This window comes from Isoptericola jiangsuensis (assembly GCF_002563715.1).
GTDB lineage: Bacteria > Actinomycetota > Actinomycetes > Actinomycetales > Cellulomonadaceae > Isoptericola > Isoptericola jiangsuensis.
Genome location: NZ_PDJJ01000001.1, coordinates 1252971 through 1310340 on the forward strand (window position 1 = coordinate 1252971; position 57370 = coordinate 1310340).

The following is a 57370-nucleotide window of genomic DNA, read 5'->3' on the forward strand; positions in this document are numbered from 1 at the left end:
GTGGTGCTCACGGCGGTCGCGGCCGCGCAGGCCCGCACGGTCGCGGCACGAGGCCCGGCCGACCGGTCGGGCCGGCTGCGGCAGGCCGCGACCGCGGGCACCGTCGTGGCCGTGGGGGTCGTCGCCGTGCTCGGCCTGCTGCGCCTGCGCACCCTGGGCTCCCCGGCCGTGACCGGCCCCGACGGCGTCACGGGGGACCCGCTGGCCGCGGCCGGTCCGGCCGTCGCCCTCGTCGCGCTCGGGACCGTCGTGCTGGCCGTGCTCGGTCCCGCGACCCGGGCGTGGGCGGCGCTGGCGGCGCGCGGCCGCGGACTGACCGGCGCCCTGGTGGCGCGTCGCACGGCTCGCGGTCTCCGGCTCGCGGTCGTGCCCGTCGTGCTGCTCGTGCTCGCCACCGGGTCGGCCGTCCTCGCGGGCGCGTACGGCGGCACCGAGCAGGCCGCCCGGCAGGCCGCCGCCGTGCTGGCGGTGGGGACCGACGTGCGGGCCACCGTGCCCGGGGGCGCGACCGTCGACCCGTCCGCACCGCCCCCGGACACGTCCCGGTTCGCCGGGCTGCCCGGCGCGGCGGCCGCCGCCCCGGCGCTGACGGGCGCCGCCACCGTCCAGGGCGCGGAGGTGGGCGCCACCGCCCTGCCCGCCGACCTCGTCCCCGCCGTGGTGGTCGCGCCCGGCGCCGGCGCGCTCGCCGCGTCCCTGCGCGGCTCCGACGTGTTCGGCGGCGCGCCCGTCCTGCCCGACGACGCCACCGCCCTCGTGCTCGAGCTGTCCGGCACCGCGGCCCCCGTCCCGACCGGCGCGCCCCGCGCCCCGACCGGACCCGGCGCGCAGGACGGGCCGGACGTCGCCGTCACGCTGTGGCTCGGCGCCCCGGACGGCACCCTGACCGCGCTGGACGCGGGGACGGCCACGCCCGGACCCCGGACGACCCGCGTCACCCTCACGGTGGCGGGCACGGACATCGCCCCGGGCGCACGGCTCGCCGCCGTCGGGCTCGACGTGGCCGCCGTGACCACCCCCACCCGCCTCGACCTCGCCGTGCGGTCGCTCACCGCCCGGACCCCGGCCGGGGACGTGCCCGTCGACCTCACGACCGGATGGACGTCCGTCGGCACCGTGCCCGCCGACGGCCCCGACGACGGCACGGCCGGGGAGCCGCGGCTCGCCGCGACCCTCGCACCGACCGCCCCGACCTGGGCCCGCCTCGTGGCCGTCGCCCCCGGGCAGGACGGCGGCGCCCCCGACCCCGTCCCGGCCGTGGTCAGCGCCGCCGCGGCCGACCGCTGGGCCGCCGCACCCGGTGACACGGTCGAGATCACGTGGGCGGGGACGCCCGTCCGGCTGGAGGTCGTCGGCACGGCCGACGCGATCCCCGGGCAGCGGCAGGCCGTCGGGGTCCTCGCCGACCTCGGCGCGCTGGACGCCGCCCTGCTGCGCACCACGCCCCGCCTGCCCCGCCCCGCCGAGGTGTGGGTCGCGGCCACCGACCCCGCGGCCGTCCCCGCGCTGGCCACCGCCGTCGGCGCCGAGGCGCACCGCCAGGGGGACGACCCCGGCACGGTGACCGTGACGACCACCGCCGACGCCCTCGGTGCGGACGCCGGGTCCCCCGTGGCCCGGGTCTTCCTCGTCGTGGCCGCCGGCGCCGTCGCGGTGGCGCTGCTGGGCCTCGCCGCCGTCGCCGTCACGACGACGGCGGGTCGTCGCGGGGACGTCGTCGTCCTGCGCGCGCTCGGTGTCGCACCGCGGGCCCAGGGCGCCGCCCGGGCGCTCGAGCTGGGGGTCGTCGCGCTCCTCGGCACGGCCGCCGGCCTGGCCGCGGGTGCCGGCGTCGCGGCGCTCGCCGTGCCCGGGCTCGTGGCCGGCGTCGTGCCGGGCGGCGGGGGACCGGTGGTGCTGCTCGCCGGTCCCGTCCTGGGAGCCGTCGGTGCCGCCGTCGCGGGTGCCGTCGCGGTCGCCGCCGGGGTCGCCGCCGTCGTCGCGGCGCAGGCGCGCGACACCGAGCACCGCCCGGAGGTGCGATGAGCCTGCTGCTCCTGGTGACCCGGCACCTGTGCACCGCCGTGGCGGCGTCCCTCGCGCTCGGCGTCGTGGCGCTCCTCGCGGCCGCGACGGCGTCCGCCGTGCCGCGCGCCGTCGCGACGATGCACGCCGAGCAGCTCGCCCACGCCGTCGCGGCGACCTCCGCGGTCACGCGGGACGTCGTCTCGGTCGACACGGCCTTCCCGGGCTACGGGTCCGCGTTCGCGCCGTACCACGGCCTCGACCTGGGGGCAGGGGACGCCGAGGTGGACCCGCCGCAGCCCGACCTCGACGGCTACCTCGACGGGCTGCGCGCCCTCGCGGCCGCCCAGCCGCAACCGCTGGCGGGCGTCCTGGGGGAGCCCGACGTGCTCGTCGACTCCCCGCGCGTGCGCACCGCGCTCCTCGACGGCAACGACGTCGCCGACCCGGGCGTGGTGCTGCGCGCCGGCGCGACGATCGACGACCAGGTCGACGTCGTGGCCGGGCGTCTGCCCCGTCCCACCCCCGTGCTCGCCGACCCGTCGGCGCTCCTGCCGGGGCCGGACGGCGTCGTGGACGTCGAGCCCGTCCCGGTCGAGGTCGCGATGTCGCAGGCCGCCGCCGACGAGCTGGGGTGGACGGTCGGCTCCGTCCACCCCACCGACGACCCCCTGCTGCCTCCGCTGCGCCTCGTCGGCACCTGGGAGCCCCGCGACGCCACCGCCGACCTCTGGCAGCACGGACCCCTCGCCGTGACCCCCGAGGTGCTGGTCGACCCCAACGTGGGTCGCATCGTCACCGCCGCGGTGCTGACCGACCCGGGCACCCTCGCCGCCTGGGTGGACGGCCCGACCGCCCGCACCTGGTACGCCGTCGACGCGACCGGCGTGCCCGCCGCCGGGACCGCGGCGCTGCTCGCCCAGCTCCGCGGCTTCACGGCCACCACCTCGAGCGTCGTCGAGGGCGACACCGCCGTGCTGCGGCCGGCCTCCGGGCTGGTCGACGTCCTCGCCACCACGCTCGGGCAGCGCCGCGGCGTCGACGCCGTCGTCGCGGTCCTCGCCGTCGGACCGGCCGGCGCGCTCGTCGCGGTGCTCGCGCTCGCCGCCCGGCTCGTCGTCGACCAGCGGCGCCGCGCCCTCGCGCTGCTGCGCGCCCGCGGCGCCTCCGGGACCTGGGCACGGGCCGTCGTCGCGGTCGAGGGGCTGGTGGTCGGGCTGCCGGGCGCGGCCCTCGGGCTCGCCGCGGGACTGCTCGTGGTCCCGGGCGCGCCCGGCACCGGGCAGGTCCTGGCAGCGCTGGCCTGCGGGGCCGCCCCCGCCGTCGCGCTCGCCCTGTCCGCCGGACCCGCCGGTCTGCGCGAGCGCCGGCACGACCTCGGGGGGAGCCACCCCGCGCACGCCCGCGCCCGGCGATGGGGCGAGGCCGCCGTCGTGGCCGCGGCCGCGGCGACCACGTGGCTCGCCCTCGACCGGGGCGTCGTCAGCGGCGCGGTCGACGGCCGTGGCCTCGACCCGGTCGTCGTGGCCGCGCCGCTGCTCGTGTCCCTCGCCGCCGCGCTCCTCGCGGTCCGTGCCGTGCCCCCGGTGCTGCACGGCGTGGAGCGGGCCCTGGCCCGCCGGCGCGACCTGGTCCCGTTCCTCGGCGCCGCCCGCGTGCGGCGGGACCCCGCCGGAGGGCTCGTGCCCGCCGTCGCGCTCGTCCTGGCGTTCGGCACCGCGTCGTCCGGCGTCGTGCTGGCCACCACCGTGCGCGACGCCGTCACCCACGAGGCGTGGGGCGAGGTCGGTGCGGACGTCCGCGTCGCCGGCCCCGCCGTCGACGACGCGACGCGCGCCCGGCTCGACGCCGTGGACGGCGTGGCCGCCGTCGCCACGGTGCGCGACGCCGGCCGCCTGCTGCTCGGCGACACCCCGGTGACGCTCTACGTCGCCTCCGGCGCCCTCGACCGCGTCCAGGCCGACGTGCCCGGCGCGCCCGAGGACCTCGACCGGCTCGGCACCGTCGACGGCACCCTGCCGGTCGTGGCCGCCGGCGACGTCGGCGCCGCCCGCACGCTCGCGGGCGCGGCCGGACCGGTGGGCGTCGACGTGGTCGACACCGTCGACCGACTCCCCGGTCTGCCGCCCACCACGGCCGCGCTGCTCGCCGACGCCGACGCCGCGGCGGCCCTGCTCGGCACCGGCGACGGGACGGCCCGCCTCGCGCTGTTCCAGCTCGACGACGACGCCGACCGGGCCGCCGTCGAGGCCGCCGTCACCGACCTCCTGCCGACCGCCGTGGTGGACGACCCCCTCGCCGGCGAGGAGGCCCTCCTCGCCACGCCGTCCGCCGCCGGGCTGCGGACGGCGTTCGTCGTGGCCGTGGTCGCGTCCGGACTGCTCAGCGCGGCCGCCGTCGTGCTGGCGCTCGTCCTCGGGACACCTGCCCGGACCCGTCTGCTCGCCGTCCTGCGCACCCTCGGCCTGCCCCGGGGCGCCGAGCGCGGGCTCGTGCTGTGGGAGGTCGGGCCCTGGGTCGGCGCCGCCCTGGTCACCGGTGCGGTGCTCGCCGTCGCGGTGCCCGCGCTCGTCGTGGGCATGGTGGACCTCGCGCCGCTGACGGGCGCCGACGCCGCGCCGTCGCTCGTCGTCGACCCGTGGTGGCTCGCCGCCCTGGTGGCGGCCCTGCTCGCGGTGGTGGCGGCCGGCGCCTGGCTGGCGGGGCTGCCGGGACGACGGCGCACCGCGGACCACCTGCGCGGCGGGACGGACTGATCTTGGAGGATCGATGAGCGACATCGTGTGCCGCGGGCTGGTGCGCATCTTCGCGACCGACGGGGTGGAGGTGCAGGCGCTGCAGGGCCTGGACCTCACCGTGGAGCGGGGCGAGCTGGTGGCCGTCGTCGGCGCGTCCGGCTCCGGCAAGTCGACGCTGCTCGGCATCCTGTCGGGCCTGGACACCCCGACCGGTGGCTCGGCGGCCGTGGCGGGCGTCGACCTGTCCACCCTGACCCGTGCCGGGCGGGTGGACTTCCAGCGGCACCGGGTGGGGTTCGTGTGGCAGCAGACGTCCCGCAACCTGCTGCCCTACCTCACGGCGGCGCAGAACGTGCGGCTCGTGCTGGACGTCGCGCGCACCCCTCGTGCCGAGCGGGCGTCCCGCACGGCCGAGCTCCTGGACCTGCTCGCGGTGGGGGACGTCGCGGACCGCCTGCCCGGTCAGATGTCGGGCGGTCAGCAGCAGCGCGTCGCGATCGCCGTCGCGATCGCCAACGCGCCGCAGGTGCTGCTCGCGGACGAGCCGACGGGCGAGCTCGACGAGGCGACCAGCGTCGAGGTCCTCGAGGCGCTGCGCGGCGTGAACGAGGCCACCGGCGTGACGACCCTCGTGGTCACGCACGACCCGACCGTCTCGGGGCACGTGGCCCGCACCGTGCAGATCCGCGACGGCCGTACCTCCACCGAGGTGCTGCGCCGCACCGAGACCGGCGCCGACGGCACGCAGACGCACGTCGCGCAGGAGTACGCGGTGCTGGACCGGGTGGGCCGGCTCCAGCTCCCGCACGAGTTCGTGGAGGCGCTCGACCTGCGCGACCGGGTGCGGCTCGCGCTCGAGCCCGACCACGTGCAGGTCCGGCCGGACCGTGACGAGGAGGACCCCCGATGACCACGGACCGGACACCGGCACCCGGCTCCCGGCCGGACCCCGTGCTGCGCTGCGCGGACGTCACCCGGACCTTCGGGCGGGGCGACGCCCGCGTGCACGCCCTGCAGGGGGTGACGCTCGGCGTGCGGCCCGGCGAGCTGCTCGTGGTGCGCGGCCCGTCGGGTTCCGGCAAGACGACGCTGCTCCACGTCCTCGGCGGGCTCGACGCGCCCACCGCGGGCCGGGTCTGGCTGGGGGAGCGGGAGCTGACGGCGCTGCCCGCCGACGACGTCCTGGCGGCCCGCCGCGACGAGATCGGCTACGTGTTCCAGGCGTTCGGGCTGGTGCCGGTGCTGTCCGCGGCGGAGAACGTGGAGGTGCCGCTGCGGCTGCGGCGGGTGCCGCCCGCCGAGCGGGCCGCCCGGGTGGCCGACGCCCTGGAGCGGGTCGGGCTGGCCGGGCACGCCGACCAGCGGCCGTACGAGCTGTCGGGCGGGCAGCAGCAGCGGGTCGGCATCGCGCGCGCCCTCGTGGCGGCGCCCCGGGTGCTGCTCGCCGACGAGCCGACGGGACAGCTGGACTCGGCCACGGGGCGGCGGGTGATGGACCTGCTGCGCGAGCTGGTGCACACCGCCGGCACGGCCGCCGTCGTGACCACGCACGACCCGGAGCTGGTGGCGCGGGCGGACCGCGTGGTGGACCTGCACGACGGGTCCCTGCGCACGTCCGACCGGTGATTGTGACGCAGGTCACACCACTTCGCCCACGAAACCGCTTGCGCTGGTCGTGATGTGTCAGGCGCGTTCCAATCAGGTCACGATCGGGCCAAGCGCGCCCCACAGGTGACGGGGGCCACCTTATGAGGGGTTAGGCTCCTTCGCGATCGTGCCGCGAGTGCAGACCCGCACCCGCGAACAGCAGACCCGGGCATCACCCCGGGCCGTGCACACCTACCCAGGAGGACACGTGACCCCTCGTCGACTTGCAGGAATCGGGGCTTTCACCCTTGCCTCGGCGCTCCTGCTCTCCGCGTGCGGCAGCTCCGGCTCCGACGACTCCGACTCGGCCGCGACCGGCGACGACGCCGCCGCCGGCACGGGCATCGTCTCGGTCAGCAGCGGTGAGCCGCAGAACCCCCTGACCCCCGGCATGACCAACGAGGTCTACGGCGGTCTCGTGGTCAAGAACATCTACTCGGGCCTCGTCTACTACGACGCGGACGGCGCCATCCAGAACGAGGTCGCGGAGTCCATCGAGTCCGAGGACAACAAGACCTGGACGATCACCCTCCAGGACGGCTGGACGTTCTCCGACGGCACCCCCGTCACCGCCAGCTCCTTCGTGGACGCCTGGAAGTACACGGCGAACCTCGAGAACGCCCAGAACCAGCAGTACTTCTTCAACGGCTTCGAGGGCTTCTCGTTCGAGGAGAACTCCGACATCGCGGTGGAGGCCACCGACGACCTGACGATCACCGCGGAGCTCTCGGTCCCGTCGGCCGACTTCCCGCTGTGGCTGGGCTACTCGGCGTTCTACCCGCTGCCCGAGTCGTTCTTCGAGAACCCCGACTCCTTCAACGAGGAGCCCGTCGGGAACGGTCCCTACGTCATCGACTCGTGGACGCACGACCAGGAGATCAGCCTGGTCCCGAACGAGTCCTACGAGGGCCCCCGCACGCCGGCCAACGGCGGCCTGGACCTCGTCGCCTACACCGAGGAGGACACCGCGTACAACGACCTCCTCGGCGGCAACCTCGACGTCCTGCCGAACGTCCCGTCGTCGGCCTTCGCGACCTTCGAGGACGAGCTGGGCGACCGCGCCGTCAACCAGCCGGCCGCGCTCATCCAGGTCGTCAACGTGCCCGAGTGGCTGCCCGAGTTCCAGGGTGAGGCCGGCGTCATGCGTCGCCAGGCCATCTCGCTGTCGATCGACCGCGACACCATCACCGAGCAGCTCTACAGCGGCTCGCGCACCCCGGCCAAGGACTTCACCTCGCCCGTCATCGACGGCTACTCCGAGGACATCCCGGGCTCCGAGGTCCTCACCTACGACCCGGAGCAGGCCAAGGAGCTGTGGGACGAGGCCGAGTCCATGGACCCGATCGGCGACTACACGCTGAACATCGCCTCCAACGCCGACTCGGACCACCAGGACTGGATCGACGCGGTCTGCACCACGATCCGTCAGGACCTGGAGATCGGCTGCGAGTTCGCGCCCTACACCACCTTCGACGAGTTCCTCGACGCCCGTGACAACGGCAAGGTCGAGGGCCTCTTCCGCGGTGGCTGGCAGGCCGACTGGCCGTCGATGAGCAACTTCCTCGGCCCGATCTACGGCACCGGTGCCGGCTCGAACGACGCCCAGTACTCCTCGGAGGCGTTCGACGCCAAGCTCGCCGAGGCCGCCGCCGCCCCGGACACCGACACGGCGACCACCCTCTACAAGGAGGCGCAGGAGATCCTGTTCGCCGACCTGCCCGGCATCCCGCTCTGGTACCAGAACGCGACCGGCGGCTACAGCGAGAACGTCGAGAACGTGGCGTTCGGCTGGGACAGCGACCCGATCCTGTACCAGATCTCCAAGCAGTGACGCCGACCCGGGCCGGTCGTCGCGGGGGTCGATCACCGCGATGACCGGCCCGGGCCACCGAGCGGTCGGCACGGTCCTGCCCGGACCGCCGCCGACCGCTCGTCGCGCGGGCGGGGAGGCCCCACGGGCCTCCCCGCCCCACCGCTGTTCCCGCGGCCCCACCGGGCCGCGCCCGACGGCCCCCACCGGGGCCGCACCTCGCGGCCTGACCGGGCCGCAGCACCGTGCAACCCGTAGCCTGGGGTGATCCCTCCGGGCCCACGAGGAGAACTTTTCGCATGCTCTGGTATCTCGGACGCAGGCTCCTGCAGGTGATCCCTGTGTTCCTGGGGGCCACCCTCCTGCTCTACGCCCTGGTGTTCCTGCGCCCCGGCGACCCCGTGGCCGCGCTCGGCGGCGAACGTGGTCTGCCCGAGGCGGTGCAGGACCAGATCCGCGCCGAGTACAACCTGGACCAGCCGTTCATCGTCCAGTACCTGCTGTTCCTCAAGGGCGTCGTGACGCTCGACTTCGGCGTCGACTTCCGTGGTCGCGAGATCTCCGACGTCATCGCCAGCGCGTTCCCCGTCACGATCCAGCTCGCCCTCATGGCGCTCCTCATCGAGGCCGTCTTCGGCATCGCCTTCGGTCTGTGGGCCGGCATGCGCAAGGGCGGCATCTTCGACGCCACGGCGCTCGTCGTCAGCCTGTTCTTCATCGCGGTCCCGACGTTCGTCGTCGGCTTCGTCATGCAGATCGTCGTCGGCGTCAAGCTCGAGTGGCTGCCCGTCACCGCGGGACGAGATCCCGACGTCGTCAGTCTGCTGATGCCCGCCATGGTGCTCGCGGCGACGTCGTTCGCGTACGTCCTGCGCCTGACCCGCACGTCGGTCGCGGAGAACCTGTCCGCCGACTACGTGCGCACCGCCCGTGCTCGCGGCCTGCGCCGGTCCCAGGTGACCGGCCGCCACGTGCTGCGCAACTCCCTCATCCCCGTGGTGACGTTCCTCGGCGCCGACATCGGTGCGCTCATGAGCGGCGCGATCATCACCGAGGGCATCTTCAACATCAACGGCGTCGGCGGCACGCTCTACGACGCGATCACCCGCGGCGAGTCCATCACCGTCGTCTCGCTCACCACCGTGCTCGTGCTCGTCTACATCGGGGCGAACCTCCTCGTGGACCTGCTGTACGCCGCCCTCGACCCGAGGATCCGCTATGCCTGAGAACCGTTACGACGCCCCGGGCGCGCCGGTCACCACCCCGCGACCCGGCCAGGAGCGCTACACCGCCGCCTTCGACGAGGGCGGGCTCGGCGCCGTCGACGCCGTCAAGACCGACGAGGCCCCCACCAGCCTGTGGCGGGACGCGTGGCACCAGATGCGGCGCCGCCCGCTGTTCTGGGTCGCCGGCGTGATCATCGTCGTCGTCGTGCTGGTCGCGGCGTTCCCGTCCTGGTTCACCTCGCTGGACCCGCGCCTCGACTGCAACCTTGCCGACGCGCTCGGCGGCCCCGAGGCGGGCCACCCGTTCGGGTTCGACCGCCAGGGCTGCGACATCTACACCCGCACCATCTACGGCGCCCGTGCGTCGGTGGTCGTCGGCGTGCTCACCACCCTCATGGTCGTCGTCATCGGCACGGCCATGGGTGCCATCGCCGGGTACTACGGCAAGTGGTTCGACACGATCCTGTCGCGTACCACCGACATCTTCTTCGCGATCCCGCTGGTCCTCGGCGCCATCGTCATCATGTCGCTGTCGCAGAACCGGACGGCCTTCACCGTCGCGTTCGTGCTCGCGATCTTCGGCTGGCCGCAGATCGCCCGCATCACGCGCGGCACCGTGCTGTCGGTGAAGAACAACGAGTACGTCACGGCCGCGAAGTCGCTCGGCATGGGCAAGGGCAGGATCCTGCTCCAGCACGTGCTGCCCAACTCGGCCGCGCCGATCATCGTCTACGCGACCGTCGCGCTCGGCCAGTTCATCGTGGCGGAGGCCACGCTGAGCTTCCTCGGCATCGGTCTGCCGCCCTCGACGGTGTCCTGGGGCGGTGACATCTCCGCCGCGCAGGCCGCGATCCGCACCGCGCCGGAGATCCTGCTCTACCCGGCCGCCGGGCTGGCGATCACCGTGCTCGGATTCATGATGATGGGCGACGTCGTGCGCGACGCCCTCGACCCGAAGGCTCGCAAGCGATGACGACCCAGATCACCGTGACCGAGGGCGACGGCCCGGACCGCTCCGTCGACCCGAACACGCCCCTGCTGGAGATCCGGGACCTGCAGATCTCCTTCACCACCGCCGTCGGCGAGGTCCAGGCCGTGCGCGGCGCCGACCTCACCGTCTACCCCGGCCAGAGCGTCGCGATCGTCGGCGAGTCCGGCTCCGGCAAGTCGACGACCGCCGCGGCGATCATCGACCTGCTGCCCGGCACCGGCCGCGTCACCGGCGGGTCCATCAAGTTCGCCGGGCGCGAGCTCGTCGGTGCGACTCGCAAGGCCAAGGAGGCCCTGCGGGGCCGCGAGATCGGCATGGTCCCGCAGGACCCGATGTCGAACCTCAACCCGGTGTGGCGCATCGGCACCCAGGTCACCGAGGCCCTCAAGGCCAACGGCTTCCAGGGCAGCAAGGCCGACCTGCGCGCCCGCGTCGCCGAGGTGCTCGCCGAGGCCGGCCTGCCCGACGCCGAGCGTCGCGCGCGCCAGTACCCGCACGAGTTCTCCGGCGGCATGCGCCAGCGCGCGCTCATCGGCATCGGCCTCGCCTCGCGTCCGCGCCTGCTCATCGCCGACGAGCCCACCTCGGCGCTCGACGTCACCGTGCAGCGGCAGATCCTCGACCACCTCGGGGACATGACGCGCGACCTCGGCACCGCCGTGCTGTTCATCACCCACGACCTGGGCCTGGCCGCCGAGCGCGCCGAGCACCTCGTCGTGATGTTCAAGGGCCGCATCGTCGAGTCGGGCCCCGCCCGCGAGATCCTCGCCGACCCGCAGCACCCGTACACTCAGCGCCTCGTCGCCTCCGCCCCGTCCCTCGCGTCGCGCCGCATCCAGGTCGCGCACGAGGCCGGGCAGGAGTCCGAGGAGCTCCGCGCCCACCACGGCGACGTCGAGCAGGCCGCGACCGGGCCGAAGGACGTCGTGGTGGCGAAGAACCTCACGAAGGTCTTCCAGATCCGCGGCTCCCGCCCCGGCTCGACGACCGACTTCAAGGCCGTCGACGACGTGTCCTTCACCCTCGGGCGCGGACGCACCCTCGCGCTCGTGGGGGAGTCGGGCTCCGGCAAGTCCACGGCGGCGAACATGGTGCTCGGCCTGCTCGAGCCCACCTCCGGCACCGTCGAGTTCGACGGCGTGGACGTCGCCTCGCTCAACACCAAGGAGGCGTTCGCGTTCCGGCGCCGCATCCAGCCGGTGTTCCAGAACCCGTACGGGTCGCTCGACCCCATGTTCTCCATCTACCGCTCGATCGAGGAGCCGCTCAAGCTGCACCGCGTCGGGTCGGCGAAGGAGCGCGAGAACCGGGTCCGCGAGCTCCTCGACCTCGTGGCGCTGCCGCAGTCGGCCATGCGGCGGTTCCCCAACGAGCTGTCCGGCGGCCAGCGCCAGCGCATCGCCATCGCGCGAGCCCTCGCCCTCAACCCCGAGGTCGTCGTGCTCGACGAGGCGGTCTCCGCCCTCGACGTGCTCGTCCAGGCGCAGATCCTCGAGCTCCTCGACAAGCTGCAGACCGAGCTCGGCCTGAGCTACCTGTTCATCACCCACGACCTGGCCGTCGTCCGCCAGATCGCGGACGACGTGGTGGTCATGCAGTCCGGCAAGGTCGTCGAGCAGGCCAGCACCGACGAGGTGTTCGACAACCCCCGCGAGCAGTACACGCGCGACCTCCTCGCCGCCATCCCCGGCGCGGGCCTGGTCGGCGACCAGATCGCCGGCTGACCCCGCACCACGCAGGACGCCGACGGGCCACCGGCCCGTCGGCGTCCTGTTGCGTTTGCCGGTCGGGGCGAATCGGGTGAAGGTGACGGACATGGCACGCCGATCGACCCTCGCCCCGACCGTGTTCTACCCGGCCGCCGGCCTGATCCTGCTCTTCGTGCTCGCGGCGGTGATCTTCACCGACTCCGTCGCGGCCGTCATGGACACGCTCCAGGCGAGCGTCATCAGCGCCTTCGGCTGGTACTACGTCGTCGCCGTGGCCGCGTTCGTCATCTTCGCGATCTTCGTCGGGCTCAGCCGGTTCGGCGAGATCACGCTCGGCCCCGACGACGAGGAGCCCGACTTCCGGCTCCCCGTCTGGTTCGCGATGCTGTTCGCCACGGGCATGGGGATCGGCCTCGTCTACTACGGCGTCGCCGAGCCGCTGTCCCACTTCGTGTCCCCGAAGCCCGGCGTCGGCGGCGAGGAACCCGCGCTCGCCCAGGCGGCCGTCGGGCAGACCTACGTGCACTGGGGCCTGCACGCCTGGGGCATCTACGTCGTCATCGGGCTCGCGCTCGCCTACGCCATCCACCGCAAGGGCCGCCCCGTCTCCATCCGCTGGGCCCTCGAACCGCTCCTCGGGGACCGCGTCAAGGGACGCCTCGGCGACGTCATCGACGTCCTCGCTATCTTCGGCACCGTGTTCGGCGTCGCGACGTCCCTCGGCCTCGGCGTCCTCCAGGTCGCCGCGGGCCTCGACTACCTCGACGTCGCCGACCCGTCCACCGCCCTCGAGATGGGCCTCATCGCCGGCATCACCGCCCTCGCCGCACTGTCCGTCGCGTCCGGCCTCGAACGCGGCATCAAGTGGCTGTCCAACGCCAACATGATGCTCGCCGGCGTCCTGGCCCTCTCCGTGCTCGTCCTCGGCTCGACCCTGTTCCTGCTGCGCGAGTGGGTGCAGTCCATCGGCTACTACCTGCAGAACGTCATGTTCCTGACGTTCGACACCCTCGCGTTCCGCGGCGCGGAAGGCCTCGCCTGGGAGTCCGACTGGACGATCTTCTACTGGGGCTGGTGGATCTCCTGGGCGCCCTTCGTCGGCCTCTTCATCGCCCGCATCTCCCGCGGGCGCACCGTGCGCGAGTTCGTGCTGGGCACCCTCCTGGTCCCGATGGTCGTCACCACGATCTGGTTCAGCATCTTCGGCGGGTCCGCCATCCACCAGGAACGTGCCGAGCCGGGCTCCATGCTCGACCCCGTCACCGGCGCCGTGAACACCGACACCGCGATGTTCCAGCTGTTCGAGCACATGCCCGGCGGCGGGACGTGGATGGCGATCGCCGCGATGGTGCTCGTCGTCGTGTTCTTCGTGACGTCCTCCGACTCCGGGTCGTTCGTCGTCGACATGCTCTCCCACGGCGGCGACCAGAACCCGCCCCTGTGGTCGCGTCTCTTCTGGGCGGTGCTCCAGGGCGGCGTCGCCGCGGCCCTGCTGTTCGCCGGCGGCCTCCAGTCCCTCCAGACGGCGTCCATCCTCACCGCCCTGCCGTTCTCCGTCGTCATGGTCGGGATGGTGCTGTCCGTCTGGAAGGCGCTCGACGGCGAGTACAAGGAGATCACCCGCGCCGAACGACGCCTGCGCCGCCGCGAGCTCACCGAGCACGTCACCGAGCAGGTCACGGAGCACGTGACCGAGCACTTCGGCCAGCTCACCGGCCAGGTGCCCGTCTTCACCAGGACGCGAGAGGACGACGGCGACGGTGCTCCGGCCCGCCGCAGGCGCGTGCTGCCACCCCGTCGCCGACGTGAGGGATCTGACGAACCGCCGTCGGACACCTCCGGGTAGGATGGACCGGCCCCGGACTCCCGGTGCCGCCCTCCCACGGAAAGAGAACCGTAGATGTCTGTGCGCTCCGACCTGCGCAACGTGGCGATCGTCGCCCACGTCGACCACGGCAAGACGACCCTCGTGGACGCCATGCTGCGTCAGGCAGGCGCCTTCTCCGAGCGCCAGCAGGTCGACGACCGGGTCATGGACTCCGGCGACCTCGAGCGCGAGAAGGGCATCACGATCCTCGCGAAGAACACCGCGGTGCGGTACGCCGGCCCGGCCGCCGCCGCCGCGGGCGAGCCCGACGGCATCACCATCAACGTCATCGACACCCCCGGCCACGCCGACTTCGGCGGCGAGGTCGAGCGCGGCCTGTCCATGGTCGACGGCGTCGTCCTCCTCGTCGACGCGTCCGAGGGCCCGCTCCCGCAGACCCGCTTCGTGCTGCGCAAGGCGCTCGCCGCCAAGCTGCCCGTCATCATCGTCGTCAACAAGGTCGACCGCCCCGACTCGCGCATCACCGAGGTCGTCGCCGAGGCCACCGACCTGCTGCTCGGGCTCGCCTCCGACCTCGCCGACGAGGTCCCCGACCTCGACCTCGACGCCGTCCTCGACGTCCCCGTCGTCTACGCGTCCGCCAAGGCCGGCCGCGCGTCCGTCGAGCAGCCCGCCGACGGCGCCCTGCCCGCCAACGAGGACCTCGAGCCGCTGTTCTCCACCATCCTGCAGAACATCCCGGCGCCGTCCTACGACGAGGACATGCCGCTCCAGGCGCACGTCACCAACCTCGACGCGTCGCCGTTCCTCGGCCGGCTCGCCCTGCTGCGCATCTTCAACGGCACCCTGCACAAGGGCCAGACCGTCATCTGGGCCCGCCAGGACGGCACCCAGCGTCCCGTCAAGATCACCGAGCTCCTCGAGACCAAGGCGCTGGACCGCGTCCCCGCCGAGTCCGCCGGCCCCGGTGACATCGTCGCCGTCGCCGGCATCGCCGACATCATGATCGGCGAGACCCTCACCGACGTCGACGACCCGCGGCCCCTGCCGCTCATCACCGTCGACGACCCCGCCATCTCCATGACCATCGGGATCAACACCTCCCCGCTGGCCGGCAAGGGCGGCAAGGGCCACAAGGTCACGGCCCGCCAGGTCAAGGACCGCCTCGACGCCGAGCTCGTCGGCAACGTCTCCCTCAAGGTCCTGCCGACCGAGCGTCCCGATGCCTGGGAGGTCCAGGGCCGTGGCGAGCTCGCGCTCGCCATCCTCGTCGAGCAGATGCGTCGCGAGGGCTTCGAGCTGACCGTCGGCAAGCCGCAGGTCGTCACCAAGGACGTCGACGGCAAGCGCCACGAGCCGATGGAGCGCATGACCATCGACGTGCCCGACGAGTACCTCGGCGCCGTCACCCAGCTCCTCGCGCAGCGCAAGGGCCGCATGGAGACCATGTCGAACCACGGCACCGGCTGGGTCCGCATGGAGTTCGTCGTCCCCGCCCGCGGCCTCATCGGGTTCCGCACCAAGTTCCTCACCGAGACCCGCGGCACCGGCATCGCCTCGTCGCTCTCCGAGGGCTACGAGCCGTGGCACGGCCCCATCGAGTCCCGCGCCACCGGCTCGCTCGTGGCGGACCGCGCCGGCGTCGTCACGCCGTTCGCGATGATCAACCTCCAGGAGCGCGGCTCCTTCTTCGTCGACCCCACCCAGGACGTCTACGAGGGCATGGTCGTCGGCGAGAACTCGCGCAACGAGGACATGGACGTCAACATCACCAAGGAGAAGAAGCTGACGAACATGCGGTCCTCGACCGCCGACAACTTCGAGAACCTTGTGCCGCCGCGCAAGCTCACCCTCGAGGAGTCCCTCGAGTTCGCCGCCGAGGACGAGTGCGTGGAGATCACCCCGGAGATCGTCCGCATCCGCAAGGTGCACCTCGACGCCACCGAGCGCGCCCGCGCCGCGGCCCGGGCGAAGCGCGCCTGATCCTGTGGTGAACCCGACGGGGACGCCGGGACCCTCGTCGCGAGGCGGCCATCCGGCCGCTCGTACCTCGCGACCTCCCGCCAGGCCCGACCAGCCTCGCGACGAGGGTCCCGGCGTCCCCGTCGTCGTCGGGTCCGGTGCGGCGCCGGCTCCGGACACGGTCAGCGACGGCGGGTCCCCGTCCCTCGGGACGGCCGCCTGCGACCCGAGCGTGCCGCTCGCGGCAGTCCCCGTGGCGGACGACGGCGGGCTCCCGTCCGTCGATCCGGGCGTGGGGCCGCTGCTGGCGGTGCACGCGCACCCCGACGACGAGACGCTCGCCACCGGCGCGCTGCTCGCCGCCTGGGCGGCCGCGGGGGAGCGGGTCACCCTGGTGACCTGCACCCGCGGCGAGCGCGGCGAGGTCATCGACACCGCCGCCCACCCCACCGGGCTCGCCCACCTCGAGGGCGAGGGGCCCGCGCTGGCCGCCCACCGCGAGGTCGAACTGTCCGCCGCGCTCGCCGCGCTCGGCGTCACCGACCACCAGTTCCTCGACCAGGTGCCCGGCGCCGACGAGCCGGGGTCCGGGCCGGCCCGCTTCGAGGACTCCGGCATGGCGTGGGTCGCACCCGGCATCGCCGGACCCGCACCCGACTCCGGCCCCGCGGCGTTCGCCCGCGTCCCCCTCGACGACGCCGCCGCACGGCTCGCCGCCGTCGTGCGCGAGCGCCGGCCCGCCGTCGTCGTCACCTACGAGTCCGGCGGCGGCTACGGGCACCCCGACCACGTGCGCGCCCACGACGTCACCGTGCGCGCCGTCGAGCTCGCCGCCGACCCGGCCGCCCCCGTGGCCGGTGCGCCCTGGACGGTCGAGCGGTGGGAGGTCGTCGCCCCCGCCGACGCCCTCCGGGCCGCCCGACGCGGGCTGGCCGCCGACCCGGGTGTCCGTCGTCTCGTCGCCGCCGGGGCGTCCGTCGCGGACCCCGACGGCGTGCTGCCGCCCGTCGCCGTGGACCACGCCGCCGAGGCCGCCGTCGTCGCGGACCCGCGTGGCGCGGCCGTCACCACCGGTCACCGGCCCGGCACCGTCCTCGCGCTCGACGTCGCCCCCGTCCTCGACCGCGTCCTCGCCGCCCTGCGCGCCCACGCGACCCAGGTGCAGCACGTCGCCGCGCTCGACGCCCCCGGCGTCGTCGCCCGGTACGCCCTGAGCAACGACGAGGTCGCCCCCCTCCTGGCGACCACCCACCTGCGCGTCGCGCACCCGCCCCGCCGGTAGGCTCGGCCCGGTGAGCCCCTCCGCACCGCACCACGCCCAGACCCCGGGCACCCGGCCCGGCGCCCTCGCGCTGACCGGACGCGTCCTCCTGGCTCTGCTGCTCGGCGGCGCGATCGGGCTCGTCGGCACCCTCACCCACCGCAGCACCTGGGGCGACCTGCCCGCCGGGCTCGTCCTCGCCCTCGTCATGACGCTCGCCACCGCCGTCATGTGCCGCGCCTGGACGGGCATCGGCGCCCTCCTCGCCGCCGGGGCCGGCTGGCTGGTCGTCGTCCAGCTCCTCGCGACCGACGGACCCGGCGGAGACGTCCTCGTCCCCGCCGACGTCACCGGGTACGTGTGGACCTACGGCGGGCTCCTGCTGTTCGCCGTCGCGGCGTTCCTGCCCGCCCGTTGGTTCGCGGACCAGGCGCCGGACGGACCCGAGTAGGATCCTGTGCTGGCGTGGCGCCGAGCCGCGTCACGACCGTCCCGGGGCCCACGAGCCCCTCCCCAGTTCAGCACGGAGCGTGTGTCGATGGGCCAGCCGACCGACGGCGACGAGAACCTGCACCCGGGCGGGTCGTCCCCCGACAGCGCGGCGACACCGCCCGCCGCACCCCCGCAGGCCGGTGCGCCCGGCCCGGGCGCGTCGAGCGCGGCGACGCACCCCGGGGCGGGCCCCGCCGCGGCCGCGGCACCCGCCCCGCCGCAGCGGACCCCGCTGCCGCAGCGGCGTCCGGCCGCGGACGCCCCTGCCGGCCCGGCGTCGCCCACGACGGCCTCCACGAACTCGCCCCAGCCGCCGTCCGCGAGCCCTGCGCCGGGTGCCGCGCCCACCGCGCCCGCGAGCCCGGGCGCGCCGTCCTCCTTCGCGCCCCGCCCGGCCGCCCCTCCGGCCTCGCCGGCGGGCGCCGCCTCGCCGGCCACCGCGTCGTCACCCTCCCGTCCGGCACCGGGCGCGCCCGCGGCCTCCCCGACGGCGGCGTCCTCGCCGGCCGCCGCGTCGTCACCCTCCCGTCCGGCACCGGCTGCCGGACCTGCGGCGTCGTCCGCACCGGCGCCGTCCGCACCGACCTCACCGGTCCCGGGATCGGCCGCCGCGCAGGCCGCGGCCACCTCCACGGCTGCGTCCGCCGCGTCCGCGCCCGGCGGCGGGCCGCGTCAGGGCGCGCCGGAGGCTCCGGCCGCAGCCGCTCCGACGGCTCCGGGCGGTCCTGCGACGCCGTCCTCGTCGGCGCCGGGCCCGTCCGTCGCGCCCGCGCCCGCGCCCGCGCAGCCGACGGCGCCGGCGCAGCCGGCCCGGCCCGCGCAGCCGACCCGGCCCGCCCAGCAGACGCCGGTCGCCGCGGCCGGTGCGCGCCCGAGCGCGGACGACGACGAGACCCCCTACCAGCCCTCCGTCCGGGCGTACGAGCAGCGCCGCATCGGCGTCGTGTCCGCGCCGGCGGTCGACGGCCTGCCCACGGGCGCCCCGACCGAGGCGATCCCGGCGGTGGCGGCAGCGTCCGGGACGGGCGGCACCCCGCCCACGTCGGGCAGCCCGCTGGAGGGCCTGACCGGTGACGGCGCCCCGAGCCGGCTGCCGCGCGTGCTCCTCGGCGCCGGGCTCGGGGTCGTCGTCCTCGCCGGCCTGTACGCCGGTGCCCAGTGGTTCGTGGCGGACGACGTCGCGCAGGGCACCACCGTCGCCGGGGTGGACGTGGGCGGGCTGTCCGCCGACGAGGCCGTCGCCGCGCTCGACGCGGAGCTCGGTCCCCGCGCCGTCGAACCGGTGCCCGTCCGCGCCGGTGACGCCTCGGGCACGCTGGACCCCACGGCGGCCGGGCTGACGCTGGACGCGCAGGCCACCGTCGACTCCGTCACGGGCTTCACGCTGGACCCGGGCCGCCTGCTCGACCACGTCGTCGGCGGCGACGCCGTCGCCCCCGTGGTGGACGTCGACCGCACCGCCCTCGGCGGCGCCGTCGAGGCCACCGCCGCGTCCCTCGCGAAGGAGCCGGTCGACGGCACCGTCCGCTTCACCGGCGGCGAGCCCGTCGCGACCGACCCGGAGGACGGCACCTCCGTCGTCGTCGACGCCGCCGAGGACGCCCTGGTGGCGGGCTGGCTCGTCACCACCGGCGAGATCGAGCTCCCCGTCGAGGCGGTGCCGCCGGCCATCGACCAGGCGGACACCGACGCGGCGCTCGCCGAGGCGGAGGAGGTCGTGTCCGGTCCGGTCACCGTGGAGGTCGGCGGGCAGAACCCCGAGCTCCCCGCGCGCGTGCTGGCCCGTTCCACGTCGTTCGTCGCGCAGGAGGGCGAGCTCGTCACGACGTTCGACGGCGACCGGCTCACCAGCGCCGTCGTCGAGCGGACGAACGACCTCCTGCAGGAGCCGGACGACGCGCACTTCGAGTTCTCCGGCGGCGAGCCCGTGATCGTCGGCGGGCAGACCGGCACCACCCTGGACCCCGCGCAGGTCGCGGACTCCGTGGGCGAGGCGGCGACGTCCGACGAGCGCACGGCCGCCGTCGAGCTGGTCGAGCAGGACCCGGAGGACACCCGGGACTCGCTCGCCGAGCTCGGCGTCGACGAGGTGATCTCGGAGTTCTCCACCCCGCTGACCAGCGAGCCGATCCGGACCAAGAACCTCATCCGTGGCGCCGAGCTCGTCAACGGCACGCTGGTGAAGCCCGGCGAGACCTTCTCCCTGGTCGACACGCTGTCGCCCATCGAGGTCTCCAACGGCTACTTCGCGGCGGGCGTCGTCAACAACGGCATCCACTCCGACGCCGTGGGCGGCGGCCTGTCCCAGATGGCGACCACCACGTACAACGCGGGCTTCTTCGCGGGCTTCGACGACGTCGAGCACCGCCAGCACAGCTACTGGTTCAGCCGGTACCCGGCAGGGCGCGAGGCCACGATCTACGTCGGCTCGATCGACATGAAGTTCAAGAACGACACCCCGTACGGCGCGCTCATGCAGGCGTACGTCTCGGGCGGACGCCTGCACGTGAAGGTCTGGTCCACGACGTACTACGAGGTCGAGGCCAGCGACTCCGGCAAGCAGAACGTCGTCCCGGCCTCCACGATCGACCGGTCCGGCGACGCCGGCTGCGAGGCGTACCCCGGCGGCGAGGACGGCTTCGACATCACGGTGTACCGCAAGGTCTACCTCGAGGGCGAGCTCGTCAAGGACGAGTCCGACTACTGGCGCTACAAGCCCGACGACGCGGTGAGCTGCTCCGCGTCCCGCGCCGAGGACCGGCAGGACAAGGACGACCGACCGGGTGACACCGAGAAGAAGGACGGGGACGACTGATGCTCGGACGCACCTCCCGCGAGTCGCCGGTGCACGCCGCGCTCGCCGCCCACGAGCACGGCTGGTCCGGCGTCGCCGCGGGGTCCCCGGTCGCTTCCGCCGTGCCCGACGAGTCCGTCGAGCTGCTGGACCTCGGCACGACCCAGCAGGCGCTCGCCACCGTCGCCGACATCGACGACCTCGCGGCCGTGGTGCACCTCGGCCACCCCGAGCAGCCGTCGCCGTCGCTGGAGCAGGCGCTGCTCGACGGCGACCGCTCGCTCATCGTCACCGCCGCCGTGACCGTCGCGCCCCGGTGGGTGTGGGTCTCCCCGCGCCCGGGCGGCGGCGCCGGGCAGGTCGTCGTCGACGAGGCGGGGGTCCGTGACTGCGCGGACGTGCTGCGCGCGATGGGTGTCAGCCCGCGGCTCGTGCCCACGGCGACCACCCTGGAGGAGCGGGTCGCGCTCGTCGGCGAGCACGGGTCGCTCGTCGTCGAGGACACGCGCGTCCCCGTCGGCTGGACCCCGATGCCGGGCAGCGACCGGCTGGGGGAGCGTGGACCCGTCTGGTACGGGCTGCTGGAGTCGCGCGACGACTGGCCGCGCTTCACGGAGCCGGCGCAGGTGTGGCTCGCCTTCGGTCCGTCCGACGACCACCGCGGCTCGCTGCGGCACACCCTCGCCGTCATCGACGACGCGGGCGTCGACCTGCAGCACCTGCGCAGCCACCCGTCCGCGCAGGGGCCGCACGTGTTCTTCACGTCGTTCCGCTGCCCGTCGGTCGAGGCCCTCGACCGGCTCGTCGCGGAGCTCGACGCCCGCGGCGTCGCGCACCGCACCCTCGCCGTCCTGCCCGGCGGCCACTTCGAGCCGGGCCCGGACCCGCTGGTGCCGCGGTGGGCCGGCGCGTGAGGGTCGCGTACCTCGGCCCGGAGGGGACGTTCACCCACCAGGCCGTCCGCACCTGGGCCGCGTCCCGCGTCCCGGTGCCCGGCGACGTCGAGGCCGTCCCGCTGACCGCGGTCACGGCCGTGCACGACGCCGTCGCGGACGGCGCCGCCGACCTCGGCGTCGTCGCGATCGAGAGCTCGGTCGAGGGGTACGTCGTACCGTCGGTCGACATGCTGCTGGGCAGCGCCGACGTCGTCGCCGTCGACGAGGTCGTGCTCGACGTGTCCTTCGACGCGTTCGTCCGCCCCGGGCACGGCACCCTCACCGAGATCACCGCGCACCCCCACGGGCTCGCCCAGTGCCGCCGGTTCGCCGCCGCGCACGGCCTGGCCGACGTGCCCGCGTCGTCGAACGCCGCGGCCTGCCGGGACGTCGCGCCGCACCAGGTGGCCCTCGGTCCCCGGCTGTGCGGCGAGCTCTACGGGCTCGACACCCTCGCCCGGCGCGTCGAGGACTTCCCGGGCGCCCGCACCCGGTTCCTCGTGCTCGACCGGCGGTCGCGGGCCCGCGCACGGCTCGCCGCCACCACCGCCGGCTCGTGGCGCACCCTGGTCGCCGTCACCCCCGTCGTCACCGGCCCCGGCGTCCTCGCCCGCGTCACCCGGACCTTCGCCGAGCGCGGCGTCAACATGTCCAGCCTCGTCACGCGTCCCCTCAAGGCCCGCGAGGGGCAGTACGTGTTCGTCGTGACGCTCGACGCGGCGCCCTGGGACGACCCGGTGCGCGACCTGTTCGCCGACCTCCTGGCCGCCGGTGACGCCCTCAAGGTGCTCGGCGCCTACCCGGCGGCACCGGGCGAGGGCGGCCTCGACGGCGTCCTCGCCGATCACGCCCCCACGGGCAGCGTGCGCGCCCACGACGGCGCCGGATCCGTCGCCGAGGGCCTGCTGTGGTGACCGGCCCCGGGCGGGTCGCCGTCGTCGGCCTCGGGCTGATCGGCGGCTCCCTCGCTCGGCTGCTGCACCGCCGCGGGGTCGACGTCGTCGCGACCGACGTCGTGCCCGCCTCCCGCGAGGCCGCCCGCCGGGCCGGGCTCGTCGTGGCGGACGACGTCACGGGCTGCGTCACGGCCGCCGACCTCGTGGTGCTCGCCGTGCCGCTGCGCGTCATGGGTGTCGTCGCCGAGCAGGTCGCCGGGGCCGCGCCCGCCCACGCCACCGTCACGGACGTCGGCAGCGTCAAGGGCCCGGTCCGGGACGCCGTGCGTGCCGCCGGGCTGGGGGACCGGTTCGTCGGGGCGCACCCCATGTCCGGCACCGAGCGCAGCGGGTTCGACGCCTCCAGCGACGACCTGCTCGACGGCGTCGCCTGGGCCATGACCGTCGACGACCCGACCACCACCGACCGGGACCGCCTGCTCGCCGTCCTCGCCCTGGTGACCGGCGTGCTGCGGGGACGTGTCACGGTCGTCACCGACGACGTCCACGACGAGGCCGCGGCGCTCGTCAGCCACGTGCCGCACGTCCTGGCGACCCAGCTCCTCAACACGGTCGCCGGCGCGCCCGTGCGGCACGTCGCGCTGCGGCTCGCCGCGGGGAGCTTCCGCGACGGGACCCGGGTGGCGTTCAGCGACCCGGCCCGCACCGAGGCGATGGTCGCCCAGAACGCCGGCTGGGTGGCGCCCGCGCTGCGCAAGGTGGTCCGGGACCTCGAGCTGCTCGTCGAGGCCCTGGAGACGAACGGCGGCACGCACGGCTTCTTCCACGGCGCCGACGACCTGCGCGCCGCCGGACGGCCCGGTGCCGCGCACCGTGAGGACGGGCGGGAGCGGCTCGGGACCGCGGGGGAGTGGCCCGCCGCGCTCGTCGAGCGCTGCACCGCGGGAGCCGTCGTCGTGGGCGTCGACGAGGGCGCCCTGGAGCTCGAGGCGCCGACGCCCTGACGCGTCAGTCCGCGGCCGGGCGCCCCCGGCGCTGCGGGCGAGGACCGAGCCGCCGGACCGCGACCACGGACGTCGCAGGGACCCGGACCTCCTCGTCCGCGCGGGGGTCGGTGCGACGGGCGGGGTCGCGGCGCAGGGTGAGACCGTCGGCGTCCACGGCGACGACGACGCCGATGACGTCGGTCCACCGCCGTCCGGAGCGTCGTGCCTCGTCCGGGTCGAGGTCGGCCCGGACCACGACCCGGTCGCCCACGGCCGCGTCTCGCCAGTCGGACAGGTGCGTATCGTCGTGCGGGTCATCCACGTGAGCGATACTAGAGTTCCCCTCGTACCACCGGAGCTCTCTCCGAACCCGCCACCCCTGGAAGGTGCCCGCAGTGACCTACGTGATCGCTCAGCCGTGCGTCGACGTCAAGGACAAGGCGTGCATCGAGGAGTGTCCCGTGGACTGCATCTACGAGGGCTCCCGGTCGCTCTACATCCACCCCGACGAGTGCGTCGACTGCGGCGCCTGCGAGCCCGTGTGCCCCGTCGAGGCCATCTACTACGAGGACGACGTCCCCGAGGAGTGGAGCGACTACTACAAGGCCAACGTCGAGTTCTTCGACGACCTGGGCTCCCCGGGCGGCGCCGCCAAGATGGGTCTCATCGAGAAGGACCACCCGGTCATCTCCGTCCTGCCCCCGCAGGCCTGAGGCCCGGATGGGGCTCGCCGACCTCACCGGTCTGCCGTACCCGTGGGACACGCTCGGTGACGTCCGGGCCACGGCGGCCGCCCACCCCGGCGGCATGGTCGACCTCTCCGTCGGCACGCCCGTCGACCCGACGCCCGCCGTCGTCCAGGAGGCGCTGCGCGCCGCCGCGGACGCCCCCGGCTACCCCCTGACCCACGGCTCCCCGGCGCTGCGCGAAGCCGTCACCGACTGGTTCGCGCGGCGCCGGGGCGTGCCCGGGCTCGACCCCGCCGGCGTCCTGCCCACCCTCGGCTCCAAGGAGCTCGTCGGGCTGCTCCCGTCCCTCCTGCGCCTCGGCGCCGGGGACGTGGTCGTGCACCCCGAGATCGCGTACCCCACCTACGACGTCGGGGCGCGCCTCGCCGGCGCCACCCCGCTGCCCGTCGGGGGCGTCGACGACTGGGCCGACCGCACCGACGTGCGCGTCGTCTGGGTCAACTCCCCGTCCAACCCCACCGGTGCCGTCGCCGACGTCGACGAGCTGCGCGCCGTCGTGGCCGCCGCCCGCCGCGTCGGTGCCGTCGTCGTGGCCGACGAGTGCTACGCCGAGCTCGCCTGGGAGGGCGACGCCGTCGGCCCCGACGGCAACGCCCGGGTCCCCAGCCTCCTCGACCCCCGCGTCACCGGGGGGAGCACCGACGGGCTGCTCGTCACCTACTCGCTGTCCAAGCAGTCGAACGTCGCCGGCTACCGGGCCGCGTTCGTCGCCGGCGACCCCCGCCTCGTTGCGGACCTGCTCGCCACCCGCAAGCACCTCGGCATGATCGTGCCCGCCCCCGTGCAGGCCGCCACGATCGCCGCGCTCCGGGACACCGACCACGTCGTCGAGCAGCGCGAGCGCTACCGCCGCCGCCGGGCCGCGCTCCTGCCCGCCCTGCGCGCCGCCGGGCTCGTCGTCGACCACTCCCAGGCCGGCCTCTACCTGTGGGTGCGCGCCGCCGACGACCACCCGGCCGGCGCCACCTCCCGCGACCTCGCGCGACACTTCGCGCGGTGGGGGATCCTGGTCGGACCGGGCGAGTTCTACGGCCCCGCCGGTTCCCGGCACGTCCGCGTCGCGCTCACCGCGAACGACGACGCCGTCGCCACTGCTGTGGCCCGCATCACACCATCTTGACTCCGGGATTGGAACCACATGGGATTGGAGGGTAGTTTCATCCGCAGGCCGAGGCTGCTCTGTGATGACACCGCCCCCGGCGGCAGCGGCAGGTAGCCCGTCACGTTGCCATGAGATCGCGTGCCCCCAGTGCCCCCGACGACGGGAGCCGGGGCCGTCAGGGAAGGAAGACATGACGTCCACCCACCAGACCCCCTCGGTCGGGCTCACCGTCGACGGCACGGCGCACCCGCTGTCCGTCGTGCCCGCCTCCGAGGGCAACGACGGCATCGTCGTCTCCTCCCTCCTCAAGAACACGGGCATGGTGACCGTCGACCCCGGGTTCATGAACACCGCGTCCTGCGAGTCCCAGATCACCTACATCGACGGCGACCAGGGCATCCTGCGCTACCGCGGCTACCCCATCGAGCAGCTCGCCGACGGCTCCTCGTTCCTCGAGGTCTCCTACCTGCTCATCCACGGCGAGCTCCCGAACGCCGCCGAGCTCGACGCGTTCACCGACCGCGTCAACCGCCACACCCTCGTCCCCGAGGCGTTCCGCACCTTCCTCGGCACCTTCCCGCGCGGCGGCCACCCCATGGCCATCCTCGCGTCCGCCGTCAACGCCCTCGCCACGTACTACCCCGAGGCGCTCGACCCGCACGACGACGAGGCCGTCGAGCTCGCCACCGTGCTCCTCCTCGCCAAGACGCGCACCATCACGTCCTACGTGCACCGCGCCATGAAGGACGAGCCGCTGCTCTACCCCGACGCCGCCCGCGGCTACGTCGACGACTTCCTGCGCATGACCTTCGCCCGCCCCTACGAGGAGTGGAAGGCCAACCCCACCCTCGTCGCCGCGATGGACAAGCTCCTCATCCTCCACGCCGACCACGAGCAGAACTGCTCCACCTCCACCGTGCGCGTCGTCGGCTCCTCCAACGCCACCCTCTTCGCGTCCGTCGCCGCCGGCATCAACGCCCTCTCCGGCCCCTCGCACGGCGGCGCCAACGAGGCCGTCCTGCTCATGCTGGAGAACATCCGCAAGGGCGACGACTCCGTCGAGACCTTCATGAAGAAGGTCAAGAACAAGGAGGACGGCGTCCGCCTCATGGGCTTCGGGCACCGCGTCTACAAGAGCTACGACCCGCGCGCCGCCATCGTCAAGAAGCACGCCGACGCCGTCCTCGACGAGCTCGGCGCCAAGGACGAGCTCCTCGACATCGCCCGCGGCCTCGAGGAGATCGCGCTGTCCGACGACTACTTCGTCGAGCGCAAGCTCTACCCGAACGTCGACTTCTACACCGGCCTCATCTACAAGGCGATGGGCTTCTCGCCCGCCATGTTCACGCCCCTGTTCGCCCTCGGCCGCATGCCCGGCTGGATCGCCCAGTGGCGCGAGATGATGAAGGACCCGCAGACCAAGATCGGCCGCCCGCGCCAGATCTACACCGGCCCCACCGCGCGCGACTTCGTCACGGTCGAGGACCGCTGACCCAGCGCTCACCCGTCGCCGTCGGCGACACCCCGGGAGCCTGCATCGATCCTCCGGTGCAGGCTCTCGTCGTCCCGTGACTCAGCGCACGTCTCGCCGAGTCAGCGCAGGATCCCGCGAGTCAGCGCTCGTTCGCCGGGCGGGCTCCCTGGTCGTCTCGGGTCCGGGGAGCGGCCGCGAGTCAGCGCACTCTTCCGCGAGTCAGCGCAGAATCTCTCCACTCAGCGCTGACCCCCCCGCGAGTCAGCGCATGGCCACGCGAGTCAGCGCAGGGAGCGGTGACTCAGCGTGTGACGGCGTGAGGCCGTGCAGCTCCCGTGGGTCGGCGGGCTCTCCTTCCGTCGCGTGCCTCCGGTGCGCATCGAGCTCGGTCCCCGACGTCCCGCCCTGAACGGGGAGACCGACCGCGTCGCCTTCCGGGCCTGCGAGTGCCGCCGTCGGGCCGAGTCCGTCGGGGCGCGACGGGCTGGAGCCGATCTCCGGATTGCGGTCGACTCGGGACGGGACGTGCGCTGGCTCGCGTGGCCATGCGCTGAGTCGCGCTCGCCCGCGCTGAGTCGCGGGGAACTGTGCTGAGTCGCGCTCGCCCGCGCTGACTCGCGTGGCCGTGCGCTGAGTCGCGGACGGGCAGGGTCAGGACGGGTCCGGGCCGACGAGGACGCGGACCTGGCCGGCGGGGCGGGGGTCCCGGTCGGCGGGCAGCGTCGTCCAGGCGGCGGAGTCGCGGGTCCAGACCTGGTCGGCGACGCGGACCTCGACGGCGCCGGTGGTGGCGGCGGTCGCGACGGCCCAGTGGGCCACCGCCCAGGCGGCACGGTCGGGGTCGTCGTAGGGGAGCGCGGTGGCGTCGACGTCGACCGGGACGGCTCCGTCGTCGCGGGGGCCGCCGATGCGGGATCCGCCGTCGTCCTGGGGGAGCCCGAGGTCACGCATGAGGAGGTCGGTGAGCCCCGTGGCGGCTGACGCCCCGGCGGGGCCGTCGTCGGCGACGGGCCGCAGGGTGCAGGTGATCGCGCCGGGGGAGTTGCCGGTGAGGGCGGACGCCCACGCGCGGGCGAGGCGCTCGTGCTGGGCGTACGCCTCGGGGAACGCGGAACGCTGCACGGCCTGCGCGGCGTCCGTGACCTCCATGTCCTGCCAGCCGTCCACCTTCACCAGACCGTCGTAGAACGCGTTCGTCGAGTAGACGGGGTCCATGATCTCGGCGGGCGTGCCCCAGCCCTGGGAGGGGCGCTGCTGGAACAGGCCGAGGGAGTCCCGGTCGCCGTAGTCGATGTTGACCAGGCGGGACTCCTGCATGGCGGTGGCCAGCCCGATCGTCGCGGCCCGCGCGGGCAGGCCTCGCTGGACCGAGATCCCGGTGATGAGCGCGGCGTTGCCCGCCTCGACCGTGGACAGGCCGTGCTCGCGGCCGTCGAGCACCGCGGTGCACCCCTGCGTGATCCGCACGGGTGCCTGCGCGCCGAGGAACCAGACCACCCCGACCACGGCGGCGACGCCCACGACGAGGAACGTCACGACGGCGCCCGCCGCGTGCGCGGCAGGGCGCCGTCGGGCGGACATCAGTTGGCGTGCAGCGCGGCGTTCAGCTCCACGCCGACCCCGCCGCGGGTCAGGGCCTCGACGGCGCCCGTGCGGGAGTTGCGGCGGAACAGCAGCCGGTCACGGCCCGCGAGCTCGCGCGCCTTGACGACGCGCGGCTCGCCCTCGTCGCCCATCTCGTCGAGGACCGTCACCTTGGTGCCCGCGGTGACGTACAGGCCCGCCTCGACGACGCAGTCGTCGCCCAGCGGGATGCCGAGGCCGGCGTTCGCGCCGAGCAGGCTGCGCTCACCCAGGGAGATGACCTCCTTGCCGCCACCGGACAGGGTGCCCATGATCGAGGCGCCGCCGCCGACGTCCGACCCGTCGCCCACGACGACGCCCGCCGAGACGCGGCCCTCGACCATGGACGCGCCGAGCGTGCCGGCGTTGAAGTTGACGAACCCCTCGTGCATGACCGTGGTGCCCTCGGCGAGGTGCGCGCCGAGGCGCACGCGGTCGGCGTCCGCGATCCGCACGCCCGCGGGCACGACGTAGTCGACCATGCGGGGGAACTTGTCGATGCCGTACACGGTGACGGGCGTGCGCGTCGCGGCGCGCAGGCGCAGCCGGGTCGCCTCGAACCCGGCGACGCTGCACGGGCCGTGGGACGTCCACACGACGTTCGCCAGGGCGCCGAACACGCCGTCGAGGTTCAGCCCGTGCGGCTGCACCAGGCGGTGCGAGAGCAGGTGCAGGCGCAGGTACGCGTCCGCGGCGTCGGCGGGGGCGGCGTCGAGGTCGATCTGCGTGTGCACGACCGACACGTCGACGCGGCGTGCGTCGTCCCGCTGCGTGAGCGCGGCGAGCTCGGCGGGGATCGCGACGTCGTCCGGCGACTCGCCCAGCGCGGGGGCCGGGTACCAGACGTCGAGCGTGGTGCCGTCGTCGGCGGTCGTCGCGAGGCCGAGGCCCCAGGCGTGGCGGGGGGAGGAGGTCGACGTGGTCATGGGGCCAGCCTATCGGCGGCGGCTGGCAGGATGGAGAGCATGCCCGACCTCCGGAACAGCCTCGACCCCGCCCTGCTGGACCCGGCCGTGCTGCCGACCTCCGACCTCGCCGACATCCTCGCGGCGGTCTGCGACATCGAGTCCGTCTCGGGGGACGAGGCGGCGCTCGCGGACGCGGTGGAGGCCGTCCTGCGCGACCAGCCGCACCTGGAGGTCCACCGCGACGGCGACGCCGTCGTGGCGCGCACGAACCTGGGGCGCGAGCGCCGGGTCGTCCTGGCCGGGCACCTCGACACCGTGCCGCTGACCGACCCGCCGAACCTGCCCACCCGCGTGGAGGGCACGGGCGACGACCGGGTCCTGTGGGGGCGCGGCACCGTCGACATGAAGGCCGGCCTGACGGTGTTCCTGGCGCTCGCCGTCGAGCTGGGCCGTCCCGGCAGCGAGCCGACGGCGGACGTCACCTACGTCTTCTACGACCACGAGGAGGTCGAGGCGGTCAAGAGCGGCCTCGGGCGGCTGGTGCGGAACCGGCCCGACCTCCTGGCGGGCGACTTCGCGATCCTCGGGGAGCCGACGTCCGCGGGCATCGAGGGCGGCTGCAACGGCACGATCCGGGTGGAGGTCCGCACCCACGGCGTCGCGGCGCACTCCGCGCGCGCCTGGCGCGGCGAGAACGCGATCCACGCCGCCGCGCCCGTGCTCGCCCGGCTCGCCGCCTACGAGCCGGCCGCGGTCGAGGTGGACGGGCTCGTCTACCGCGAGGGCGTCAACGCCGTCGGCATCGCCGGCGGCATCGCGGGCAACGTCATCCCCGACGCCTGCACCGTCACCGTGAACTACCGGTTCGCGCCGTCGCGCACCGAGGCCGAGGCCGAGGCGCACCTGCGCGAGCTGTTCGACGGGTTCGAGGTCGTGGTGACCGACTCCTCGCCGGGCGCCCGCCCCGGCCTCGACGACCCCCTCGCCGCGCAGTTCGCCGCCGCCGTCCTCGCCCGCACCGGCGGGGAGCCGAGGCCCAAGTACGGGTGGACCGACGTGGCCCGCTTCGCCGCGCTCGGCGTCCCCGCCGTCAACTTCGCCCCCGGGGACCCGCTGCTCGCGCACGCCGACGACGAACGCGTCCCGGTGCGCGAGCTCGCCCTGTGCCGGGACGCCCTGCGCACCTGGCTCCGCGGTGCATAGGCTGCCCACATGAGCGACCGCACCGACGAGGGCGTCCCCCAGTCCGGGCGTGGCTACCGCAAGGGGCCCGTCCTGCTGCGAGGAACCCACATCCCCGCCACCACGACCGACCAGCGTCTCCTCGCGCCCGGGGAGGGCACCGACTGGGTCCACTCCGACCCGTGGCGCGTCATGCGCATCCAGGCCGAGTTCGTCGAGGGCTTCGGTGCGCTCGCGGAGGTGGGGGCCGCCGTGTCCGTCTTCGGCTCTGCCCGCACCAGCCCGGAGCACCCCGACTACGCGCTCGGCATGGAGGTCGGCCGCCTGCTCGTCGAGGCCGGCTACTCGGTCATGACGGGCGGCGGTCCCGGCATCATGGAGGCCGCCAACAGGGGTGCCCTCGACGCCGGCGGCACGTCGATCGGCCTCGGCATCGAGCTGCCCTTCGAGCAGGGCATGAACGAGTACGTCAACCTGGGCGTGAACTTCCGCTACTTCTTCGCCCGCAAGACGATGTTCGTCAAGTACGCGCAGGGCTTCGTCGTGCTGCCCGGCGGGTTCGGCACGTTCGACGAGCTGTTCGAGGCGCTCACCCTCGTCCAGACGCACAAGGTCACCGGGTTCCCCGTCGTGCTCGTCGGCACCGACTACTGGGGCGGCCTGCTGGAGTGGGTCCGCACCGCCGCCGTCGACCGGGGCATGATCAACCCCACCGACCTCGACCTCATCCATCTCACCGACTCCGCCGAGGACGCCGTCGAGCACGTCGTCGAGCGCGGACGCGCGCTGGCCGCCGAGTTCCGGTCGTGATCCCGCCCGCCGGGGCCCCGCTGGTCCTGCGCGGACGCGAGGTCGGGCGGGGTGCCGACGGGTCGCTGCGGCCCGTGGTCATGGCCATCGTCAACCGCACCACCGACTCGTTCTACGCGCCCGCCCGCCTCGCCGACGACGGTGCGGCGCTCGCGGCCGCGCACCAGGCGTGGGCCGACGGCGCGGCGATCCTCGACGTCGGCGGCGTACGGGCGGGCGTGGGACCGGAGGTCTCCGAGACCGAGGAGGTCGACCGGGTCGTGCCGTTCGTCGAGAAGGTCCGCGCCGAGGTGCCGGACCTCCTCGTCAGCGTGGACACGTGGCGCTCCGGCGTCGCCCGGGCGGCGATCGCGGCCGGCGCCGACCTGATCAACGACACGTGGGCCGGGCACGACCCGGCGCTCGTGGAGGTGGCGGGCGCCGCGGGCGTCGGCGTCGTCTGCTCGCACACCGGTGGGGCGCAGCCGCGCACGGACCCGGTCCGGGTCGCGTACCCGCGGGACGACGGCGTCGAGGACGGTCTCGACGACCCGCGCGACGGCGTCACCCGGGACGTGCTCACCACCCTGCGCCGCGCCGCGGCGCGTGCCGTCGCGTGCGGCGTGCCGCCCGCGTCGGTGCTGGTGGACCCCACCCACGACTTCGGGAAGAACACGTGGCACTCGATCCACCTGCTGCGCCGCACCGAGGCCCTCGTCGCGCTCGGCCACCCCGTGCTCATGGCGCTGAGCCGCAAGGACTTCGTGGGGGAGGTGCTGGACGTCGGCGCGGACGAGCGGCTCGCCGGCACCCTCGCGGCGACGGCGCTCGCGGCCTGGCACGGCGCCCGGGTGTTCCGCGCCCACGACGTCGTCGCGACCCGGCACGCCCTCGAGCTCGTCGCCGCCGTGCGGGACGAGGCTCCGCCGCGGGCCGCGCTGCGCGGGCTGGGGTGAGCGGGCTGGGGTGAGCGGGCGCGCGGGGAGCGTCGAGACCCGCGCCGCTCGACCGGGGTGGCGGACGGGGACGTGCGACGGGCGCCGCGTGATCGGCGCCGTGTGACGGGCGCCGTGTGACGGGAACGGTGCTGGTCGGCGCTAGAATGGCACGGACCGCCTGTGCTCGCGCGGCCGCCCGGCAGTGTCGACCCGCCGCCGTGACGTCGCGGTGAGCAGGTGTCGAGGAACCGGACAACGGAATGGGAGAGCCACACATGGCTGCGATGAAGCCGCGGACGGGCGACGGACCGCTCGAGGTCACCAAGGAGGGACGCGGCATCGTCATGCGTGTGCCGCTGGAAGGTGGTGGCCGTCTGGTGGTCGAGCTGAACGCCACCGAGGCCGGCGAGCTGGGCGAGGCCCTTCAGGCCGTCGTCGGCTGACGACGCGACCTCGGGGAACGACTCCGGGCGCGGGACGGGAGACCCGTCCCGCGCCCGTCGTGCTGTCCGGGGTCGGGCGCACCGCGCCGGCGTGCCGTCCGGTGGCCGCTCAGGCGTCGTGGCGGCGCACGGCGAGGAGCACGCCGTCGCCCACCGGCACCATCGCCGGCGCGAGCCGGGCGTCCTCGCGCAGCGCCCACAGCACCCGGCGGACCGCCGCGGTCTCGTGGTCCCGCCACGTCGGGTCGACCACCCTGCCCGCCAGCAGCGAGTCCACCATGGCCAGCACGCCGCCGGGGCGCAGGAGCCGCACCGCGGCGTCGACGTACGCGGCCAGGGTGTGCGGCTCCGCCGTCACCACGACGAGGTCGTAGGCGGCGTCCGCGAGGCGCGGCAGCACGTCGGTCGCCGGCCGGGAGATCGTGCGGGTCCGGTGCGGCTCGACACCCTCCTCGGCGAAGGCGGTCTTCGCGGCCCGGTGGTGCGCCACGTCCGGGTCGATCGTGGTCAGCACGCCGTCGGGCGCCATCCCGCGCAGCAACCACAGGGACACGACGCCGCTGCCGGTGCCGATCTCGACCACCGCGCGCGCCTGGAGCGCGCCGGCGACCACCTGCAGGAGGGAGCCGGTGGCGGTGCCGACCGTCGGGGCGCCCAGCTCGACGCCCCGCTCCCGGGCGCGCAGCAGCGTCGCGTCCTCCACGAGGTACGTCTCGCTGAAGGCCCACGCGGCACCACGGTCCTCATGGGCACCTGCCTCGGTCGTGATGGCGCCTCCCTCTGCTGGGCAGATGGTACGTGGGAACTCTTCACGGCGCCCACACGTTCGCATGGGACGATGGCCGTGATGACCAAGACCCCCGGACCCGAGGCGAGCGCCTGGGTCCCCCCGACGTGGGACGAGATCGTGCGCGAGCACTCGGCCCGCGTCTACCGCCTCGCCTACCGCCTCACCGGTGACCGCCAGGACGCCGAGGACCTCACGCAGGAGACGTTCCTTCGGGTCTTCCGCTCGCTGTCGAGCTACACGCCGGGCACGTTCGAGGGGTGGCTGCACCGCATCACCACCAACCTGTTCCTGGACCAGGTGCGCCGCAAGAAGCGCATCCGGTTCGAGGCGATGGGGGAGGACGCGTCGCGCGTCGCGTCCGACGACGACCGCTCCCGCCCCGAGCGCGGGTTCGAGCACGGCAACCTCGACCACGACGTGCAGAGCGCGCTCGACGCCCTGCGGCCCGAGTACCGCGCCGCCGTGGTCCTGTGCGACATCGAGGGCCTCAGCTACGAGGAGATCGCGGTCACGCTCGGGGTGAAGATCGGCACCGTCCGCTCCCGCATCCACCGGGCGCGCGCACAGCTGCGCGAGGCCCTCGAGCACCGGCGCGTCGAGGTCACCCGGTGAGCCCGCACCTCGGCGACCTCGTGAGCGCGCTGGCCGACGGCCAGCTGGCGCCCCGCGAGACCGAGCGCGCGCTGTCGCACGTCGCCCGCTGCCCGCTGTGCGCCGCCGAGCTGGAGCACGCGCGCACGGCACGGCGCCGGCTCGCGCAGGCCGCCGAGGTGGCGCCCGCCCCCGACCTCACCGCCCGCCTGCTGGCGCTGTCCGCCTCCATCCCGTCCACCGAGGGCGACCCGCTCCGCGCCCGCGAGCAGGACGACACCTGGACGGTGCCCGACGCGTGGCGCCCCACCCTCACCGGGGACGTCGCGGGGGCCGCGCACCGGCGCCGCCGACGCCGGGCCGTGCTCGCCGGGGCGGCCTGCGCCGGGGTCCTCGGCTGCACCCTGTTCGTCCTGGGGCAAGCGCCCGTCGTCGCCCCCGAGTCCTCCCGCGCCGCCGCCCTGACCACCCTCGCGGGAGCCGCGGGCACCGCCGGGGTGCAGGCCGTGGGCACCGACCTCGCCGCGTCGGGGCTCGTCACGCCCGGCGCGCTGCCCGACGGCTACACCCTCGCCGCGGTCCACGTCGACGGCGACGTCGCGGAGATCGACCTCACCGGGCCCGACGGGGTCGTCGTGGTGCGCGAGCAGCCCGGACGTCTGGCCCAGGACGTCACCGACCGGCTCGTCGTCGCCGACGACCGGGACGTCGTCGTGCTGTCCCGCGACCCGTGGCACGTCGCCTGGCAGGACGGGGACGTCGTCGTGGAGGTCACGACCGACGCCCCCGAGGACGTGCTGGCGGGTGTGGTCGCCGCGTTCCCGGGCCACGACTACGATGCCGGGGTCCTGCCTCGCCTGAGCCGAGGATGGTCGACCGTGACAGGAGCGTTCACCCTTCCATGACCGCCGACGAGCCCGACCTGTTCGCCGCGCCGGAACCGTCGCGCGCACCCCGGAGCGCGTCGCCGACCGCCGGCTCCTCCGCGTCGTCCGCCGCGACCGCGGCGACCGCGCCGGTCCCGCCGCCGCCCGCGCGACCGGCGTCCCACGGCCCGACGGCCGGGGCCGCCGCGGCGCCCGCCGTGCCGCTCGTGCCCGCCGGGACGGGCGGCCGGTCCGGCCCGCCCAGCCACGAGGTGTTCCCCGCCGGTCCGCAGCAGCCCGCGCCCGCCCCGGCATCGGCCGCGCCCCGCGCCCGGCTCGGTGCCGGCCCCGTCGCGCTCGTGCTCGCCCTGGCGCTCGTCGCCGGGTTCGCCGGCGGCTACGCCGGGGACCGTGTCGCCCGGAGCACCGCCGGGCCGGCGCCCGTCGCGAACCTGCCCGTGGCCGCCGACGACGACGCCGCCGACCCGTCGCGCCCCGCCGGCTCCGTCGCCGCCATCGCGGCCGACGTCCTGCCGTCCGTCGTGTCCTTCGAGGTCACCGCCTCCGACGGGTCCGGGTCCTCCGGCTCGGGCTTCGTCCTGCGCGAGGACGGCTACCTCCTGACGAACAACCACGTCGTCGCGGCCGGGGCGGAGGGCGGCGAGATCGTCGTCGTCCTCGCCGACGGCAGCGAGCACGACGGCGAGGTGGTCGGCCGCACCTCCGACTACGACCTCGCGGTCGTCAGGATCGACGTCGACGGCCTGACGCCCCTCGTCCTCGGCGACTCGGACGACGTCGTCGTGGGCGACGCGGTGCTCGCCGTCGGCGCGCCGCTCGGCCTCGACTCCACCGTCACCTCCGGCATCGTGTCCGCCCTGCACCGGCCCGTGCAGGCCGGCGACCAGGCCACCACCGCCTTCATCGACGCCATCCAGACGGACGCCGCGATCAACCCCGGCAACTCCGGCGGTCCCCTCGTCGACGCCGACGGCGAGGTCGTCGGCATCAACTCCGCCATCGCGCAGCCGCCCGGCGCGCTGCAGGCCACCGGCAGCATCGGCCTGGGCTTCGCGATCCCCGCGAACCAGGCGCGCACCACCGCCGAGCAGCTCATCGAGACCGGGTCCGCGACCTACCCCGTCATCGGCGTGCTCCTCGACTCCGGCTACAGCGGCGTGGGCGTCAAGGTCGCCGACGACGCGCAGGAGGGTGTCGCGCCCGTCACGCCGGACGGTCCCGCCGACCTCGCGGGCGTCCGCCCCGGTGACCTCATCCTCGAGATCGACGGTCGGCCCGTGTCGCAGAGCGACGAGCTGATCGTCGCCATCCGGGCACGTCAGCCCGGGGACGCCGTGACCCTCACCGTGCGCACGGGGGAGGAGACGCGCGAGGTGCGCGTCGTGCTCCAGGAGAGCCAGAGCGACTGATGGGCGACTACCCGACGCCCGACCCGCAGGGTTAGGCTGGCCCGCGTGCTGGGGATCAACGGTGGCGAGCTCGTCGTCATCATCGTGCTGGCGCTCGTCCTCATCGGACCCGAGCGGATGCCGCGCTACGCCGCCCAGCTGGGCGCGCTGGTCCGGCAGGGGCGCGGCATGCTCCAGGACGCGAAGACGCGCGTCGACGACGAGCTCGGCGAGGACTTCCGGGACGTCGACTGGTCGAAGCTCGACCCCCGCCAGTACGACCCGCGCCGCATCGTCAAGGAGGCGCTGCTGGACGACGAGCCGTCCGCGCGGCGGCCGTCCGCACCGTCCGGGGCCCCCGCCACGTCGGCTCCCGCAGGGGCGCCGCCCGCCCCCGTCGTCCCCGACGGGCGGCCCGCACCGTTCGACGACGAGGCGACATGACGCCCGGAACGGACTTCCCGGACGATCCACGCATTGACGGCCCGGCCCGCACACCTGCCAGAATGAGGAACATGTCCGACGTCACCGCACCGGGCACGCACGCCGCGCGCCGTCCTCGCATCCTCTCCGGGATGCAGCCCACCGACTCCTCCCTGCACCTCGGGAACTACCTGGGTGCGCTCACCCAGTGGGTCGCGCTCCAGGACGACTACGAGGCGCTCTACTGCGTGGTGGACCTGCACGCCCTCACCGTGAACCCCGACCCGGAGGCCCTGCGCCGGCGCACCCGCGCCACGGCCGCGCAGTACCTCGCCGGCGGCGTCGACCCGGCACGGTCGGCCCTGTTCGTGCAGTCCCACGTCCCGGAGCACACCGAGGTCGCGTGGCTGCTCAGCTGCCAGACCGGGTTCGGCGAGGCCAGCCGCATGACCCAGTTCAAGGACAAGTCCGCCAAGCAGGGCACCGAGGGCACCACCGTCGGCCTCTTCACCTACCCGGTGCTCATGGCCGCCGACATCCTCGTGTACGACGCGGCGCTCGTGCCCGTCGGCGAGGACCAGCGCCAGCACCTCGAGCTCACCCGCGACCTCGCCGAGCGGCTCAACGCCCGCTTCGGGGCCGGCACCGCCGTCGTCCCCGAGGCGCACATCGTGTCCGCGACCGCCAAGATCCAGGACCTGCAGAACCCCGCCGCGAAGATGTCGAAGTCCAACGCGGGCGGCAAGGGCGTCATCTGGCTCCTCGAGGACCCGAAGAAGGCCGCCAAGGCCGTCAAGGCCGCCGTCACCGACGCCGACGAGTCGTACGCCGTCTACTTCGACCGCGAGAAGAAACCCGGCATCTCCAACCTGCTGACCATCTTCTCCGCCGTCACCGGGCGTGACGTCGACGCCATCGCCGCCGAGTACGACGGCCGTGGCTACGGGTACCTCAAGGTCGACCTCGCCGACGCCGTCGTCGCGTTCCTCGAACCCTTCCAGGAGCGTGCCAACACGTACCTGTCCGACCCCGCCCAGCTCGACAAGGTCCTCGACGACGGCGCGTCCCGCGCCCGCGAGATCGCCGGCGGCGTGCGCGAGCGGATGTTCGACCGCTTCGGCCTGCTGCCGCGGGGCGCCCGGTGAACCTGCCTCCGCGCGGGCCCGAGCAGGTACGGATCGGGGTCGCCGTCGCGATCCCCGAGCCGTACGCCGGGCAGCTCCAGGAGGCGCGCGCCCGTGTCGGCGACCCGCTCGCCGACGCCATCCCGCCGCACATCACCGTCATCGGGCCGACGGTCGTCGACCAGTCCGTCCTGCCGGCCGTCGCCGAGCACCTCGAGAAGGTCGCCGCCGAGACCGCGCCGTTCCGTGTCCACCTGCGCGGCACCGGCACGTTCCGGCCCATCTCGCCCGTCGTGTTCGTCGCCCTCGCCCAGGGCATCGGCGAGTGCGAGCTCGTCGAGCAGCAGGCGCGCTCCGGCGTGCTCGCCCAGGACCTGCGGTTCAACTACCACCCGCACGTCACCGTCGCCCACGAGGTCGACGAGGAGGCCCTCGACCACGCCTTCGAGGCGATGAGCGACTTCGACGCCGAGTTCGACGTCACCGAGCTGTGGCAGTACGAGCACGGCGACGACGGCGTGTGGCGCCCCCACCGCTCCTTCCCCCTCCAGGGCAGCACGCCGCCCGGCGCCTGACCGGCCACCCCTCCGGCGGTCGCCGTGGCGACCTGCCGTCGTCGCGGCACGCCGCTAGGGTCGGCGTGTGCCGGAACGGATCCAACGCCTCCAGAACCTCACGGCGCGCGTCACGAGCTGGGCCAAGGACCGCCGCGAGGTCCGGTCCGTCCAGTGGTACCTCGCGCGCCGCGGCAGCCAGCTCTGCGGCGGCATCGCCTACTCGGCGCTCTTCTCCCTCGGTGCCGCCCTCACCATCGGCTTCTCCGTGTTCTCCGCGACCCTCGCCCGCCGCCCCGAGTTGCAGGACGCCATCTTCGAGCAGATCGACACCTGGCTCCCCGGACTGCTCGACACCGGTGAAGGCGGCATCGTCCCGGCGAGCCAGCTCGTCCTCGACACCGCCTGGAGCGTCACGACCGTCGTCGCTTCGATCGTGTTCCTCTGGACCGCCATCAGCTTCATGGGCGCCCTGCGCCACTCCGTGCGTTTCATGTTCGACGCGCCCGTCGTCGGCGTCAGCCCCGTCCTCAACAAGGTCTGGCAGCTCGTCGGCTTCGCCATCCTCGGCGCCATGCTGGTCGTGTCCGCCACGGCGAGCATCCTGTCGCAGACCGTCACGGGTCGCGTCGAGTCCTGGTTCGGGGAGTCCCAGGCCCTGGGCACGGTCCTCGCCGTCGGGTCGTTCGGCGTCGCCGTCCTCCTCGACGCCCTCCTCGTCTACCTCGTCATCCGCGTCGTCGCGCGCGTCCGCCCCACCCGACGTCGGGACATGCTGCTGGGATGCATGGCGACCGGCCTCGTCACCGGCAGCCTGCGCTGGGTCGGGACCGCCGCCGTCACCTCCAGCGCCGCCAACAACGCGCTGCTCGCGCCGTTCGTGACGATCGTCGCCGTCCTGCTCCTCGTCAACTTCGTCGCCCGGGTCCTGCTCGTCGCGTGCGCCTGGATGTACGACCCGCCGCGCCTCGACGAGATCGCCCGCGCGGAGGCCGAGCTCGTCGAGATGCGACGCCGGGCCGAGGTGGAGCGCATCATCCGCCAGGGCCGCGGATCAGGGCGCCCGTACAGCCCCGTCGTGCGCGGCGTCCGTCGCGCACGCTACGCCTACTGAACGCGGGTCCGCGCAGCTCCCCGCGAGTCAGCGCACATCTGCGTGAGTCAGCGCAGGTTCCCGCGAGTCAGCGCAGCGCGGCGCGAGTCAGCACGGGCGGTGGTGCGTCCCGCGCGTCGTCGCGTTCACGGACCCCAGGGGGCCCTCCACCTCGGGTCTGACGACGACGCGCGGGACGCACCACCGCCCTTCGACGTCTCACCCCGCGTCACACGGACGTCGCGTCGCGCTGACTCGCGCAGAAGTGTGCTGACTCGCGAGGACCAGCGCTGACTGGCGTCGTGTTGCGCTGACTCGCGCAGAAGTGCGCTGACTCGCGGGTACTAGCGCTGAGTCGCGCAGACGTGTGCTGACTGGCGGGGATGAGCGCTGAGTCGCGGGACGACGGGGTGGGGTGGGGCGGGGGTGGTCCGCGCGGTCGTCAGACCGGAAGTGGAGGGCCCCCTGGGGCCCGTGAACGCGACCGCGCGGACCACCCCCGCCCCACCCCGCCGGACGCAACCCACTGAAGCGACCCACCAGCCCGGCCCACCCACGACGGCCAGGAACGGCGAGAGCCGGGAACGACGACGGCGCCGCCCCGCGGTGCGGGACGGCGCCGTCGAGGGGCGATCAGAAGGCGCGGGTGATCATCGCCCGCTTGACCTCCTGGATGGCCTTAGTGACCTCGATGCCGCGGGGGCAGGCCTCGGTGCAGTTGAAGGTGGTGCGGCAGCGCCACACGCCTTCCTTGTCGTTGAGGATCTCGAGGCGCTGGGTGGCGCCCTCGTCGCGCGAGTCGAAGATGAAGCGGTGCGCGTTGACGATGGCGGCGGGGCCGAAGTACTGGCCGTCGGTCCAGAACACGGGGCAGGACGACGTGCACGCGGCGCAGAGGATGCACTTGGTGGTGTCGTCGAACCGGTCGCGGTCGGCCTGCGACTGGATGTGCTCGCGGCTGGGCTCGTTCCCGTTGGTGATGAGGAACGGCATGATCTCGCGGTAGGAGGCGAAGAACGGCTCCATGTCGACCACGAGGTCCTTGACGACCGGGAGGCCCTTGATGGGCTCGACGGTGATGGGCTTGTCCGGGTTGACGTCCTTGAGGAGCGTCTTGCAGGCGAGCCGGTTGCGGCCGTTGATGCGCATCGCGTCGGAGCCGCAGACGCCGTGGGCGCAGGAGCGGCGGAACGTGAGCGAGCCGTCGATCTCCCACTTGATCTTGTGGAGGGCGTCGAGGATGCGGTCGGTCCCGTGGGCGGTGACCGTGTGCTCCTCCCACGTGGCCTCGTCGGAGATCTCGGGGTTGAAGCGGCGGATCCTGAGCGTGACCTCGAACGAGGGGATCTCGCCGGCCTTCGGCGTGGCCGCCGCGTCGGTGCTCTCGAGAACAGCAGTCATCAGTACTTCCGCTCCATCGGCTCGTAGCGGGTCTGGGTGACGGACTTGGAACCCAGCACGACCTTGTAGTCGTCGAAGTTCTCGACGTGGTCGAAGTAGCCCTCGACGTGGCCGTCGGCGACGTCGGGGGCGGCCGTCGGGCGACGGTACGCCATGGTGTGCAGCATGTAGTTGGCGTCGTCGCGGTCGGGGTAGTCCTCGCGGTAGTGGCCGCCGCGGGACTCCTTGCGGTTGAGGGCCGCGAGGACGGTGACCTCGGCGATGTCGAGGAGGAAGCCGAGCTCGATGGCCTCGAGGAGGTCGGTGTTGAAGAGCTTGCCCTTGTCCTGGACGGACACGTTGCGGTAGCGCTTCTGGAGCTCCCGGATGTCGCTGAGCGCCTGGTTGAGCGACTCTCCGGTGCGGAACACCTGGGCGTTGGCGTCCATGGTGTCCTGCAGCGCCTTGCGGACGTCGGCGACGCGCTCGCCGTCGGGCCGGTCGCGCATCTCGGCGAGCTGCGCCTCCACGCGGGCGGCGGGGTTCTCGGGCAGGTCGTGGTGCTTCTCGACGGTCTTGGCGTAGGCGGCGGCGGAACGGCCGGAGCGCTTGCCGAAGACGTTGATGTCGAGGAGCGAGTTGGTGCCGAGACGGTTGGAGCCGTGGACGGACACGCAGGCGACCTCGCCGGCGGCGTAGAGACCCTTGACGACGTTGTGGCTGTCGCGGAGGACCTCGCCGGCGACGTTGGTGGGCACGCCGCCCATCGCGTAGTGCGCGGTGGGGAACACCGGGACGGGCTCGGTGTAGGGCTCGATGCCGAGGTAGGTGCGCGCGAACTCGGTGATGTCCGGGAGCTTGGCGTCGATGTGCGCGGGCTCGAGGTGCGTGAGGTCGAGCAGGACGTAGTCCTTGTTCGGTCCGGCGCCGCGGCCTTCGCGGACCTCGTTCGCCATGGACCGCGCGACGATGTCGCGGGGGGCGAGGTCCTTGATGGTGGGGGCGTAGCGCTCCATGAAGCGCTCGCCGTCGGCGTTGCGCAGGATGCCGCCCTCGCCGCGGGCGGCCTCGGAGAGCAGGATGCCGAGGCCGGCGAGGCCGGTCGGGTGGAACTGGAAGAACTCCATGTCCTCCAGGGGCAGGCCGCGGCGGTAGGCCAGGGCCATGCCGTCACCGGTGAGGGTGTGGGCGTTGGAGGTGGTCTTGAAGATCTTGCCGGCGCCGCCGGTCGCGAAGACGATCGACTTGGCCTGGAAGACGTGGATCTCGCCGGTGGCGAGGTCGTAGGCGACGACTCCGGTGGCGTTGACCTCGGCGCCGTCCTCGATGTCCTCGGTGGTGAGGTCGTGGTCGGTGAGGAGGTCGAGGACGTAGAACTCGTTGAAGAACTCGACGTCCTGCTTGACGCAGTTCTGGTAGAGCGTCTGCAGGATCATGTGGCCGGTGCGGTCCGCGGCGTAGCAGGCGCGGCGCACGGCGGCCTCGCCGTGGTTGCGGGTGTGGCCGCCGAACCGGCGCTGGTCGATGCGACCCTCGGGCGTGCGGTTGAACGGCAGGCCCATGCGCTCGAGGTCGAGGACCGCGTCGATGGCCTCCTTCGCCATGATCTCGGCGGCGTCCTGGTCGACCAGGTAGTCGCCGCCCTTGATCGTGTCGAAGGTGTGCCACTCCCAGTTGTCCTCCTCGACGTTCGCCAGCGCGGCGCACATGCCGCCCTGCGCGGCGCCGGTGTGGGAGCGCGTGGGGTACAGCTTGGAGATGACCGCGGTGCGGGCCTCCTTCGAGGCCTCGAGCGCCGCGCGCATGCCGGCGCCGCCTGCGCCGACGATGACGACGTCGTACTGGTGGGTCTGCATCGGGTCCGATGCCTCCTGCGAGAAGGTGGTGGTGCGGGCTGGGGGGTGCGGGTGGCTCAGGCCGTGCAGAACGACGCGAGCAGCTCGGCGGGGGCGTTCGGCGGGCACGGGTCGAACGTGAAGATGACCAGGGTGCCGAGCACGACGGTGATCGTGAACGCCAGGTAGAGCAGACCCTTCAGCACCCCGCGGGTGAGGTCCTTCTGGGCGTAGTCGTTGATGATCGTGCGCACGCCGTTGGTGCCGTGGATCATCGCGAGCCACAGCATCAGCAGGTCCCAGACCTGCCAGAAGGGGCTCGCCCACTTGCCGGCGACGAACGCGAAGTCGATGGCGTGCACGCCCTCGCCGACCATGAGGTTGACGAAGAGGTGCCCGAAGATGAGGGCGATCAGCACCACGCCGGAGGCGCGCATGAAGACCCACGAGTACAGCTCGTAGTTGCCGCGGGTCGTGCGGCGGCGCGCGTAGGGGGAGCGCGGCGTGGGGACGGTGGTCTGGGTCGTCATCAGTGACCGCCTCCGAAGACGTTGCCGAGGTGGCGGGGGAGGAACCCGGCCATGGTGACCACGAAGAGCCCGACGACGATCCACAGCATGGCCCGGTGGTAGCGCGGTCCCTTGGACCAGAAGTCGACGAGGGCGATGCGCAGGCCGTTGAACGCGTGGAACACGATGGCGGCGACGAGCCCTGCCTCGCCCAGGCCCATGATCGGCGTCTGGTAGGTGCCGATGACCGCGTTGTACGCCTCGGGGGAGACGCGCACCAGCGCGGTGTCCAGCACGTGGACCAGGAGGAAGAAGAAGATGAGCACGCCGGTCACGCGGTGCGCGACCCAGGACCACATGCCTTCTCGGCCGCGGTAGAGCGTGCCTGCGGGGGCTGTCGGCACGGGGGGAGCCTCCATTGGCGGAATCGGTCTGACTGTCGCAAGCCACTGTAGTGACAGCAGGTCGCGATGTGGTCACAGAGTGCCGGAAATCGTCGTCGTCACGGTCTTTGTGTGACTGATCGCACAGCGGTCACGTCACGATCGCACGGAGCGTCACTATGCTCGGTCCATGTCTTCTGCTGCCATCCCGGGATTCCGCGCCGTCATTCCCGCGGGCGGTGCCGGCACCCGGTTGTGGCCGGTGTCGCGCGCCTCCTCGCCGAAGTTCCTGCACGACCTGACGGGGTCGGGGCGCAGCCTCCTGCAGGGCACGGCCGACCGGCTGGTGCCGCTGGCAGGCGAGGAGGGCATCCTCGTGGTGACGGGCGAACGGCACGTCGACGCGGTCCGCGCCCAGCTGCCGGGGGTGGCGGCCGACGACGTGCTGGCGGAGCCGTCGCCGCGGGACTCGATGGCGGCGATCGGGCTGGCGGCGGCGGTGCTGGCGCAGCGGCACGGCGACGTCGTCCTGGGGTCGTTCGCGGCCGACCAGGTGATCACCGGCCAGGCCGAGTTCGAGCGTGCGGTCCGCGAGTCGGTCGAGGCGGCGCGCGCCGGGTTCGTCACGACGATCGGCATCGCGGCGTCGCGTCCGTCGGTGGCGTTCGGCTACGTGCAGGGCGGCGACCCGCTGGACGTCCCGGGGGCGCCGAGCGCGGTGCACGTGCGCGGCTTCACGGAGAAGCCGGACGCGGCGACGGCGCGCTCCTACCTCGCTTCGGGGGACTACCGCTGGAACGCGGGGATCTTCGTCGTGTCGGCCGGGGTGCTGCTGGACCACCTGGCCGAGCTCCGCCCGGCGCTGCACGACGGGCTGCGGCGGATCGCGGCGGCGTGGGACACGCCCGACCGCGCCGCGGTGCTCGCGCAGGTGTGGCCGGGCCTGGAGAAGATCGCGATCGACCACGCCGTGGCGGAGCCGGTCGCGGCGACGGGTGGTGTGGCGATGGTCCCGGGGTCGTTCGGCTGGGACGACGTGGGCGACTTCAACTCGCTGGCGGCGCTGCTGCCCGCGGAGGACGACGCCGGTTCGAAGGTGCTGGGCGAGAGCGCGGACGTGGTGCGCGTGCAGAGCGCCGGGTCGGTGGTGGTCCCGGCGTCGGGCCGCACGGTGACGCTGCTGGGCATCGACGACGTGGTGGTGGTCGACACCCCGGACGCGGTGCTGGTGACGACGCGTGCCCGCGCGCAGCAGGTGCGTCGCATCGTCGACGCGGTCCGTGCGCACGGTCGCGAGGACCTGCTGTGAGCGGCGCGGGGGTGTCGGCCGAGCGGGTCGACCAGGTCGTGGCCGGGCTCGCGGACGAGCTGGTCGCGGTGCGCCGCGACCTGCACGCGCACCCGGAGACGGCACGCCAGGAGTTCCGCACGACGGCGGTGCTGGCGGACCGGCTGGTGGCGGCGGGGCTGGCGCCGCGGCTGCTGGAGGGCACGGGGCTGGTGTGCGACGTCGGGCCCGACGTGCCGGGCCGGGGCCGGGTGGCGCTGCGGGCGGACATCGACGCGCTGCCGGTGGAGGACGCCTGCGGGCTGGAGTTCGCCTCGACGGTGCCGGGCAAGGCGCACGCGTGCGGCCACGACGTGCACGCCTCGGTGGTGCTGGGGGCGGGTCTGGCGCTGGCAAGGCTGGCGAAGGAGGGCGCCGACGTGTCGGCGCGGCTGATCTTCCAGCCGGCGGAGGAGTCGATGCCGGGCGGTGCGCTCGACGTCATCGCGCAGGGCGCGCTGGACGGCGTCGCGCGGATCGGCGCCGTGCACACGGAGCCGAAGCTGGACGTGGGTCGGATCGGGACGCGCATCGGGCCGATCACGTCGGCCTCCGACATGGTGACGGTGACGCTGTCGTCGGGCGGCGGGCACACGTCCCGTCCGCACCTGACGGGCGACGTCGTGTACGCCCTCGGCCAGGTCATCACGCAGGTCCCGGCGGTGCTGGGGCGGCGGCTCGACCCGCGCTCGGGCGTGAACCTCACGTGGGGTTCGGTGCACGCGGGCAACGCGCACAACGCGATCCCGGCGACCGGCACGGCGCGCGGCACGCTGCGCTGCCTGGACGTGCGGGCGTGGGAGAAGGCGGGCCAGGTGCTGCACGACGCGGTGGCGCAGGTCGTGGCGCCCTACGACGTCGAGGTGACGGTGCACCACGTGCGGGGCGTCCCGCCGGTCGACAACGACGCCGAGGTGACGGCGGCGCTGGAGGCGGCCGCGACGGCGACGCTCGGCGAGGAGGGCGTGGTGCTCACCGAGCAGTCGCTCGGGGGCGAGGACTTCGCCTGGTACCTGACGAAGGTGCCCGGTGCGATGGCCCGGCTGGGCACGGCGACGCCGGGCGGTCCGCGCTACGACCTGCACCAGGGCGAGCTCGTCGTGGACGAGCGCGCGATCGGGATCGGGGCACGGTTCCTGGCCCGGTTCGCCCTGGCCGGACCCTTCGCGCAGTCGTCGGACGCCCCGGTGTGACGCGGATCATTCCGGGCATGTTCCCGTTCGATAACGAGTCGGACACGGCGCCTGCGGATTGGCCCGTAGCGGCCGATGGCGTGACTAGGCTGGCCGTCTCTGATCGTGAGACGGGATCCTCCCGGCCTCACGCCCCCTGATCTGACAGGAGCAACTGGTGAAGAGTGCGATCCGTTTCACCGCCCTCGCGGGCGTGGCCGCGCTGACCCTCGCGGCGTGCGGCTCGGCCCCGGAGGAGACCACGGGCGAGTCCGGCGAGTCGGCGGCGCCCGCCAGCGACTTCTCGGCCTGCATCGTCTCCGACCAGGGCGGCTTCGACGACAAGAGCTTCAACCAGCTCAGCTACGAGGGTGCGAAGAAGGCGGCCGATGAGCTCGGCGCCGACTTCAAGGAGGTCCAGTCGACCTCGGACTCCGACTTCAAGCCGAACCTGCAGTCGCTCGTCGACCAGTCCTGCGACACCATCGTGTCGGTCGGCTTCGCCCTGTCGGCCGCGACCGTCGAGTCGGCGACCGCCAACCCGGACACGCACTACATCATCGTCGACGACGCCGCGGACAACGACTTCGACGGCACCACCGACGCCGAGAACATCAAGCCGCTGCTGTACAACACGGCCGAGGCCGCGTTCCTCGCCGGCTACCTGTCGGCCGGCTACTCGGAGGCCGGCAAGGTCGGCACCTTCGGTGGCGCCCCGTACCCGACCGTCACCATCTTCATGGACGGCTTCAAGCAGGGCGTCGAGTACTACAACGAGGTCAACGACAAGAACGTCGAGGTCATCGGCTACGAGGGTGGCGAGGACGGCGCGTTCACCGGCGAGTTCGTCGCGAACGAGACCGCCAAGACCACGGCGAAGAACATCCTGGACCAGGGTGTCGACGTGATCCTCCCGGTCGGCGGCCCGATCTACCAGTCCGCGATCGCCGCGATCGAGGACTCCGGCCGCGACGTCGCGCTCGTGGGCGTGGACGCGGACTTCTACGAGACCGACCCCACCACCCAGCCGTACGTGCTGACCTCCATCCTCAAGAAGATGGACACCTCCACCTACGAGGCCGTCCTGGCCTCGGGCGAGGGCAGCTTCGACGCCACCGCCTACGTCGGCACCCTCGAGAACGAGGGCGTGGGCCTGGCCCCGCTGCACGACTTCGAGTCGAAGGTCGACCCGGCGCTGTGGGAGGAGACCATGGCCCTGCAGGACCAGATCATCTCCGGCGAGGTCGAGGTCACGTCGTACCTGGCCGAGTGATCCTCCCGGTCGCCTGACGACGCCGCGGGGCACGGGGGTCCTCCCCGTGTCCCGCGGCGTCGTCAGGCCTAGGCTGGCCACGACGCAGACCGCGAGGAAGGCGGACGCAACACGATGAGGCTCGAGCTGCGAGGCATCACCAAGCGCTTCGGTGCGCTGGTGGCCAACGACCACATCGACCTGGTGGTCGAACCGGGGGAGATCCACTGCCTCCTCGGGGAGAACGGCGCCGGCAAGTCGACGCTGATGAACGTGCTGTACGGCCTGTACGACGCCGACGAGGGCGAGATCCTCCTCGACGGCGAGGTGCAGTCCTTCGCCGGTCCCGGTGACGCGATGGCGGCGGGCATCGGCATGGTGCACCAGCACTTCATGCTGGTCCCGGTGTTCTCCGTCGCGGAGAACGTCATGCTGGGTCACGAGCGCACGACCGGTCCGGGAGTGCTCGACCTGGGCTCGGCCCGCGAGGCCGTGCGGTCGACCGCCGCCCGGTTCGGGTTCCACGTCGACCCGGACGCGGTCGTCGAGGACCTGCCGGTGGGCGTGCAGCAGCGCGTCGAGATCATCAAGGCGCTCAGCCGCGACGCGCAGGTGCTCGTCTTCGACGAGCCGACGGCCGTGCTCACGCCGCAGGAGACGGACGAGCTGATGGCGATCATGCGTCAGCTCCGCGACGACGGTGCCGCGATCGTCTTCATCACCCACAAGCTGCGCGAGGTCCGCGCGGTGGCGGACCGCATCACGGTGGTCCGGCACGGCAAGGTCGTCGGTGAGGCGTCCCCGACCGCCACGGACGCCGAGCTGGCGTCCCTCATGGTGGGCCGCGCCGTCGAGCTGACGGTGCACAAGGAGGCGCCGCGCCTCACGGACAACGAGCTCGCGGTGCGCGACCTGGTCGTGGCGCTGCCCGACGGCCAGGTGGCCGTCGACGGCGTCAGCTTCACGGTGCGCGGCGGCGAGGTGCTCGCCGTGGCGGGCGTGCAGGGCAACGGTCAGACCGAGCTCACCGAGGCGCTCATCGGGCTGCACGACGACGTCGGCGGGTCGATCCTGCTGGACGGCGCGGAGCTCGTGGGGCGCAGCGTGCGCCAGGTGCTCGACGCCGGCGTCGGGTTCGTGCCCGAGGACCGCAGCACCGACGGCCTGGTCGGCGAGTTCACGGTCGCGGAGAACCTGGTGCTCGACCGCACCGACGGCCCGCCGTTCGTCAAGGCGGGCAGCCTGCAGCTGGGCGCCCGCGACGAGTTCGCCCGCGAGAAGGTCCACGAGTACGACGTCCGCACCACGGGCATCGACCTGCCGGTCGGCCGCCTGTCGGGCGGCAACCAGCAGAAGGTCGTCCTGGCCCGCGAGCTGTCCCGCGACCTGCGGCTGTTCGTGGCCGCCCAGCCGACGCGTGGTGTCGACGTCGGCTCCATCGAGTTCATCCACAAGCAGATCGTCGCGACGCGCGACGCCGGGATCCCGGTGGTCGTCGTCTCGACCGAGCTCGACGAGGCCGTCGCGCTCGCCGACCGGATCATGGTCATGTACCGCGGCAAGGTGGTCGGGGTCGTGCCCGCCGACACGCCCCGCGACGTGCTCGGCCTGATGATGGCCGGTATCGCTCCCGAGTCGACGCAAGGAGAGGCCGCGTGAGCGACACGCCACCGAAGGACGCCGCCGCGCCGGGGGAGAGCCCCCTGGACGAGGCGATCGACCAGGTCGACCCCGCGACCGAGCCGGGGCTCGCCGAGGAGCTCGAGCAGGAGCGCGCCCGGGAGGCCGCGCTCACCGTCGAGGGCTCCGGCGACCGCTGGCGTGACGCGTTCCGCCAGATCGCCTCGGGCGGCTGGGCGGTGTCGCTGGGCGCCGTGCTGCTGGCCGTGATCGCCGGGTCGCTGATGATCATCGTCACCGACGAGTCCGTGCAGGAGGCCGCGACGTACTTCTTCGCCCGGCCGCAGGACACGCTGGCGGCGGTCGGCCAGGCGGTGGGCGGCGCCTACTCGGCGCTGTTCCAGGGTGCGGTCTACAACTTCCGGGCGGACGACTTCGCGTCCGGGATCAGGCCGCTGACGCAGACGTTGACGAACGCGACGCCGCTGGTCGCCGCGGGCCTGGGCGTGGCCGTCGCCTTCAAGGCCGGCCTGTTCAACATCGGTGGTCAGGGCCAGATGCTGATGTCCGCCACCGCGGCCGGCTGGGTCGGCTTCGGGGTGACGGGGCTGCCGTTCCCGATCCACCTGATCGTGGCGCTGGCCGCGGGCCTCCTGGCGGGTGCGCTGTGGGCCGGGATCGCGGGCCTGCTGCGGGCCCGCACCGGTGCGCACGAGGTCATCGTGACGATCATGCTCAACTACGTCGCGTTCTACCTGCTGTCGTACTTCCTGGCGACGCCGGGGCTCATGCAGGCGCCGGGCTCGGCGAACCCGAAGACCCCGGGCATGCAGGAGTCGGCGATCCTCCCGCCGCTGCTCGGCGACCGGTACCCGCTGCACTGGGGTTTCGTCCTCATGCTGGTCGCCGTCGCGATCGTGTGGTGGCTGCTCAACCGGTCCGCCGTCGGGTTCTCCTACAAGGCCGTCGGCGAGAACCCGCGTGCCGCGCGGGTCGCGGGCATCGACGTCTCCCGGGCGACCGTGTCGGTCATGCTGGTCGCCGGTGCGCTCGTGGGTCTCGCGGGCGTGACCCAGGTGCTCGGCACCTCCACCACCGGGTTCAGCTCGGACGTCGACGCCGGCATCGGCTTCGACGCCATCACCGTCGCCCTGCTGGGCAACTCCAACCCGATCGGCGTGCTCGGCGCGGGCATCCTGTTCGGCGGCTTCAAGGCGGGCGGCTCCGCCATGCAGGCCTCCCAGGGCATCCCCATCGAGATCGTCCTGGTCGTCCAGTCGCTCATCGTGCTGTTCATCGCCGCGCCGCCGCTGGTCCGCGCGATCTTCCGGCTCCCGCAGCCCGGCAGCGCCCCGAAGAAGAAGCGGTCCAAGGCCGCCGCGAAGGAGGTGTCGGCATGACCGCCCCCGCCGTCGAGAACACGTCCGCCGCGACGCCGGACGCCCCCCGCCGGGTCAGCACGACCTCCTGGAAGACCGCGATCGTCCTGGGTGTCGTCCTGGCGCTCTACGTGCTGCTCCTGCTCGTGGTGCCGCACGAGGGCGACTCCCGGTTCTCGCTGTCCACCCCCACGGACTTCGTGGTGTTCCCCGTGCTCGTCGTGCCCGCCATGGCCACGGCCTGGGTGTGCGGCGCGGTCGCGGCCGTGATGGTCGTGCTGAGCGTGCTCGCCACGCGGGCGCAGCGCCGCACCCCGCGCTGGGCGGTCGGGGTGTTCGCGGCGCTCCTGCTCGTCGGGTTCCTCGCCTGGGCGGCCGCCGGCAGCCCGCGCGACCTCTCCGTGGTCGGCCTGCTCAGCGGCGCGCTCGTGCTGTCCGTGCCGCTGGTCTACGGCGCCATGACCGGCGTCATCGGCGAGCGCTCGGGCGTCACCAACATCGCGATCGAGTCCAACCTGCTGGCCGGCGCGTTCACCGCGGCCATCGCGGGCTCGCTGACGAACAGCCCGTGGGCCGGCCTGGTCGCGGCGATGCTCGCCTCGGCGCTCGTGTCGCTCGTGCTGGCGGTCTTCACCATCACGTACCGCGTCAACCAGATCATCGTGGGCGTCGTGCTCAACGTGCTGGTCATCGGCCTGACGAGCTTCTTCTACTCGCTCGTGCTGGTGCCGAACACCGAGGCGCTCAACGCCACGACCCGGTTCGCGCGCCTCCCGATCCCGGTGCTGGAGCGGATCCCCGTCATCGGGCCCGTGCTCTTCGACCAGACGATCATCGTGTACCTCATGTTCGTCGTCGTCGCGGCGGTCTGGTTCGCGCTGTTCCGCACGAAGTGGGGTCTGCGCCTGCGCGCCGTGGGCGAGCACCCGCGCGCCGCGGACACCGTCGGCATCGACGTGCTGCGCACCCGCTACCAGGCGCTGCTCATCGCGGGCGCCGTCGGTGGCATCGGCGGCGCATTCTACACCGTGGTCTCCATCAACCAGTTCAACAAGGAGATGACGGCGGGCGCGGGCTTCATCGCCCTGGCCGCGATGATCTTCGGCAAGTGGGACCCGGTCCGCGCGGCGCTGGCCGGCCTGCTGTTCGGGTTCGCGACCAACCTGCAGAACGTGCTGTCGGTCGTCGGCTCGCCGGTGCCCAGCCAGTTCATGCTCATGCTCCCGTACGTGGTGACGCTGTTCGCCGTGGCGGGCCTCGTGGGCCGGTCGCGGCCGCCCGCCGCGCTCGCCGAGCCGTACACCAAGGAGTAGGCGTGAGCGTCGACTGGGAGGCGCTGCGCGCCGCGGCCGTCGAGGTGGCCGGACGCGCGTACGCGCCCTACTCGGGCTACCCGGTGGGGGCCGCCGCGTACGCGGACGACGGCCGCCTGCTGGTCGGCTGCAACGTGGAGAACGCCGCCTACGGCGTCACGCTGTGCGCCGAGTGCTCGCTGGTGTCCGCGCTGGTCACGGGGGGTGGCGGCCGTCTGGTCGCCTTCACCTGCGTGGACTCCGCCGGCACCGTCATCTCCCCGTGCGGTCGCTGCCGCCAGCTCCTGTGGGAGCACGGGGGCCCCGACCTGCTCGTCGAGACGCCCCAGGGGGTCGTGCCCATGACGGCCGTGTTGCCCCAGGCGTTCGGACCGGAGAACCTGAACCGATGAACGAACCGTTCGACGCCGTCGACGTCATCCGCGCCAAGCGCGACCGCACCCACCTGTCCGACGCCCAGATCGACTGGGTGATCGACGCCTACACCCGGGGCGTCGTCGCCGAGGAGCAGATGTCCGCCCTCGCGATGGCGATCCTGCTCAACGGGATGAGCCGGGGCGAGGTCGCCCGCTGGACGCACGCGATGATCGCGTCCGGCGAGCGCATGGACTTCTCCGGGCTGTCGCGCCCGACCGCCGACAAGCACTCCACGGGCGGTGTGGGGGACAAGATCACGCTGCCGCTGGCCCCGCTCGTCGCGGCGTTCGGGGTGGCCGTGCCGCAGCTCTCGGGCCGCGGCCTCGGCCACACCGGCGGCACCCTGGACAAGCTCGAGTCGATCCCCGGCTGGCGGGCCTCGCTGTCGAACGACGAGGTGCTCGCCCAGCTGGAGGACGTCGGTGCGGTGATCTGCGCCGCCGGGTCGGGCCTGGCGCCCGCCGACAAGAAGCTGTACGCGCTGCGCGACGTCACCGGGACGGTCGAGGCGATCCCCCTCATCGCGAGCTCGATCATGAGCAAGAAGATCGCGGAGGGCACGGGCGCGCTGGTGCTCGACGTCAAGGTCGGTTCCGGCGCGTTCATGAAGGACCTCGGGGACGCCCGCGAGCTCGCCCGCACGATGGTCGAGCTCGGCACCGACGCCGGTGTGCGCACGGTCGCCCTCCTCACCGACATGTCGGTTCCCCTGGGCCTCACCGCGGGCAACGCGCTCGAGGTGCGCGAGTCGGTCGAGGTGCTCGCCGGCGGCGGCCCGGCCGACGTCGTGGACCTCACGGTCGCGCTCGCCGTGGAGATGCTGGACGCGGCCGGCCGTCCCCAGGACACGGACGACGTCCGCGCGGCGCTCGGCGACGGGCGGGCGATGGACGTGTGGCGCCGCATGATCGTCGCGCAGGGCGGCGACCCGGACGCGACGCTGCCGGTGGCGCGGCACACCGAGCAGGTGGTCGCGGACCGTGACGGCGTCGTCGGGCACCTCGACGCCTACGCCGTCGGCGTGGCGGCGTGGCGGCTCGGGGCCGGCCGGTCGCGCCGGGAGGACCCGGTGCAGGCCGGGGCGGGCGTGGAGATCCACGCGCGCCCGGGCGACGCGGTGCGGGCCGGACAGCCGATCCTCACCCTCCACACCGACACCCCGGAGCGGTTCGCCCGCGCCGTCGACGCGCTCGACGGCGGCTGGGAGGTCGTGCCGCCCGGGACGCCGGTGCCCACGCACCCGATCGTCATCGACCGGATCCACTGACATGACCACGCTGCGCCTCACCGACCTGGTCGCGGGGGTGCGGCTGTTCTCCGGGTCGTCCGGCGCCCTGCCGGCGACGCCGCCGTCGGCGCCGCCCGACGACGTCGAGCGGGCGCTGCGGGAGCTCGACCCCGCGGTGGCGCGCTGGGTGCGCGACCCGCTCGCGCGTTCCCGGCCGCCGCAGCGCTGGGTGCCGCGCGTGCTCGTGCTGCCGGGCGGCCACGTCGCCCGGCAGACGTCGCCGGTGACCTGCGGCGCGGCGGTCCTGACCATGCTGGCCCTCGCCGGCGACGCCCGCCTGGCCCTGCGCCTCGCCCGGGCGGCGGACCCGACGGCGGCGTTCTCCGCCGCGCAGCAGCGGGTGCACGCCGCGTCCACGCGGGGCCCGGCCGGCCTGTCGTTGTGGCCGCGCGCCCTGGGTACCCCGCCGTGGGGCGCGGCGGCGCAGGCGCGGTTCGGTCCGGTGCGGTACACGCACCGCGTGGTCGGGCGGGACGCCGCGGCCGTGCTCGGTCAGGCGGTGACCGCGGCGGGGCAGGGCCTGCCCGTCCCCCTGTACTCGGGCGGCGACCTGTCGGGCGGTCCCGGGCGGGCGGTGCCCCGGCACGTCGTGCTGCTGGCCGGTGTGCGGGGGAGCGGCGCCGAGGCCGCGGCGACCCTCTACGAACCGTCGTCGGGGACCCTGCACACGCTGCCGGTGGCGGTGCTGCTGGAGGCGCCCGCCGAGCCCCGTGCCCGGGCCGCGCGGACCCGCGCGCTCGGCGGCTGGCCCCACGTGGTGTGGGCCGTCCTGCCGTGCGAGCCCCGTGCGCGCGGGTGACGATGACGCCATGACCACGACGCCGTCCGACGCCTGGCGCGACGCCGGCCTGGAGGAGCCCGACGAGGTGACGAGCCTCGTCGACGAGGCCGAGCGCGACACCACGCCGCCCCGCGGTCCCGACACGGAGGAGTACCGGCCCCGCACCGCGCGGCCGGACCTCGACGGCTCCGCGGACGAGGCGGACGTCGCCGAGCAGGCCAGCGACGTCCCCGACGGGTCGGACGACCCGGACGTGGGGTGAGCCCCGCCACGGCGGCGCCCCGCAGGGCGGCGCAGCCCCGGGCGCGCCGGTAGGTTGGGCCCCATGACGCAAGCCCTCCTGGACGCGATCCCCGACCTGCCGAAGGTCCTCCTGCACGACCACCTCGACGGCGGCCTGCGCCCGCAGACCGTCCTCGAGCTCGCCGCCGCCGTGGGGCACGAGCTGCCCGCCCGGGACGCCGAGGCCCTGGGCGACTGGTTCCAGGCCGCCGCGGACTCCGGCTCCCTGCCGCGGTACCTGGAGACGTTCGACCACACCATCGCGGTCATGCAGACGCCCGAGGCGCTGGCCCGCGTCGCGAAGGAGGCCGTGCTCGACCTGGCCGCGGACGGCGTGGTCTACGCCGAGCAGCGCTGGGCGCCCGAGCAGCACCTCCGGCGCGGCATGACGCTGCCCGAGACCGTGGAGGCCGTGCAGGCGGGCATCGACGCGGGCGTGCGCGAGGCCGCCGCGGCGGGCCGCACCATCCGCGTCGGGCAGCTCGTCACGGCGATGCGTCACGCGGACCGCTGGCAGGAGATCGCCGAGCTCGCCGTCGCGTACCGCGACGCGGGCGTCGTCGGCTTCGACATCGCGGGTGCCGAGGACGGGTTCGCCCCCGACCGGCACGCCGGGGTGTGGAAGTTCCTGGCCGAGCAGAACTTCCCCACGACCATCCACGCCGGCGAGGCCGCGGGCGTGGGGTCCATCGCGCAGGCCGTCCACCTCGGCCAGGCGGACCGCCTCGGGCACGGCGTGCGGCTCATGGAGGACGTGCAGCTCTCGGAGCACGACCGCACCGCCGAGCTCGGGCCGCTCGCGCACTGGGTGCGCGACCACCAGATCGTCCTCGAGGTGTGCCCGGTGTCGAACCTGCAGACCGACGCCGCGCCCGGCGTGACGACGATCGCGGACCACCCGATCACGCGCCTCAAGGAGCTCGACTTCGCGGTCACGCTCAACACGGACAACCGCCTCATGTCGCGCACGTCGATGTCGCACGAGATGCGCCTCCTCGTCGCCGAGGCGGGCTGGACGATCGACGACCTCGCCGACGTCACCCTGACGGCCGCGTGGAGCGCGTTCATGCACCACGACGAGCGTCGCGCCCTCGTGGACGACGTCATCCTGCCCGGGTACCAGAAGATCGAGGGGGCGCTGCGATGAGCGAGGCCCAGGTGCCGACGACGGCCGCGGAGCTCGCGGCGTACGTCGACCACACGCTGCTCAAGCCGGAGGCGACCGCCGCGGACGTCACCGCGCTCGTCGAGGAGGGCGCCGCGCTCGGGGTCTTCTCGGTGTGCGTGTCGCCGACGTTCGTCGCGCACGCCGTCGAGACGGCGGCCGGACGCCTGGCCGTCGCCACGGTGTGCGGCTTCCCGTCGGGCAAGCACGCGAGCGACATCAAGGCGGCCGAGGCGGCCCGCTCCGTGCTCGACGGCGCGGACGAGGTCGACATGGTGATCGACGTCGGCGCGGCCAAGGCCGGCGGCTTCGACCTCGTGCAGGCCGACGTCGCCGCCGTGCGTGCCGCCGTGCCGGCGGACAAGGTCCTCAAGGTCATCATCGAGTCCGCGGCGCTGACCGACGACGAGATCGTCGCGGTCTGCCGCGCGGCCGAGGCCGCGGGCGCCGACTTCGTCAAGACGTCCACCGGGTTCCACCCCACGGGTGGCGCGTCCGTGCACGCCGTCGAGCTGATGGCGGCGACCGTCGGCGGGCGGCTCGGCGTCAAGGCGTCGGGCGGGGTGCGCACCCTGGCCGACGCCCAGGCGATGATCGCCGCCGGCGCGACCCGCCTCGGGCTGTCCGGCACCGCCGCGGTGCTCGCCGGGTTCGCGGGCGCTGCGGCGGCCGCCGACGGTGACGCGGAGGGCGGCTACTGAGCCCGCCACGACCGACCCTCGACGGGGCGGTGCCCGCCGGTGCGGGCGCCGCCCCGTCGGCGTCCCGCGCCCGGGACGCGGACGTGCCCGGCGCACCGCGGACGGGGCGATAGCCTCGACGCCGTGACAGCGCTCGTCGAGGTCTCCGCCGCCAGCCGCACCCACGGCACCGTCGAGGTGCTCGCCCCGACGTCGCTGCGCCTGCACGCCGGGCAGGGCGCCGCCGTCGTCGGCCCCAACGGCGCGGGCAAGTCCACCCTGCTGCGGCTGGTCGCCGGGACCGACACCCCGACCTCCGGACGGGTGGAGGTCCTCGGACTGCCCGCCGCCGAGGCCCGGCGGAGGCGCCGAGCGCAGGTCGCGCGCCTGCTCGGCGCCGCGCCCACCTACCCCGACCTCACCGTCGCCGAGCACCTGCGGCTCGTGCGGGTCGCGTGGGGCGGGCACCACCCCGGGCCGGACGTCGACGACGCCCTCGCGGGCGCCCACCTCGACCGGGTGCGCGACCAGTACCCGGGCGAGCTGTCGTCGGGGGAGTCGCAGCTCTTCGCCCTGGCCCTCACCCTCTACCGGCCGGCCGCGGTCGTGCTCCTCGACGAGCCCGAGCAGCGGCTCGACGCCGCCTGGCGGGACGTCGCACGGCAGCTCGTCCTCGCCGCCCTCGACCAGGGCCGGGCCGTCCTCGCCGCCACCCACGACCCCGGCCTGCGCGACGCTCTCGCCGACCACGGTCCTGTCGTCGAGCTCGCCGCCCCCGCCCGATGAGCGACCTCCCCGACCCCGGCGCAGCCGCCGGCGTGCCGTCCGGTGCCGACCCGGCAGGCTCCGCCGCCCTCGACGCGCTCGACCCGGCGCTGCTCGTGCCCTACGGCCGCTGGCGGCGCTGGGTGCGCGCGCTGCGGGTCCGCGGCGGACGACGGCGCGAGCACGACGCCGGCGGCGACCGGGCCTACCTCGCCTACGGCGCGACCCTCCTCGCCCTGATGTACCTGCCCGTCGGCTGGGTCGCCGTCCAGCAGGCGGGGCTCGCCCTCACCGGGCCGGCGGTCGCCGTCCCCGGGGGCGGCACCGGCGCGGGGGCCGGCACGCTCGTGGCGGTGGGCGCGGCGCTCGTCGCGGCGGCCGCCCTCGGCGCGTCCGCGCTGCCCCGCGTGGGCCTGCCCCTGGCCGTGGCGGAGACGGACGCCCGGTTCGTGCTCACCGGCGTCTGGCGCGCCCGCACCGTGCTG

52 protein-coding genes (2 of these 52 only partly in view) are annotated in these 57370 nt (G+C 74.2%); 44 read left to right on the forward strand and 8 right to left on the reverse strand.

Features of this window, described 5'->3' with window-relative positions; genetic code table 11:
* From ATJ88_RS18310 to ATJ88_RS05690, 16 genes are all read left to right on the forward strand, one after another.
* Nucleotides 1-2025, forward strand: partial view of a hypothetical protein gene (locus tag ATJ88_RS18310; protein WP_098462978.1) — the 3' portion only. Its footprint begins 780 nt before the window's first position; 2025 of the gene's 2805 nt are visible here — the last part of the coding sequence; its start codon lies off the left edge, out of view; its stop codon occupies nt 2023-2025.
* The gene (locus ATJ88_RS05620) at nt 2022-4760 is read left to right on the forward strand and encodes an FtsX-like permease family protein (RefSeq protein ID WP_098462979.1); all 2739 of its coding nucleotides are present in this window, start codon (nt 2022-2024) and stop codon (nt 4758-4760) included. The genes ATJ88_RS18310 and ATJ88_RS05620 overlap by 4 nt, the downstream gene beginning before the upstream one ends.
* Nucleotides 4761-4773: 13 nt before the next feature.
* Nucleotides 4774-5652, forward strand: coding sequence for an ABC transporter ATP-binding protein (locus tag ATJ88_RS05625; protein WP_098462980.1), 879 nt, complete (start codon nt 4774-4776; stop codon nt 5650-5652).
* Nucleotides 5649-6368 carry an ABC transporter ATP-binding protein gene (locus ATJ88_RS05630; protein ID WP_098462981.1) on the forward strand — a complete coding sequence of 240 codons (720 nt, stop codon included), beginning with the start codon at nt 5649-5651 and terminating at the stop codon, nt 6366-6368. The genes ATJ88_RS05625 and ATJ88_RS05630 overlap by 4 nt, the downstream gene beginning before the upstream one ends.
* Before the next feature lie 229 nt (nt 6369-6597).
* The gene (locus ATJ88_RS05635; RefSeq protein ID WP_098462982.1) at nt 6598-8220 is read left to right on the forward strand and encodes a peptide ABC transporter substrate-binding protein; all 1623 of its coding nucleotides are present in this window, start codon (nt 6598-6600) and stop codon (nt 8218-8220) included.
* Nucleotides 8221-8498: 278 nt separating this feature from the next.
* Nucleotides 8499-9425: an ABC transporter permease gene (locus tag ATJ88_RS05640; RefSeq protein WP_098462983.1), complete on the forward strand. Its 927-nt coding sequence runs from the start codon at nt 8499-8501 to the stop codon at nt 9423-9425.
* The gene (locus ATJ88_RS05645; RefSeq protein WP_098462984.1) at nt 9418-10398 is read left to right on the forward strand and encodes an ABC transporter permease; all 981 of its coding nucleotides are present in this window, start codon (nt 9418-9420) and stop codon (nt 10396-10398) included. Before ATJ88_RS05640 ends, ATJ88_RS05645 begins: the two co-directional genes overlap by 8 nt.
* On the forward strand, nt 10395-12140 hold the full coding sequence (locus ATJ88_RS05650; protein ID WP_098462985.1) for a dipeptide ABC transporter ATP-binding protein: 1746 nt from the start codon (nt 10395-10397) through the stop codon (nt 12138-12140). Before ATJ88_RS05645 ends, ATJ88_RS05650 begins: the two co-directional genes overlap by 4 nt.
* Nucleotides 12141-12231: 91 nt before the next feature.
* On the forward strand, nt 12232-13971 hold the full coding sequence (locus ATJ88_RS05655; protein WP_245852160.1) for a BCCT family transporter: 1740 nt from the start codon (nt 12232-12234) through the stop codon (nt 13969-13971).
* Nucleotides 13972-14025: 54 nt separating this feature from the next.
* Nucleotides 14026-15936, forward strand: a complete 1911-nt coding sequence (typA, locus tag ATJ88_RS05660; protein ID WP_098462986.1) for a translational GTPase TypA — start codon at nt 14026-14028, stop codon at nt 15934-15936.
* A gap of 211 nt (nt 15937-16147) precedes the next feature.
* On the forward strand, nt 16148-17197 hold the full coding sequence (locus ATJ88_RS05665) for a PIG-L family deacetylase (RefSeq protein WP_245852162.1): 1050 nt from the start codon (nt 16148-16150) through the stop codon (nt 17195-17197).
* A 10-nt stretch (nt 17198-17207) separates the two neighbouring features.
* Nucleotides 17208-17627, forward strand: a complete 420-nt coding sequence (locus ATJ88_RS05670; protein WP_098462987.1) for a DUF6113 family protein — start codon at nt 17208-17210, stop codon at nt 17625-17627.
* An 87-nt stretch (nt 17628-17714) separates the two neighbouring features.
* Nucleotides 17715-20483 carry a VanW family protein gene (locus ATJ88_RS18990; protein ID WP_281255239.1) on the forward strand — a complete coding sequence of 923 codons (2769 nt, stop codon included), beginning with the start codon at nt 17715-17717 and terminating at the stop codon, nt 20481-20483.
* On the forward strand, nt 20483-21376 hold the full coding sequence (locus ATJ88_RS05680) for a hypothetical protein (RefSeq protein ID WP_098462988.1): 894 nt from the start codon (nt 20483-20485) through the stop codon (nt 21374-21376). The genes ATJ88_RS18990 and ATJ88_RS05680 overlap by 1 nt, the downstream gene beginning before the upstream one ends.
* Nucleotides 21373-22311 (forward strand): prephenate dehydratase, encoded by a 939-nt coding sequence (locus ATJ88_RS05685; RefSeq protein ID WP_245852163.1) that lies wholly within the window; start codon nt 21373-21375, stop codon nt 22309-22311. The genes ATJ88_RS05680 and ATJ88_RS05685 overlap by 4 nt, the downstream gene beginning before the upstream one ends.
* Complete coding sequence (locus tag ATJ88_RS05690) at nt 22308-23297, forward strand: prephenate dehydrogenase (protein ID WP_245852164.1); 990 nt, start codon at nt 22308-22310, stop codon at nt 23295-23297. Before ATJ88_RS05685 ends, ATJ88_RS05690 begins: the two co-directional genes overlap by 4 nt.
* A 4-nt stretch (nt 23298-23301) precedes the next feature.
* Here the strand turns inward: ATJ88_RS05690 and ATJ88_RS05695 are convergent, their stop codons facing one another.
* On the reverse strand, nt 23302-23601 hold the full coding sequence (locus ATJ88_RS05695; RefSeq protein ID WP_141538619.1) for a DUF6725 family protein: 300 nt from the start codon (nt 23599-23601) through the stop codon (nt 23302-23304).
* Nucleotides 23602-23674: 73 nt separating this feature from the next.
* Here ATJ88_RS05695 and fdxA point away from each other — a divergent pair, with 73 nt between their 5' ends.
* The 3 genes from fdxA (at nt 23675) to ATJ88_RS05710 (ending at nt 26622) form a co-directional block, all read left to right on the forward strand.
* On the forward strand, nt 23675-23992 hold the full coding sequence (fdxA, locus tag ATJ88_RS05700) for a ferredoxin (protein WP_068202303.1): 318 nt from the start codon (nt 23675-23677) through the stop codon (nt 23990-23992).
* 7 nt (nt 23993-23999) lie between these two features.
* Complete coding sequence (gene dapC / locus ATJ88_RS05705) at nt 24000-25148, forward strand: succinyldiaminopimelate transaminase (RefSeq protein ID WP_098462992.1); 1149 nt, start codon at nt 24000-24002, stop codon at nt 25146-25148.
* Nucleotides 25149-25320: 172 nt separating this feature from the next.
* Nucleotides 25321-26622, forward strand: a complete 1302-nt coding sequence (locus ATJ88_RS05710) for a citrate synthase (RefSeq protein ID WP_098462993.1) — start codon at nt 25321-25323, stop codon at nt 26620-26622.
* A 633-nt stretch (nt 26623-27255) separates the two neighbouring features.
* Here the strand turns inward: ATJ88_RS05710 and ATJ88_RS05715 are convergent.
* Both ATJ88_RS05715 and dapD read right to left on the reverse strand, forming a co-directional pair.
* Complete coding sequence (locus ATJ88_RS05715; RefSeq protein ID WP_098462994.1) at nt 27256-28185, reverse strand: hypothetical protein; 930 nt, start codon at nt 28183-28185, stop codon at nt 27256-27258.
* Nucleotides 28185-29153 (reverse strand): 2,3,4,5-tetrahydropyridine-2,6-dicarboxylate N-succinyltransferase, encoded by a 969-nt coding sequence (gene dapD, locus ATJ88_RS05720; RefSeq protein ID WP_098462995.1) that lies wholly within the window; start codon nt 29151-29153, stop codon nt 28185-28187. The genes ATJ88_RS05715 and dapD overlap by 1 nt, the downstream gene beginning before the upstream one ends.
* A gap of 39 nt (nt 29154-29192) precedes the next feature.
* Between dapD and dapE the strand changes: the two genes are divergently transcribed.
* From dapE to ATJ88_RS05740, 4 genes are all read left to right on the forward strand, one after another.
* Complete coding sequence (dapE, locus tag ATJ88_RS05725; RefSeq protein WP_098465146.1) at nt 29193-30338, forward strand: succinyl-diaminopimelate desuccinylase; 1146 nt, start codon at nt 29193-29195, stop codon at nt 30336-30338.
* A gap of 9 nt (nt 30339-30347) precedes the next feature.
* Nucleotides 30348-31127, forward strand: coding sequence for an LOG family protein (locus ATJ88_RS05730; RefSeq protein WP_098462996.1), 780 nt, complete (start codon nt 30348-30350; stop codon nt 31125-31127).
* A complete protein-coding gene (folP, locus tag ATJ88_RS05735) occupies nt 31124-32062 on the forward strand; it encodes a dihydropteroate synthase (protein WP_098462997.1) in 939 nt (312 codons plus the stop codon). Before ATJ88_RS05730 ends, folP begins: the two co-directional genes overlap by 4 nt.
* Nucleotides 32063-32319: 257 nt before the next feature.
* A complete protein-coding gene (locus tag ATJ88_RS05740; protein ID WP_083972980.1) occupies nt 32320-32487 on the forward strand; it encodes a DUF3117 domain-containing protein in 168 nt (55 codons plus the stop codon).
* A 109-nt stretch (nt 32488-32596) separates the two neighbouring features.
* On the opposite strand, the gene ATJ88_RS05745 is transcribed toward ATJ88_RS05740, so the two are convergent.
* Nucleotides 32597-33190 carry an O-methyltransferase gene (locus ATJ88_RS05745; protein ID WP_281255240.1) on the reverse strand — a complete coding sequence of 198 codons (594 nt, stop codon included), beginning with the start codon at nt 33188-33190 and terminating at the stop codon, nt 32597-32599.
* Nucleotides 33191-33334: 144 nt separating this feature from the next.
* On the opposite strand from ATJ88_RS05745, the gene sigE reads away from it, so the two are divergent.
* The 7 genes from sigE (at nt 33335) to ATJ88_RS05780 (ending at nt 39358) form a co-directional block, all read left to right on the forward strand.
* Nucleotides 33335-33889 carry an RNA polymerase sigma factor SigE gene (sigE, locus tag ATJ88_RS05750; protein ID WP_098462999.1) on the forward strand — a complete coding sequence of 185 codons (555 nt, stop codon included), beginning with the start codon at nt 33335-33337 and terminating at the stop codon, nt 33887-33889.
* Nucleotides 33886-34773: a zf-HC2 domain-containing protein gene (locus ATJ88_RS18995; RefSeq protein WP_098463000.1), complete on the forward strand. Its 888-nt coding sequence runs from the start codon at nt 33886-33888 to the stop codon at nt 34771-34773. Before sigE ends, ATJ88_RS18995 begins: the two co-directional genes overlap by 4 nt.
* On the forward strand, nt 34770-36164 hold the full coding sequence (locus ATJ88_RS05760; protein WP_098463001.1) for a S1C family serine protease: 1395 nt from the start codon (nt 34770-34772) through the stop codon (nt 36162-36164). Before ATJ88_RS18995 ends, ATJ88_RS05760 begins: the two co-directional genes overlap by 4 nt.
* A gap of 45 nt (nt 36165-36209) precedes the next feature.
* Nucleotides 36210-36587: a twin-arginine translocase TatA/TatE family subunit gene (locus ATJ88_RS05765; RefSeq protein ID WP_098463002.1), complete on the forward strand. Its 378-nt coding sequence runs from the start codon at nt 36210-36212 to the stop codon at nt 36585-36587.
* Between the two features lie 62 nt (nt 36588-36649).
* A complete protein-coding gene (gene trpS / locus ATJ88_RS05770; protein WP_425432658.1) occupies nt 36650-37711 on the forward strand; it encodes a tryptophan--tRNA ligase in 1062 nt (353 codons plus the stop codon).
* Nucleotides 37708-38265 (forward strand): 2'-5' RNA ligase family protein, encoded by a 558-nt coding sequence (locus tag ATJ88_RS05775; protein ID WP_098463004.1) that lies wholly within the window; start codon nt 37708-37710, stop codon nt 38263-38265. Before trpS ends, ATJ88_RS05775 begins: the two co-directional genes overlap by 4 nt.
* 67 nt (nt 38266-38332) lie before the next feature.
* Nucleotides 38333-39358 (forward strand): YihY/virulence factor BrkB family protein, encoded by a 1026-nt coding sequence (locus ATJ88_RS05780; protein WP_098463005.1) that lies wholly within the window; start codon nt 38333-38335, stop codon nt 39356-39358.
* 612 nt (nt 39359-39970) lie between these two features.
* Here ATJ88_RS05780 and ATJ88_RS05785 read toward each other — a convergent pair.
* From ATJ88_RS05785 to sdhC, 4 genes are read right to left on the reverse strand one after another with little or no spacing between them, the layout of a single operon-like run.
* Nucleotides 39971-40738, reverse strand: a complete 768-nt coding sequence (locus ATJ88_RS05785; RefSeq protein WP_098463006.1) for a succinate dehydrogenase iron-sulfur subunit — start codon at nt 40736-40738, stop codon at nt 39971-39973.
* Complete coding sequence (gene sdhA / locus ATJ88_RS05790) at nt 40738-42573, reverse strand: succinate dehydrogenase flavoprotein subunit (RefSeq protein WP_098463007.1); 1836 nt, start codon at nt 42571-42573, stop codon at nt 40738-40740. The genes ATJ88_RS05785 and sdhA overlap by 1 nt, the downstream gene beginning before the upstream one ends.
* Before the next feature lie 56 nt (nt 42574-42629).
* Nucleotides 42630-43082: a succinate dehydrogenase hydrophobic membrane anchor subunit gene (locus ATJ88_RS05795; RefSeq protein WP_098463008.1), complete on the reverse strand. Its 453-nt coding sequence runs from the start codon at nt 43080-43082 to the stop codon at nt 42630-42632.
* Nucleotides 43082-43465, reverse strand: coding sequence for a succinate dehydrogenase, cytochrome b556 subunit (gene sdhC / locus ATJ88_RS05800; protein ID WP_098465147.1), 384 nt, complete (start codon nt 43463-43465; stop codon nt 43082-43084). The genes ATJ88_RS05795 and sdhC overlap by 1 nt, the downstream gene beginning before the upstream one ends.
* Nucleotides 43466-43634: 169 nt before the next feature.
* On the opposite strand from sdhC, the gene ATJ88_RS05805 reads away from it, so the two are divergent.
* From ATJ88_RS05805 to ATJ88_RS18045, 14 genes are all read left to right on the forward strand, one after another.
* On the forward strand, nt 43635-44753 hold the full coding sequence (locus tag ATJ88_RS05805; protein WP_098463009.1) for a mannose-1-phosphate guanylyltransferase: 1119 nt from the start codon (nt 43635-43637) through the stop codon (nt 44751-44753).
* Nucleotides 44750-45964 carry an amidohydrolase gene (locus ATJ88_RS05810; RefSeq protein ID WP_245852166.1) on the forward strand — a complete coding sequence of 405 codons (1215 nt, stop codon included), beginning with the start codon at nt 44750-44752 and terminating at the stop codon, nt 45962-45964. Before ATJ88_RS05805 ends, ATJ88_RS05810 begins: the two co-directional genes overlap by 4 nt.
* Before the next feature lie 157 nt (nt 45965-46121).
* On the forward strand, nt 46122-47216 hold the full coding sequence (locus tag ATJ88_RS05815; RefSeq protein ID WP_098463010.1) for a BMP family lipoprotein: 1095 nt from the start codon (nt 46122-46124) through the stop codon (nt 47214-47216).
* 114 nt (nt 47217-47330) lie between these two features.
* Nucleotides 47331-48854 (forward strand): ABC transporter ATP-binding protein, encoded by a 1524-nt coding sequence (locus tag ATJ88_RS05820; RefSeq protein ID WP_098463011.1) that lies wholly within the window; start codon nt 47331-47333, stop codon nt 48852-48854.
* A complete protein-coding gene (locus ATJ88_RS05825) occupies nt 48851-50215 on the forward strand; it encodes an ABC transporter permease (protein ID WP_245852168.1) in 1365 nt (454 codons plus the stop codon). The genes ATJ88_RS05820 and ATJ88_RS05825 overlap by 4 nt, the downstream gene beginning before the upstream one ends.
* Nucleotides 50212-51507, forward strand: a complete 1296-nt coding sequence (locus ATJ88_RS05830) for an ABC transporter permease (protein ID WP_098463012.1) — start codon at nt 50212-50214, stop codon at nt 51505-51507. Before ATJ88_RS05825 ends, ATJ88_RS05830 begins: the two co-directional genes overlap by 4 nt.
* A 2-nt stretch (nt 51508-51509) precedes the next feature.
* Nucleotides 51510-51899 carry a cytidine deaminase gene (locus ATJ88_RS05835; protein WP_098463013.1) on the forward strand — a complete coding sequence of 130 codons (390 nt, stop codon included), beginning with the start codon at nt 51510-51512 and terminating at the stop codon, nt 51897-51899.
* Nucleotides 51896-53191: a thymidine phosphorylase gene (locus ATJ88_RS05840; RefSeq protein ID WP_098463014.1), complete on the forward strand. Its 1296-nt coding sequence runs from the start codon at nt 51896-51898 to the stop codon at nt 53189-53191. Before ATJ88_RS05835 ends, ATJ88_RS05840 begins: the two co-directional genes overlap by 4 nt.
* A gap of 1 nt (nt 53192) precedes the next feature.
* Complete coding sequence (locus ATJ88_RS05845) at nt 53193-54011, forward strand: hypothetical protein (RefSeq protein WP_098463015.1); 819 nt, start codon at nt 53193-53195, stop codon at nt 54009-54011.
* Nucleotides 54012-54021: 10 nt separating this feature from the next.
* Complete coding sequence (locus tag ATJ88_RS05850; RefSeq protein WP_098463016.1) at nt 54022-54255, forward strand: hypothetical protein; 234 nt, start codon at nt 54022-54024, stop codon at nt 54253-54255.
* A gap of 63 nt (nt 54256-54318) precedes the next feature.
* Entirely contained in the window at nt 54319-55422 is a 1104-nt protein-coding gene (locus ATJ88_RS05855; RefSeq protein WP_098463017.1) for an adenosine deaminase, read from the forward strand.
* A complete protein-coding gene (gene deoC, locus ATJ88_RS05860; protein ID WP_098463018.1) occupies nt 55419-56141 on the forward strand; it encodes a deoxyribose-phosphate aldolase in 723 nt (240 codons plus the stop codon). Before ATJ88_RS05855 ends, deoC begins: the two co-directional genes overlap by 4 nt.
* Before the next feature lie 123 nt (nt 56142-56264).
* On the forward strand, nt 56265-56906 hold the full coding sequence (locus tag ATJ88_RS05865; protein WP_170023539.1) for an ABC transporter ATP-binding protein: 642 nt from the start codon (nt 56265-56267) through the stop codon (nt 56904-56906).
* A protein-coding gene (locus tag ATJ88_RS18045; RefSeq protein ID WP_141538620.1) for a hypothetical protein crosses the window boundary here: on the forward strand, nt 56903-57370 show its beginning. 1173 nt of this gene lie beyond the right edge of the window; the window shows 468 of its 1641 coding nt (coding positions 1-468); its start codon is at nt 56903-56905; the stop codon falls past the right edge of the window. The genes ATJ88_RS05865 and ATJ88_RS18045 overlap by 4 nt, the downstream gene beginning before the upstream one ends.

Excerpts from the sequence above, each read along its gene's own strand:
- ATJ88_RS05620 (WP_098462979.1), top strand. The coding sequence starts at position 2,022 with ATGAGCCTGCTGCTCCTGGTGACCCGGCACCTGTGCACCGCCGTGGCG.
- ATJ88_RS05625 (WP_098462980.1), top strand. The coding sequence starts at position 4,774 with ATGAGCGACATCGTGTGCCGCGGGCTGGTGCGCATCTTCGCGACCGAC.
- ATJ88_RS05630 (WP_098462981.1), top strand. The coding sequence starts at position 5,649 with ATGACCACGGACCGGACACCGGCACCCGGCTCCCGGCCGGACCCCGTG.
- ATJ88_RS05640 (WP_098462983.1), top strand. The coding sequence starts at position 8,499 with ATGCTCTGGTATCTCGGACGCAGGCTCCTGCAGGTGATCCCTGTGTTC.
- ATJ88_RS05645 (WP_098462984.1), top strand. The coding sequence starts at position 9,418 with ATGCCTGAGAACCGTTACGACGCCCCGGGCGCGCCGGTCACCACCCCG.
- ATJ88_RS05650 (WP_098462985.1), top strand. The coding sequence starts at position 10,395 with ATGACGACCCAGATCACCGTGACCGAGGGCGACGGCCCGGACCGCTCC.
- ATJ88_RS05655 (WP_245852160.1), top strand. The coding sequence starts at position 12,232 with ATGGCACGCCGATCGACCCTCGCCCCGACCGTGTTCTACCCGGCCGCC.
- typA (WP_098462986.1), top strand. The coding sequence starts at position 14,026 with ATGTCTGTGCGCTCCGACCTGCGCAACGTGGCGATCGTCGCCCACGTC.
- ATJ88_RS18990 (WP_281255239.1), top strand. The coding sequence starts at position 17,715 with ATGGGCCAGCCGACCGACGGCGACGAGAACCTGCACCCGGGCGGGTCG.
- ATJ88_RS05680 (WP_098462988.1), top strand. The coding sequence starts at position 20,483 with ATGCTCGGACGCACCTCCCGCGAGTCGCCGGTGCACGCCGCGCTCGCC.
- dapC (WP_098462992.1), top strand. The coding sequence starts at position 24,000 with ATGGGGCTCGCCGACCTCACCGGTCTGCCGTACCCGTGGGACACGCTC.
- ATJ88_RS05710 (WP_098462993.1), top strand. The coding sequence starts at position 25,321 with ATGACGTCCACCCACCAGACCCCCTCGGTCGGGCTCACCGTCGACGGC.
- ATJ88_RS05715 (WP_098462994.1), bottom strand. The coding sequence starts at position 28,185 with ATGTCCGCCCGACGGCGCCCTGCCGCGCACGCGGCGGGCGCCGTCGTG.
- dapD (WP_098462995.1), bottom strand. The coding sequence starts at position 29,153 with ATGACCACGTCGACCTCCTCCCCCCGCCACGCCTGGGGCCTCGGCCTC.
- dapE (WP_098465146.1), top strand. The coding sequence starts at position 29,193 with ATGCCCGACCTCCGGAACAGCCTCGACCCCGCCCTGCTGGACCCGGCC.
- ATJ88_RS05730 (WP_098462996.1), top strand. The coding sequence starts at position 30,348 with ATGAGCGACCGCACCGACGAGGGCGTCCCCCAGTCCGGGCGTGGCTAC.
- ATJ88_RS05740 (WP_083972980.1), top strand. The coding sequence starts at position 32,320 with ATGGCTGCGATGAAGCCGCGGACGGGCGACGGACCGCTCGAGGTCACC.
- sigE (WP_098462999.1), top strand. The coding sequence starts at position 33,335 with ATGACCAAGACCCCCGGACCCGAGGCGAGCGCCTGGGTCCCCCCGACG.
- ATJ88_RS05760 (WP_098463001.1), top strand. The coding sequence starts at position 34,770 with ATGACCGCCGACGAGCCCGACCTGTTCGCCGCGCCGGAACCGTCGCGC.
- trpS (WP_425432658.1), top strand. The coding sequence starts at position 36,650 with ATGAGGAACATGTCCGACGTCACCGCACCGGGCACGCACGCCGCGCGC.
- ATJ88_RS05785 (WP_098463006.1), bottom strand. The coding sequence starts at position 40,738 with ATGACTGCTGTTCTCGAGAGCACCGACGCGGCGGCCACGCCGAAGGCC.
- sdhA (WP_098463007.1), bottom strand. The coding sequence starts at position 42,573 with ATGCAGACCCACCAGTACGACGTCGTCATCGTCGGCGCAGGCGGCGCC.
- ATJ88_RS05795 (WP_098463008.1), bottom strand. The coding sequence starts at position 43,082 with ATGACGACCCAGACCACCGTCCCCACGCCGCGCTCCCCCTACGCGCGC.
- ATJ88_RS05805 (WP_098463009.1), top strand. The coding sequence starts at position 43,635 with ATGTCTTCTGCTGCCATCCCGGGATTCCGCGCCGTCATTCCCGCGGGC.
- ATJ88_RS05820 (WP_098463011.1), top strand. The coding sequence starts at position 47,331 with ATGAGGCTCGAGCTGCGAGGCATCACCAAGCGCTTCGGTGCGCTGGTG.
- ATJ88_RS05830 (WP_098463012.1), top strand. The coding sequence starts at position 50,212 with ATGACCGCCCCCGCCGTCGAGAACACGTCCGCCGCGACGCCGGACGCC.
- ATJ88_RS05840 (WP_098463014.1), top strand. The coding sequence starts at position 51,896 with ATGAACGAACCGTTCGACGCCGTCGACGTCATCCGCGCCAAGCGCGAC.
- ATJ88_RS05845 (WP_098463015.1), top strand. The coding sequence starts at position 53,193 with ATGACCACGCTGCGCCTCACCGACCTGGTCGCGGGGGTGCGGCTGTTC.
- ATJ88_RS05850 (WP_098463016.1), top strand. The coding sequence starts at position 54,022 with ATGACCACGACGCCGTCCGACGCCTGGCGCGACGCCGGCCTGGAGGAG.
- ATJ88_RS05855 (WP_098463017.1), top strand. The coding sequence starts at position 54,319 with ATGACGCAAGCCCTCCTGGACGCGATCCCCGACCTGCCGAAGGTCCTC.
- deoC (WP_098463018.1), top strand. The coding sequence starts at position 55,419 with ATGAGCGAGGCCCAGGTGCCGACGACGGCCGCGGAGCTCGCGGCGTAC.